This is a genomic window from Romboutsia sp. Marseille-P6047 (genome assembly GCF_900604535.1).
Taxonomy (GTDB): Bacteria; Bacillota; Clostridia; order Peptostreptococcales; family Peptostreptococcaceae; genus Romboutsia_E.
In genome coordinates this window covers 1-44,951 of the sequence record NZ_UWOT01000019.1, presented here as the reverse complement: position 1 = coordinate 44,951, position 44,951 = coordinate 1, and the positions used below count along the sequence as shown (strand labels likewise).

Genomic DNA, 44,951 nt, shown 5'->3' with positions numbered 1-44,951 from the left:
ATCATAGTCTTATGAGCGATAATTAAATAAATTTATATAAAATTATATTTATTATGGTATATTCAACAAAAAAATACATAAATATGCTTATTAGGAGGAATTATAAAATGGGAAAAAGTTCATTTTTATCAGAATTTCTTATGATTACTGATATAAAAACTGTTATTTTTATATCAATTCTTATAGGAACATTTTTCATAGTTAATGTTTTTGAAAAAAAGAAAATTAAATTTTCGACTAGAACAATTTATGCAACTATGATAGGTCTTTTATTAGGAGTCATAATACAAGTAGTAGCAGGACTTCCAGAAGATCCAACTCAAGTTACTTGGCTACAAGAAGTAAGTAAATGGTATGGTCTATTTGGATCTGGATTTATGGATTTACTAAAAATGTTAGTTGTTCCATTAGTATTTGTATCTATATTAAGAGTTATAATTAATATGGGTGAAGGAGAAGATTTAGGAAAACTTACATTTAGATCTTTAGGTATGCTACTTGGAACGACTGCACTAGCAGCAACAGTTGGTATAGTGGTTGCAAATCTTATGAAGTTAGGGGTTGGTAGCACTAATATAGTAGAGTCTACAACTGAAATGAGAGAAATAACGCCTTTAGTAGATACATTAAGAGGTCTTTTACCATCAAATCCAGTTGCATCTATGGCAGAAGGGAATATAGTTGCAATAATAATATTTGCTACATTCTTAGGATTGGCAGTTAAGAGACAAAGAAAGAAATATGCAGACATAATCAAGCCATTTGAAAATTTAGTTGAAGCATTTTATAAAATAATAGTAAGTGTGGCTATGACTGTAATAAAGTTTATGCCTTATGCAGTAGTAGCAATGCTTGCAAATACTATAACAGCTCGTGGATTATCATCTATGATATCTGTATTTGAGTTTGTAGCTGCACTTTATATATCTGTAGCAATATTATTTATAATACATTTAGTAATAATTACTTTAAATGGGTTAAATCCAATAACTTATGTAAAAAATGCAGTAGAGCCTTTACTTTTAGGATTTACATCTAGATCAAGCTTAGGAACATTACCAGTAACGATAGAAACTTTAAAAGATAAGCAAGGTGTAGATGAAAGTGTAGCAAGTTTTACAGCAAGTTTAGGTGCTAATATGGGGATGAATGGATGTGCAGGAATATATCCAGCTTTAGTTGCAGTAACTGTAGCTAATATGGCTGGTGTTGAGATGAATGCTAGTTTCTATGCAATGCTATTTATAGTAATAACTATAAGTTCATTAGGAATAGCAGGACTTCCTGGAACTGCTACAATGGCAGTGTCAGTAGTTTTATCAGGGGTTGGCCTTGGCGCATATTTCCCATTAGTAGGAGGAATAATAGCTATAGATCCTATATTAGATATGGGGCGTACTATGATAAACGTAAATGGGGCAAGTACTACAGCTATATCAGTTGCAAAATCTTTAGGAAAATTAGATAAAAATATTTTTAATGGGAATATAGAAAAAGAAAATAATAAAGAAAAAACTGCTTAGTTAACAAAAAGGTGATTCTTGATTATAGAATCACCTTTTTTACTATATAAATAAAATTTAATTATATAAAGGATATTATTATCTATAAATTATACATAATTCAAATAGATCTAATAAAAAATAACAAAATACTTATTTTAATCAAAAATAAGTATAAATTTATGAAAAATTTTGCTATGTATATACTGTAAACGCTATGTAAGCATCTTTTGACAAAAATGTCAATTGACAGAATAGAAACGAATAGTTACAATTTAGTTACATAATCCTAAATGGCAAGCAATATAAATTAAAAGTAAACTTTATGAGGTTATAATACAGGGGGAAACTTATGAAAATTAAAGAAAGTAAGTTGATTGCACTATTTTTAGGGACATCATTGGTACTATCAGTTTCTTTAGCTGGATACTGGACTTTAAATAAAGAGCAAGTTTCTATAATTATTAAGGGGGAAGAAATTAAAGTATCTACATTTAAGAAAAGCGTAAAAGAGTTGCTTGATGAGAATGGAATAAAATACGATGATAATGATATAATAACTCCAAGCTTAGACTCAGAAGTAAAGGACTATATGGATATTAAAGTAGTTGATGTAACTACGTCAACAGTAAGTGAAAAAGAAGAGATACCTTTTGAGGTTCAGTTACTAGAAGATAATGAACTACTTAAAGGAAAAACAGAAGTAGCTCAAGAAGGTGAATCTGGAGAAAAAGAATTAACTTATACACTTACATATCATGATGGAAAATTAATTAAAAAAGTACTAGAAGAAGAACGCATATCTAAAGAGCCTACTAATAAGATTGTAAAAAGTGGAACCAAAGAAGAAATTATAGTAGCATCAAGATCAACAACGTCAAGAAATACATCACAAGAATTAGGAGAAACGTCGTCTTCAATAAGCGGAACTCATATGTCTGTAGTTGCAACTGCATATGCAGGTGATTCTATAACATCTACAGGAACAATACCTAAATGGGGTACTATAGCTGTAGATCCAAGTGTAATACCATATGGAAGTAGGGTGTATATACCTCAATTTGATATGACATTTATAGCGGAAGACTGTGGAGGTGCTATAAAGGGCAATAAAATTGATATATTTATGAATAGTGAATCTCAGTGTATACAATGGGGAAGAAGAAGTATTGATATATATATAAAATAGGGTTATAAATTTGGTTATATATACTTTACTTACATAAAAAATTGTATTACTATTAAATGTGTAAATTTAATTATACTAAAAGATATAGATTTAAAAGGAGAAATATATATGGGATACAAAGCAAGTTATGAAACATGGTTAAATAATCCTTATTTTGATGATGCAACAAAAAAAGAGCTAAATCTTATAAAGGATAATGAAAAAGAAATAGAAGATAGATTTTATAAAAATTTAGAGTTTGGAACAGCAGGTCTTAGGGGTGTAATTGCAGCAGGAACAAATAGAATAAATAAATATACAGTAAGAAGAGCTACATTTGGACTAGCTAATTACATAGAAAAAAATACAACTGAAGAAGAGAAAAATAGAGGTGTAGTGATATCACATGATAATAGACATATGTCTAGAGAATTTTGTATAGAGGCTGCTAATACATTAGCTGCATGCGGAATAAAGGCATACATATTTGATAGTTTAAGAACAACTCCTGAATTATCATTTGCGGTTAGAAGTTTAAATACTATAGCAGGTATAGTTATAACAGCAAGTCACAATCCACCAGAATATAATGGATATAAAGTGTACTGGGAAGATGGGGCTCAAGTAATGCCTGAAATAGCTAATGCTATAACAGATGAAATAAATAGTATAGAGGATTATAGTATAATACCAACTATAACTGAAGAAAATAAAAGCTTAGTTGTAATGTTAGGAAAAGAACAAGATACAGCTTTTATAGAAGAAGTTAAAATTCAATCAATAAGAAGAGATGTTATACAAAAAGTAGGAAAAGAATTTAAAATAGTATATACTCCACTTTGTGGAACTGGAAATGTACCAATAAAAAGAGCCTTAAATGAAGTAGGATTTGAAAATGTGCTTATAGTTCCTGAAGAGGAAATGCCAGATCCAAACTTTGCTGGAATAGAATATCCTAACCCAGAAGAACAAAAGGCATTAACAAGAGGAATAGAACTTGCTAAAGCTAGTGGATCTGACTTAGTAATAGCAACTGATCCTGACTGTGATAGAGTTGGTGTAGCCGTTAAAACTGTTAGTGGAGATTATGCACTTTTAACTGGAAACCAAATAGGTGGACTTTTAACTAATTATATAATAGAAGGTTTAAAAGAAAATAATAAGCTAAAAGATGATTCAGTTCTTATAAAAACTATAGTTACATCTGAATTTGGAGCGGATATAGCAAAAGCTAACAATATAGATGTAATGAATGTGCTTACTGGATTTAAATTTATAGGTGAAAAAATAAAATCTTTTGAAGAAACTAATAAAAATACATATCTTTTTGGATATGAAGAAAGTTATGGATACTTAGTAGGAACTCATGCAAGAGATAAAGACGGAGTTGTTGCTTCATTATTAATAGCTGAAATGGCAGCGTACTATTATTCTAAAGGAATGAGTTTATATGAAGGGTTATTAGAATTATATAAAAAGTATGGATTCTTCAAAGAAAAGACTATTTCTATAACATTAAAAGGTATAGAGGGGCTTAATAAAATTCAAGAAATAATAAGTTATTTTAGAAATACTGAAATATCTAGTATAAATAATGTTAAAGTCGTAGATTTAAAAGATTATCAAAAAGGTATAGATAATCTTCCTAAGGCAAACGTATTAAAATACTTCTTAGAAGATGAATCTTGGATAGCTGTTAGACCATCAGGAACTGAGCCTAAGCTTAAATTTTATATAGCTGTAAAAGGGGAAAATGAGGAAAATGCAAATGAAAAGCTAGATGGAATAAAGATTAGTTTAGATAAAATTTTAAATAATGTAATGGATGTAGAAACTGTAAAATAAATATAAAAAGGTGCGAATATCATCGCACCTTTTTATATTTCATAGTATTATATAAATATAAAATAAAAAGGAGGAAAGATAATGGTAAAAGTAACAAAAGAAAATATTCTAGAAATAATAAGAAAATCAAGATATAGTGAAATAAACTCGAAAGCAGCAGAAATAGCATTTTACTTATTACTATCTCTATTCCCTTTTTTACTATTTACTATAAATGCATTAGCATATATACCAATAATGCAAACAAATAGGTACATATACATATTAGAAAAAATAATACCTCAAGGTGCATTTGATATAGCATCTTCTATGATACAATCAGCTATAGACAATAGAAGTATTAGTTTAGTTATAACCAGTTTTTTTCTTACTATATGGACATCATCAAGAGCAGTTAGAGGATTAATTAGAAGTATTAATAGAGCATATAATGTTAAAGAAACTAGATCTTATTTTAAAGTATTTCGTATTGCAATGATTTTTACTATAATGCTTTTGATACTTATATTTTCATCCATGATATTTTTAGTTTTTGGCGAAAGGTTAGGTCATTTTCTATTGAATTATATAGGCGTAGATAGGGTTCTTATAAATATATGGAATATGTGGAGATATTTGATTGGTTTATCAACTATGATTATAATATTTCTAAGTTTATATATGTATACTCCAAACAAAAAAGTAAAAATAAAAGATGCTATACCTGGTTCTATTATATCAACTATATCTTGGTTTTTCATATCCTATGCATACTCATATTATGCTAGTCATTTTGCAAACTATGAAGTTATATATGGTAGTATAGGCGGAGTAATAATTTTAATGACTTGGATGTATTTAAGTAGCTGGGCTATATTAATTGGATCAGAGGTTAATGCAAAATTATATCTTATAAGAAATATAAGATATAAAACTAAGATAAAAAGAAAAATATATAAAAATAAATGAAAATATTAACTTTTTTGTAGGATGTTTTGTATAATATAAATACAATGAATTATTTAATTTATATAAAAAGGAAAATGAATATTATTGACATAATAGAGGAATATTAATTAAAATTAATTAAATAAAAGTTGATAAAAATAAAAGTGATGAATAGGAAGAGTAAATTTAACTCGGTTACCAGAGATGGAAGCTCATAGGCTGAAAGGCTTTCTTAATTAGAAAAATTGAAAACTACCTAGGAGCTGCATTCTGAAGTTATCTTTGATGTTAGTAAGAATAGCCGTTTGACAACGTTAAAGTTATAAGTGGATTTTATAAATCAAATTAGGTGGAACCGAGGGAATATACTCTCGTCCTTTTATTAAAGGATGAGAGTTTTTTGATTATAAATAACAAATAGTATAAAAAATAATATAAAGGTGATGAATAGGAAGAGTAAATTTAATTCGATTATCAGAGATGAAAGTTTATAAGCTGAAAGGCTTTCTTAATTAGAGGAATTGAAAAATACCTAGGAGCTGCTAGAAAAACTAGCCGTTAGCTGCGATAAAGTATCAAGTGAGTTTAAGTACTAATTTGGGTGGAACAGCGAACAGACTCGTCCCATTATATATGGATGAGTCTGTTTTTTTATAAATTTAAATCTATGGAGGTATGAAAATGAGAATAGGAATATTAGGTTATGGAACAGTAGGAAGTGGATTAATAGATGTTATTGATAATAATAAAAATAAAAGAAATATAGAAGTTATTAACATTTTAGTAAGAGATAAAAGTAAGTATGAAGGGTTAAAATATTACAATAAATTAACAACTGATATAGATGAAATATTTAATAAAAACTTAGATGTAATAGTTGAAGTAATGGGAGGATTGCATCCTTCATTAGAATATATAAAAAGAGCTTTAGAATGTAAGATAAATGTGGTTACAGCAAATAAAGATTTATTGGCAGAGTATGGTGATGAATTAGTTAGATTAGCAAAAGAAAATAATGTTACTATAAAATTTGAAGCATCAGTAGGAGGAGGTATTCCTGTACTAAAACCATTAATAGAATCCTTAGAGGGAAATTGTATAAATAGCATATATGCAATATTAAATGGAACTACAAATTTTATATTATCAAAAATGTATAATGAAAATTTATCTTATGATGTTGCTTTAAAACAAGCACAAGATTTAGGTTTTGCTGAATCTAATCCGGAATCAGATGTATTAGGATATGATGCAGCTAGGAAATTATCTATATTATCTACTTTAGCTTATGATAACAGAGTTTATTGGAAAGATTTATATTTAGAAGGGATAACTAATATAGATAAAAAAGATATAGAATATGCTAAAAGATTAAATTGTAAGATTAAGCTAGTAGGTCAAAGCAAATATGAAAATAATAAAATAAGTGGATTTGTAAGACCTGCACTAGTAAGCTATGATAGTATACTTGCAAATATAGAGAATGAATATAATGTGGTAGTTTTAAATGGGGATTCTGTAGGCGAAGTATCATTTGTAGGTAAAGGTGCAGGTAAACTTGCAACAGGTAGTGCAGTTTATGGTGATGTAATTGATATATTAGATAATAGATTTTCATCAATAGATTCATTTACAAAAGAAAAAGTAGAAGTAAACAAAACTTTAGATAATAGCTGTAGTGCGTTACTTAGATTTAAAAGTAATAGTATAAATGAAATATTAGATATATTAAAAGATGAAATGAAGGATTATAGTATATTAAATGATAACGAAGAATTAGCTATATTTGTTGATGCAGATTCAGAGTATGAAATAAATAATAGCCTGGATAAGATATCTAAAAAAGATTACTGCTGTTTAATAAGCAAATTAATAAAAATAAATTAATATAAATAGCGTGTAGATAAAATAAATTTATACACGCTTAAGTAATTATCTAGTAAAAATTAATTCACAATCACTAGATAATTCATTATTAAATTTATAACCCATTAAATCAAAACTTTTTAAGTCCATTATATTATCAATTTTATTTTTTATAATAAACTTAGACATATGACCTCTAGCTTGTTTTGAATACATACCTATAACTTTATATTTATTGTTTTTTTCATTGAAGTCTTTGAATTCTACATTGACAAATTTACATGTCTTATTCAATTCTTTTATATCAATAGCTTTTACATATTCAGAGGAAGCTAAATTTAGTAAAGTTTTATTATTATGGGTAGATAGCTCTTTTATAATAAAATCAGTTATTTTATCTTTCCAAAATTTATATAAGTTTTTACCTTCTTTATTTTCAAGTTTTGACTTCATTTCTAGCCTATATGGTTCTATTACATCACACGGAGATAAAACTCCATATAATCCAGAAAGTATTTTAAAGTGATCTGTAGCAAAGTCAAAATCATCTTCAGTGAAGTTAGAAACATTCATACAGTTAAAAACTTCACCATTAAAAGCTAATATGCTTTGCAATCTAACATTACTATCTAAGCCATAATTTTCATATCTAATTAGATTTAGTTTACTAAGGTCTTCGCTTAAATTCATAAGGTTTTGAACTTGGTAAATATCTAAATTTTTTAATAGTCTAATTAAATAATTAGCTTCATCTATAAAATAAGGAATAGAAGATTTATTTAAAGATATATTTTTATCAAACTTCATTGTTGTTGTTGGAGATATTATCGTTATCATACTTAGTCCACCTTTATATTATAATACTTTTAATATATACCAATATAAGTACATAATAAACAAATATATATAATAAATAATATAAAAAATAAATAGAACATACTATTGAATTTAAAAAACATACACTATATCATCTAGGAATGATATTGATAATGTATTAACTTTAAAAAGTATTGAATAAATAATAAATATGATATACAATATAAAAAGTAGTGTACGCTAAAAAAACTGAAAAATATATATAGGGGGAATATTTAATGATAAAAGTAGGTATAAATGGATTTGGAAGAATAGGACGAAATATTTTAAGAATAGCGCAATCTATGTTAGATGAGAATATAGAAATAGTTGCAATAAATGCTAGAGCAGATGCAAATACTTTAATTCACTTATTTAAATACGATTCATGTTATGGAATCTTTAATGGTAAGGTAGAAGTGAAAGATGAAAATACTATTAAAGTTAACTCTAATGAAATAAAAATACTTAGATATAATGATCCAGAAGATATACCATGGAAGTCTATAGGTGTAGATATTGTTATAGAATCTACTGGAATGTTTACTCAAAAAGAAAAAGCATTAAAACATATAAAGGCAGGGGCTAAGAAGGTTATAATAACTGCTCCAGGTAAAGATGAAGATATAACCATTGTTATGGGAGTAAATGAAGAAAAATATAAAGATGAAAAACATAATATAATTTCTAATGCATCTTGTACAACAAACTGTCTGGCACCACTTGTAAAAGTTCTAGATGATAAATTTGGAATTGAAAAAGGGTTAATGACAACGATACATGCATACACTAATGATCAAAGAATATTAGATAAGAATCATAAAGATTTGAGGAGAGCAAGAGCAGCAGGTGAATCAATGATACCAACAACAACAGGGGCTGCAAAAGCTGTGGCAAAAGTACTACCTCAATTAGAAGGAAAATTAAATGGATTCTCAGTTAGAGTTCCAACTCCTACAGTATCATTAGTAGACCTTGTTTGTGAGCTTAAAGAGGATGTAACTATAGATGAAGTAAATAGGGCTTTGAAAGAGGCATCAGAAGGAAATTTAAATGGAATACTGGGATATTCTGAGGAACCGTTAGTTTCTATAGACTATAGAGGTGATAGTAGATCATCTATAGTAGATGGATTATCCACTATGATAATTGATAAGAATATGGTGAAAGTTGTATCTTGGTACGATAATGAATGGGCATACTCTACAAGAACTATAGATTTAGTTAATTATGTATCTAAGAATATGAAATTAGGCTAAAATATTTAGTAAATATTATATGTCATTCAAAAAGTGACAAAAAACGCCTAAAAATATTGCAAATCCCATATTTAGTAATTATAATAAGATATATTAATTATAAAAATATATATAGGAGGAACAATATGGAAGCAGAAAAAGTCTTGAAAATGGATGAATCTATTTCATCAAGAAAAGTTAAATCTGTTAACTTAGAGACATTTATATTTTTAGGTGTTTTGGTTATTGGTTTTGGATATATAGCTAGCGTTATGGGAGCTGGAATAATGTTTAAAGTTATAATGAACACGGCTCATGATTTACTTTTAAATACTGTATTTTTAATAATGGCAATGGCAGTATTAGCAGGCGCCTTAAGTGCCTTACTTTCTGAATTTGGAGTTATTTCACTGATAAACAAATTATTTAAAGGATTTATGAAACCTTTATATGGATTACCAGGTGCCAGCATAACTGGAGCTATAGCAACGTATTTATCTGATAATCCAGCTATAATATCTTTTGCAAAAGATAAGAACTTTACTAAATACTTTAAAAAGCATGAAATACCAGCTTTATGTAATCTAGGTACAGCTTTTGGAATGGGACTTATACTTACAACATTTATGATATCTCAAGGTAAAGAATATGCGTTACCAGCTATCATAGGTAATATATCAGCAATAATAGGTAGCATTATAAGTGTTAGAATAATGCTATATTTCACAAAAAGGTTTTATAACTATGATTGTAGTAAAGATATTAATACCAATAATTTAAAAAATGATACTGAATATAGAGAAATAAGGGACGGTAATATATTTCAGAGGATATTAGATGCAATGTTAGAAGGTGGAAAAAATGGAGTAGAGATGGGAATAGCTATAATACCAGGTGTATTAGTAGTTTGTACTATGGTTATGATTCTTACATTTGGACCATCAACAGACCCAATTACAGGAGCGCCTATTTATACAGGAGCAGCTTATGAAGGAATAGCTTTACTTCCTATTATAGGAGAAAAGTTAAGTTTTATATTAGAACCGTTATTTGGATTTACATCTCCAGAAGCAATAGCATTTCCGATAACTTCACTAGGGGCTGTTGGAGCAGCTATGTCTTTAGTTCCTCAATTTATTATTGATGGAGTAATAACTCCAAATGACATAGCAGTATTTACTGCTATGGGTATGACTTGGAGTGGATATTTAAGTACACATGTAGGAATGATGGATGCATTAAATGCTAGGGGATTAACAAGTAAAGCTATAATATCTCATACTATAGGTGGTATATGCGCAGGAATGTCAGCACACTTTTTATATATGTTATTATCATAAAAATTAAATACATAAAAGAAAAGGTGTATCTAAATTAATTTTATAATTTTGATACACCTTTTTGTTAACGATTATTAATGATCTTGATGTTTTTTATGACTACTTATAGGTCTTGCAGTATTTTGACTTACAGAGCCTGTTTTTGATGGTCTAAGTCTTGGTTCTAAGTTAAGCTCTTCAGATTGTTCTAATTTAAAGTTAGGATTCTTTTTATCATTTCTATTATATCGAGTTTTACTATCTTCTCTTTTATGTTTATTTAATGTCATATTAACCTCCTAAAAATGAAAAATAATATATTAATAATTTAACCTAAAATATAATTAGTATTCTTTATGAATTATAAATGTAAAAATAGATAATCATATATTTAGATAAATTTTCAGTGGATTTTGGAAAAAGGAGGCAATAATTTGAGTATAGCTATTAGTATATTAGGAGGTTTGGGACTTTTTTTATATGGTATGAACCTAATGGCGCAAGGTTTGCAAAACTCTGCAGGTAATAAGTTAAAAAAAATAATAGGGTTATTGACAAGTAATGTAGTCATGGGAGTACTAGTAGGAACTGTTGTTACTGCAATAATACAAAGTTCAAGTGCTACTACTGTAATGGTTGTTGGGTTTGTAAATGCTGGAATAATGACGTTAAATCAAGCTATAGGAGTTATAATGGGAGCTAATATTGGTACGACAGTAACAGCTCAATTAGTTAGTTTTAAACTAGAAGGGCTTGCTCCAATATCATTAGGGATAGGTATAATTTTATATCTTTTTTCTAAGAAAGCCAGTGTAAAAAATATTGCGGAAATACTTTTAGGATTTGGTATATTATTTACAGGAATGGAATTTATGAAAGATGCTGTAAAACCATTAGCTGAATACAAAGGTTTTACAGATGCTTTAATTAGTTTTGGACATAGACCAGTACTAGGATTATTATTAGGATTTGCTATTACAGGTATAGTACAAAGTTCTAGTGCATCAATGGGTATGTTAATAGCTCTTGCAGCGCAAGGATTGATTCCACTTAGTTCAGCACTTCCTATACTTTATGGTGATAATATAGGAACTTGTGTAACATCACTAATTTCTAGTATAGGAGCTAGCAGGAATGCAAAGAGAGCAGCTATAATGCACTTGTTATTTAATATAATAGGAAGTTTACTATTTTTACTTATATTAAATAGACCTATAACATACATTGTAACAAGAATAGATCCAACAGATGCAGCAAGACAAATAGCAAATGCTCATACTTTATTTAACTTAATAAATGTTGCTATACTATTACCATTTTCTAAATATATAGTAAAATTAGCAATGCTTGTAGTTCCAGACAACAATGATAAAAATGATGAAAAAAGCACTAAATATCTTGACGAAAGAATGTTAGAAACACCATCTATAGCTCTAGGAAATACTGTAAAAGAAATAATGAGAATGGGAGATATAGCTAAAATTTGTTTATCAAGTTCTATGGATGGATTTGTAAATAAATCGGATAAAAGTATAAAAATTGCACTAGAAAATGAAGAAACCATAAATGTATTACAAAAAAGTATATTAAATTATCTGCTTAATTTATCTAAGACATCTCTTCCAAATAATTTAGTGGAGTCAGTAGATGGTTTATTTAATACAGTGAATGATATAGAAAGAATAGGAGATCACTCTGAGAATATAGCAGAACTAGCGCAAACAGCTATTTCAGAAGATCTAGATTTATCAAATGAGGGTGTTGAAGAAATAAGTCATATGTATGATTTAGTATTTGAAAATTTAAAAGGCGCACTTAAGCTAATTGATGAAGAAGATACTTACTTAGCAAATGAAATTTTAGAAAGAGAAGATGAAGTAAATAAGATAGAAAAATCAATACGTGTAAATCATATATATAGACTTAATAATGATAAGTGTGAAGTAGATTCTGGTATTTTATATATAGATCTAATTAGTAATCTAGAGAGAATTTCAGATCATTGTGCTAATATTGCTAAAAGAGTATTAGAGTAAAATAAAAGTAGCATAGTTATTCAATAAAAATAGCTGTGCTACTTTTATTTATAAGTATGTGATATAATAATATAAGATTATTATAATGGTAAAGGTGGGCTAGTAATGAAAGTAGTTAAAGATGCTATATACTCGAAATATTTTAGCTATGATATTGACGAAGATATAATTATTTATGAAGGTAGATTTTGTATTTATTTAGACAAAAAATATAAATGCAATGGAATAATTTATTATAAAATGATACCGCCGATGTCTATAAATTTTGAAGCATCTATAATACATACTCAAGAAGAAGATTTTGACCTAGCCTTAGACTATGACAATGCAATATTAGAGGTCTATGGATATAAACCTGCATATGTAACTGTAAATTCGATAAATAATGATAATATAGATGGATACATAAATGATAATAATTTAAAGTCTAAAAATACTTATGTTGAATATATAGATTTTAATATAATTAATTTAGATCAACTTCCTGGGAAGCTTATAAACTATGAAAGTAAACTTTTTGCAGGTAGAATTGAGTTTGAGGTAAATGATTTTAAGATTATAATAGATAAGCGGTATGATTATAGGAAAGAATTAAATGAAGAATTAAAAATTAAATCTGGATCTATAATAACCCATGTAGGTAGGATATTAAAAAAAGACAATAGTTTATTTAAGACTAATAATATTGATAATATTTTAGATAGAATAGCTACATCACTTAGCTTTATGTGTGGTAGATATATAGATATATGCCTGGCTAATGGATATTTAAATAATAAAAATGTTTATAGGCTTTGGAGAGAATGTATAGTTACACCATTTAAATTTGTTCCAACATGGAGTGATACCATTTCAAATTATTATAATATAGAAAAATACATATCGTTAATGTGTACAAAATTAGAAGATAGCTATTATGAACCAACTATAAAGCACATTATAGACTGGTACATAGAATCATCAAATAATATAACTTTAGAAAATAATATAATATCAGTTCAAATTGCTCTTGAAGCATTATCATATGTTGTTTTAGTAGAAATATATGAGATTATTGATGAGGTAGATTTTGATGAAAATTCATCATCTAAAAATATTAGGATGCTTTTAGATATGTGTAAAATACCATATGGGCAAAAAGAATTGTACTTATTTGATGATTGGATTAAAAGTAAGTTTGATGATGGTGTAGACTTGGTAATATACTTTAGAAATAAAATTGTACATCCAAGTAGAAAAGGACATAGAGCTAATTTAAGTGTTGATGATATGTGGAATATAATTCAGATTGGGACAAGATACATAGAACTTGCGTTATTATATCTTATAGGATACAAAGGTGAATACTCAAATCGATTAAAATATAGATCGTATGGAGAAGTTGAGTTAGTTCCATGGAATTTAATATAATAAAAATTATAAAAAATGATTAAAACATAAATAATAAGGGTAGATACTAAAAATAATGATAAATGAAAGGAATTTTTTAATTTTAATATGATTAAGTTTTATGGATATGCTAAATGTTCAACTGTTAGAAAAGCTAAAAAATGGTTAAATGAAAATAACATACAGTTTGAAGAGATCGAAATAACTGAAAATCCACCAAGTAAAGAAGAATTAGAAAGAATATATAAACTTAGTGGATATGAAATAAAGAAGTTTTTCAACACTAGTGGAGTTAAATACAGAGAGCTAGGGCTTAAGGATATAATTAAAAATGAATCAGAGAATAAACTTTTAGAAATATTATCAAGTGATGGTATGCTTATAAAAAGACCATTAGTTTATGATGATAAAAATGTTTTATTAGGATTTAAAGAAGATGAATGGAAAAATAAATTATTATAAAAAAAAGCGTAGTAACTTATAAAAAGTTAACTACGCTTTTTTTGAAATTTTGCGATTACATCAATCATATTATCTTTTATTTCATTACTTAAAACCGTAGATTTTAATTTAGGATTTTCTATATGATCATATACTGGATCTAAGAATTCTACCTCAACATTCATAGACTTAATTTTACCAATTGGCTCGTATCCACTATATGTTTCTTTAGAATTTTTTATTACTAATGGGATTATAGGGCAATTAGCTTTATATGCAATTTTTAGTGAGCCAGCTCTAAAATCTGATATTAAAGCATTTGGATCTTTTACCCATGTTAAATCTCCCTCTGGAAATATAGCCATACTGTGTCCTTCTATTATATTTTTAGAAGTCTCTATTATACTTTTTATGCCTTCTCGAGTATTTTCTCGATTTATATATACGCATTTTATTAGTTTAACCCAGTGACTTATAACAGGCATATTTCTCCAAACAGGAACATCTGCAATGACAACTCCAATAGGTCTATCAACACTAGCTAATAATATGAAGCTATCTAACATACTAGAATGATTTATTATAAATAAAGACGGGTCTTCTGGTAATCTATCTTTTCCTAAAACGTTTAAATTAATATTTACAATAGAAAGTGCTTTTCTAGCATGTTTTTGTAAAAAACTAAACATTTCATCAACCGAGTACTTACTAGGATTTAATTCATATTTAATTAATTTTGGAATAGCTAAGCATAATACTAATATTAAATAAAGTACGAATTTTATATAGTTAAGCAATTATTTCATCTCCTTAAAATATTAATAATACCATTAATGATTTTATCATAAAATGAATTTATTTACAAATTAGAGAATATAAATAAGACAAGGTAACTTATTTAACTATATATATTATTATAGGAGGATGAAATTTAGTGAATAAACTTAGTGGAGTGAGATATGATGAGCGATTTTTAAAAATAAAAATATCTGCAAATACAGGTGATAATATTTTTTTAAAGCTACCAATAAGTTTTGTGAAAAGATTAGTTGCAAATAATGCAATTGACTTCTTCAAAAATCAGGATGATATTATTGATAGTCAAAAACTACTAAAAATAATGCTTGATGCTTTTGAATACAATGTTGTTGGAGAAATAGCATATCTAGAAAGAAGCAATGGAGATAAAATCCGATTTATAATTGATTAATTAAATATAAAAGCGGTTGATAAAATAATTTCACTTTAAATTTATTTTATCAGCCGCTTTGTTTATTTATATAAAATATTAAAAATTAAGTTGACGTAAAATTAAGATATAATTATAATAAAGGTAAACTTATAAATATGATGTGGTTAACTAAAAGGAGAAGTAATTAATGAGATTAAAAACAACAGATATAGTATTAAGTGGACTATTTGCAGCTTTAACTGCTATATTAGCGCAAATAGCTATCCCACTTCCATTTACAACAGTACCATTAACTATGTTAATATTTTCAGTTGCACTTGCTGGAATGATATTAGGATCTAAAAGAGGATTTTTATCTATGGTTATATACTTATTACTAGGTGCAGTAGGAATGCCTGTATTTGCCCAAATGAGTGGGGGTATTGGTATATTACTAGGACCTACAGGCGGATTTTTACTAGGTTGTCCGATTATGGCATTTATAGTTGGATTTGTATCAGAAAGATATTCATCAAAATTATATGTTTTTGTAGCTATGACATTAGGGCTGGTTATGGATTATGCAGTAGGTACAGTTATGTTTTCTATAATTACAAAAGTTAGTATATATCAAAGTATACTATACTGCGTAGCGCCGTTTGTATTTGTAGATTTAATAAAAATAATTTTAGCTATAAGTATAGGTGTAACTGTAAGTAAAAGAATAAGGTTGGTGTAAAATAATGTTAAAAATAAGACCGCACCATATACTTTGTATGAGAGCATATACAGGTAGTAGATATAGCAAAGAATTTTCTATTAAAATAGAAAGTATTATAAGAAATCTTAAAGTATATAATGAGTTTTTGAAGTCTTATAATCTAGAGAACGAAGTAAATAAAGTTGAAATAGTCTACTCTACAGATAGTATTTGTGAAAGTTGTCCAAATAAATTAGATGATAATATATGTAACTCTCAAGAAAAAGTAAATCTAATAGATTGTAAAATGATTAAATACTTTAATATTAAAGAAGGTGTATACAACTATAAATATATAGAAAACTTAGTATATAATAATATTAATGAAGTGATATTTGATGACATATGTAGGAGCTGTGAATGGTACCATGTAACGAACTGCAAAAAATATATATTGTAGTAAAATGAGGGGATATTATGAATAGGGTAAAGGAATTAATAGGTAGAAAATTTTTAAAAGATATAGAATTTTTAGAACTAGAAGATAACGATTGTGTAATTGAATGCAAGTATATAAAACCTCATAATGCTCATTACAATGAATATAAAATTGTAATTGACAATGACGGTTTAATAGAGGAATATCTAGTTTACTTGAAACATTTAGATTAGATAAAATTAAAAATTAAATTATCTTAAAATAAAGTGTTATAAAATACAAAGTTTGCGTAATACTCAATAAACTGTATTTTTATAGCACTTTATTTTTATTAAAGTATAATTATATTAAAAAAACACTAAAAAAACAATTTGTGAAATGTTGGAATTTAAACGTTTTATGAGGTTTTTAAAATGCTTGTTAAAAAAAGTGAATAAATATTATTGAATAAAGAAAAAAAAGCCTATATAATTAATTTGTCGATTGGGATACAGAAAAAAAATATTGTATACCAAAAAAGTCGTAAAAATTGATTGGAGGAATACTTGCTATGGAATTAACAATAGTTGCTAGCGCTGGTACTTTAGAATCAAGTGATATACAAATAATACTAGAACCAAATGAAAATGGTATTGTTATAGAACTTGAAAGTACAGTTAAAGCTCAGTTCGGAGAACAAATTGAAAACGTTATCAAAGAAACTCTTAAAGAACTTAATGTAGAAAATGCAAAAGTATTTGCAAATGACAAAGGGGCTATAGATCCTGTAATAAAAAGTAGAGTACAAACTGCAGTATATCGTTCAGCAAAGTCTAGCGATTACAAGTGGATGTAAGGAGGGGCAAAAATGAAATTAAGACGTTCGATGCTATTTGTTCCTGGAAATAATCCTGGAATAATAAGAGATGTTCATATATATAAGCCAGACTCAGTAATGTTTGACTTAGAAGATGCTATTGCAATAACAGAAAAAGATTCTGCAAGATTTTTAGTACATAACATGTTAAAAAAACTTGGAGAATACTATAAAGAATTAGGAATAGAAACTGTAGTTCGTATAAATGGACTTGCTACAGAGTTCTGGCAAGAAGACTTAGCTGCTGTAGTAAGTGCTGGTGTTGAAGTTGTAAGAATACCTATGACTGAATCTGTAGAAGATGTTATGGCAGTAGATGCTGAAATAGAAAAAATAGAAAAAGCATGTGGAATGGAAGTTGGTAGCACTAAAATAATGGTTGCTATAGAAACTGCTCTAGGAGTAATGAACTGCTTTAATATAGCTAAATCTCCAACTAAGAGATTAATAGGTATGGCATTAAGTGGAGAAGACTTTGTAACAAGTATGAAAACTACAAGAACTCCAGAAGGTGACGAATTATTCGTAGCTAGAGGAATGATAGCTATGGCAGGTCGTGCTTGCGGACTTGAAGTATTAGATACAGTTTATGCTGACGTTAATAACGATGAAGGATTCTTAAAAGAGGCTAACCTTATAAAGAGAATGGGATTCGGTGGTAAGTCACTTATACATCCAAGACAAGTTGAACTTATACATGATGTTTACACTCCAAGTGAAAAAGAAATAGCTAAGGCTCAAAAAATAGTTGATGCTACAGCTGAAGCTTTAAAGAATAACTTAGGGGTATTTACAGTTGATGGTAAGATGGTAGATAAACCAATAATAGAAAGAGCTCAAAGAGTGTTACAACTTGCTGAAGCTGCAGGTGTATTAGTTGGAGGTGAAAATTAATATGCAAACTAAAAGAGTAAACGACGAAATGTTAAAAAACATAAAAGGTTATGAAAATAGAAAAGCTTACGTTGCACCATTTAGTAGTTTAAGTGCTGATAAATTAGGTAATGTTGACAGTGACAACTTAAAGGAGCACGTAAGAAGAACAAAATTAGTTTCTTCTTTAAGAGAAGCTATAGAAAAATGTGAAATAAAAGATGGAATGACAATATCTTTCCACCACCATTTTAGAGCTGGGGATAAGTTATTAATGCAAGTTGTTGATATATTAGCAGAAATGGGAGTTAAAAACTTAAGAATAGCTGCTTCTTCATTAACAAGTGCTCATAATGGTCTTGTTGCTCACATTGAAAACGGTGTCGTAAATAGAATAGAAACTTCAGGACTTAGAGGAAAATTAGCTCAAGCTGTTTCTGAAGGAATACTTGAATATCCAGCTGTTATACGTTCTCATGGAGGTAGAGCAAGAGCCATATCTTCAGGAGATGTTAAAATAGACGTAGCATTTTTAGCTGCATCTTCAGCCGACTGCATGGGGAACGCTAACGGTGTTAAAGGAAAATCTATATGTGGTGCTATGGGATATGCTAAGGTTGATGCACAATATGCTGAAAAAGTTGTAGTTGTAACTGATACATTAGTTCCTTATCCAAATTTCCCACAAAGTATACCTCAAACTCAAGTTGACTATGTTGCAGTAGTTGATGAAGTTGGAGATTCTTCAGGAATAATGTCTGGAGCTACTAGATTTACAAATAACCCTAAAGAGTTATTACAAGCTAAGAGAGTTGTAGATGTTATGAAAGCTTCTGGATTATTCGTAGATGGATTCTCAATGCAAACTGGTTCTGGTGGAGCATCACTTGCTGTTACTAGATTCGTTAAAGAAGAAATAAAGAAAAGAGATATAAAGTTAAGCTATGCATTAGGTGGTATAACAGCACCAATGGTAGAGTTATTAGAAGAAGGTTTAGTTGATCAGTTATTTGATACACAAAGTTTCGACTTAACTGCAGCTGAATCAGTAGGAAGAAATGAAAAACACGTTGAAGTAAGTGCTGACTTCTACGCTTCTATAGGAAATAAATCGGCAGCTGTTAACAAATTAGACTTTGTTATATTATCAGCTCTTGAAATAGATACAGATTTCAATGTTAACGTAATATCTGGTTCTGATGGAGTTATAAGAGCAGCGTCAGGTGGACACAGTGATACAGCTGCAATGGCTAAAATGTCTATACTTGTTGCACCACTAACAAGAGGTAGATTATCTACAATAATAGATAAGGTTACAACTGTTGTAACTCCAGGAAGTACAGTAGACGTAGTTGTTACAGATTACGGAGTAACTGTTAACCCAGGTAGAAAAGACTTATTAGAAAAGTTCAAAGCTGCTAACCTTCCATTAATAACTATGGAAGAATTAAGAGCTATGGCTACAAGATTAGTTGGAACACCAAAAGAAATAGAGTTTACAGATGAAGTAGTTGCTGTAGTTGAATACAGAGATGGAAGCATCATAGACACTATAAGAAAAGTTAAATAATATTATTGAAAAATAATATTAATTTATAAATTATGACTATGTTAAGTTTATTTTTAATGAAAGCTAGTCATTATAAAACTTAACATAGTCGAAAAATTAAATATATATATTATCGGAGGATTAAGAGGATGGCAACAGTAAGCATGTCTCAAACAAAGAAAAAAGAATCTTTCAAGATATTTGGTATGTCTTGGCACATTTACGCTGCAGTAGCAGGTATAGCTTTAGTAGCTATGTTTGGTGATTATTTACCAAGTAACACAATAGGAGCATTCGCAATACTTTATACTTTAGGTATAGCATTAGGATGGATAGGGGATAGAATACCTGTATGGAACACTTATATAGGTGGTGGTTCAATACTTGCATTCTTAGGTTCAGCATATTTAGTTTATATAGGTATAATACCAGAAGCAACAATAGAAACAGTAAAGATATTCATGGACACAACTGATTTCTTAGATTTATTTATAGCAGTACTTATAACTGGTTCAATATTATCTGTTAATAGAAAATTATTATTAAAAGCTTTCGCAGGATACTTACCAGCAATACTTGCAGGTATAGTTGGTGCAATACTTTTAGGTATAGTTGGTGGAATTATATTTGGTGTTTCTCCAGCAGACGTTGCAACTAGATACGTATTACCTATAATGGGTGGTGGTACTGGTGCAGGTGCAATACCAATGGCTGATATATATGCAAACGCTACTGGAAATGACCCAGCTCAATGGTTATCATTTGGATTATCAATATTAACAATAGCTAACATAATAGCTATAATATCTGCTGGTGTATTAAATAAAATCGGTGAGTTAAAATTCGGAAAAGCTTTAACTGGTAACGGTGAGTTAATAAGAAATGCTGAAGATTTATCTAAATTAGAAGATACTGAAGAAGTAAAAGTAACTCAAAGAGAAATAGCTTGTGGATTAATATTAGCTTGTGCATTCTATGTTGCAGGTAATATATTATCTAAAGTTGTTCAAATACCAGAATTTACATTATTTGGATCTACTTTAAAAATAGATATACATAGATTTGCTTGGATGGTTGTATTAGTTGCTGTAGCAAACGTTATAGGTGTAATACCAGCTGAATTAAGAGTTGGGGCTAACAAGTTACAAGGATTCTTCACTAAGCAATTCTTATTAGTTATAATGTGTGGTGTAGGTATAGCTCTTACTGACTTAGGTGAGTTAATAGCTGCATTCACAATAGGTAACGTTGTAATAGCTGCATTTATAGTTTTAGGAGCAATATTAGGTTCAGGTCTTGTTGGATGGATTGTAGGATTCTACCCAATAGAAACTGCAATAACAGCTGGATTATGTATGGCTAACAGAGGTGGTTCAGGAGACTTAGCAGTTCTTGGAGCAGCTAAGAGAATGGAACTTATATCATTTGCACAAATATCTTCTCGTTTAGGTGGAGGATTAATGTTAATAATAGCTTCTGTAGTATTTGGTATATTCTGCTAATAAGAAATATTAAATGAGTATAGAACTTTGATAAGATAAAAGGTATTGTATTTTGCAATACCTTTTTATCGTAATTTTAAATATTAGATACAGAGGTGAAATTATGAGCAAAAAAAATAAAGAACCTAAAAAAAGTAACAAGGAACTTCTAAGAGAAGCTAGAGAAGAAGGAATGTTTAAAGAAGCTAGAGAGTTTACAAAAAAGAAAAAATATGTTGCAGCAAGTAAAAAAGATAATATAATGATATATGTTGTAATGATAATAGGGCTACTAGCATTTGTATTAATTAATAGAATATTTGGAGTATAGAAAAGGTTGGTGCACAAGAGCATGTATTATAATGTAGAAAGTATAAATTTAAAATCAAACTATGAAACTAATGAAGTAAGAAAATTTTTAGAAAAATTCAGCCTTAAATATGAAGACGTTGATTACACAGTGGTAATTAGAGAAAATGATGATATAATAGCTACATGTTCTAAGAAAGAAAATATATTGAAATGTTTTGCGATAAGTGAAAACTACCAAGGATTAGGTTTATCGAATAACCTTATATCAAAAGTTACTGAAAAGTTATTTTTAGAAGGTAGATACCATAGTTTTATATTTACAAAGCCTGAGAATCAATTCTTATTTGAAGGTTTAGGATATAAAAACATATTTACGACTGATAAAGTAAGCTTATTAGAAAGTGGAAATAAAAATATAAATGCAAGTTTAGATAAATTAAAAAAAGAATATAAAATAGATGATAGTAAAGAATATGCAGCATTAGTTATGAACTGTAATCCATTTACACTAGGGCATAGATACATAATAGAAAGTGCATGTAAAAGTAATGAAAATGTAATAATATTTGTAGTAGAAGAAGATAAATCTGTTTTTCCATTTAAATCAAGATTCAAGTTAATCAAAGAAGGAACTAAAGATTTAGAAAATGTAACGGTTGTACCAGCAGGGGAGTATATAATATCATCAGCAACTTTCCCTAATTACTTTTTAAAGAAAAATGATGATGCATTAAAAGAATATACAAAATTAGATTGTAATATATTTGGAAAATACTTTGTTCCAAAGTTTAATATAAAGAAAAGATTTGTGGGAAGTGAGCCTCATTGTGAAGTTACTAATATGTACAATGAAACTATACAAGAAGTTCTTCCTAAATATAATGTACAAGTTGAATTAATAAAAAGAAAAGAAATAGAGAATGATGCAATTAGTGCATCTAGAGTTAGAAAATTACTAAAAGATGTAAAGTTTGATCAAGTTAAAGAATTAGTTCCTAAAACAACATTTGACTTTTTACTTAGTGAGGAAGGTGAATTGGTAATAAGTAAGTTATAACTTAAGTTTTACCAAATTAATTATGAATATAGACTTAATTGAAGAATTTTTATTTGATAGAGAAAAAAGAGTTAAGAATCAAGAAAACTTATTTAAAAATTATAAAGATAAAACACTGGTAACTCTTAGAATTAATTATCCTGGAATTGAAAAATCAAACTATATAACTGATGATATTGTTAGTATAATTTATAATGAAATTTTAACTTACTATAAAAAGTATATAGTTTATAATGATAGATATAAAAATAAAGAAGGATTAGTTTGTCATTTTATATTTGATGCAGATTTTGTTAGTATTAAAAAGTTAATGATAGATATTGAAGAAAAGCATATACTAGGTAGATGTGTAGATATAGATGTATATACTATGAAAAATGATAATGTCATAGGCATATCTAGATCAGATTTATACAAACAGCCTAGAAAATGTTTTATATGTGATAAAGATGCTAAAATTTGCTCTAGAGCTCAAAGTCATAATATAGAGGAAATCAAAAAATATTTTGAAGAAGTATATTTAAAATATAAGGACTATCAAAAAAAAAGAGAAACTTTAGCTTATAGAATATCTCAAATAGCTGTAAAAGCCATGATAAGTGAAGTTTCTACATTTCCTTCATTTGGTTTAGTATCACCAATAAGTCAAGGGGCTCATGAAGACATGAACTATTATACTTTTTTAGATAGTGCATTTGCTATAGCACCATTTTTTAAAGAGATGTATAACATAGGATACTCATATCATGAGCCTAAATACATATTTGATGCTATTAGAGAAATTGGTATACTATGTGAACATAAAATGTTTGAAGCAACTAATAATATAAATACTCATAAAGGAATGATATTTTTAATGGGTATAACTATAGCATCTCTTGCAAAGGGAACATATAATAATAGAAAATTTGAAGATATACAAAGTATTATAAAATCAATGGTTAATGATATTTTAGATGATTTTAAAGATATAGAAAATAAGTCTGAATTAACTCATGGAGAAAAGCTATATATAAAATATGGATTTACAGGTGTACGAGGACAAGTAAAAGATGGACTATCTGTTTTATTTAATAATATAATAGATAAGTATTATGATTCTGATTTATCTGAGAATGATTTATATACACAAATATTAATAGAATTATTAGCTATAGTAGAGGATAGCACTATAGTATATAGGCATGATATAAATACCTTAAAACAAGTTCAAAATGATGCAAAAGAACTTTTAAAAATAGGTGGTGTGTATACTAGTAATGGGAAAATAAGAATTTTAGAATTAGAAAATGAATATATAAATAAAAATATAAGTCCAGGTGGATGTGCAGACTTACTTGCTGTAACTATATTTTTGATTACTATAAAAAGAGCTAGCAACTAAATGCTAGCTCTTTTATTTATTTATCAAACTCAGCTATAACAATATCTAAAGAATCGTTTAGATGCTTTGTTATTACTGATTCTGCTAAGTCCTTATTTTTTGAAATTATTGAATTTAGTATAAGTCTATGTTCAGATAATGCTTTTTCTCTTCTTAAATCATCTTCTATAGATATATTTCTAAACCTTTGTAGATAGCTATTTAAATTAGAAATAATACCAGGAAGACGTTTCATCTTACTAGCTTTATAAATAAGAGAGTTAAATTTACCGAATAAATTGATTACTTCTTCTATATTTCCTTCATTATTTATATTTTCTGTATGATCAAGAAGGGCGTTGATCTCATCAATTTCACTTTGTGTAATATTTTCCATAGCATTAGTTACAATTAATAGCTCAAGGGATTGTCTTATCTTATAAATTTCAATAACATCATCTTTAGTAATTCTATTAACTACTACCCCAGCCCTATGAACATATTCGACTAAACCCTCTTTTTCAAGTTGTTTAAGTGCTTCTCTAACAGGAGTTCTACTTATATTTAATCTTTCAGAATATTCCTTTTCTACAAAACGTTCTCCTAATGGTATGTTACATTCTATTAGAGTTTTCCTTAGACTTTCGTAAACAACTTCTCTTAGAGGCCTATTTTGAGATAAATCAGTATTAGTGACAAACTCATCCATCCAATTTTTCATTTTTATTTTATCGTCCTTCCCTTTTTAAAAAATCTATTGTATACAATTTAAAACAAATGTATACAATAGATTTTACACTAAAAATTCGAAAATACCAATAGTTTTCGACAAAATAATTTAAAAATTAACAAAATCCTTGACTATGTCAATATAATCTTTTATATAACGTGGGAGGTATGAACCTTTTCTATAAGCAACAACTAATTTAAAAGTAGTAGTTGGGTATCCTATTGAGAAGTACTTAGGTTTAGTTAATAAGTTCATATACTTTAGATAATTATCAGAAACAAAGCAAACACCATAATTAGATAGCGTAAGTCTTACGGCACACTCCATACTTCTTGTTCTCAATACAGCGTTAGGTTCAAAGTTTGCAGATTTAAAAATTTTTTCTGCCATTTTACCAGTACGTTGATATGGAAAGTTAAGTATAAAATTTTCGTTTTTAAATAGTTTTATATCAATCCAATCATACTTACAATTTAATTTTTTTTCTCCCATATTAGCTAATGGATTATCAGGAGATACTGCAAGTATTAGTTCTTCTACACCTATAACTTTATACTCAAGATCTGGGTGTTCAGTATGATGGTTAAATATTGCGATATCTGCCTCTCCATTAAGTAATAGTTTTTCAGCTTCAGAAGATGAATTTTCAAATAAATTTATTTCAACATTTGGATACATTTCTTTGAATTTAGGCAGTGTTTCAGGAATTAAGTAAGAACCCCTTGTAGATGGAATGGAAAGGTTAAATCTGCCTTTATTTATTTTACGAATATCATCTATTTCAGCAGTTATTTTATTCTTAATCAGTAATATATTTTGTGCATTTCTTAAATACATTTCTCCAGCGTAAGTAAGTATAAAACGATTACCTACTTTACTGAATAAACTAACGCCAAGTACCATTTCGAGTTTTTTTATATACTTACTAAGTGAAGGTTGTGAGATATATAATTCCTCAGCTGCCTTTGTTATATTTTGATGCTTAGCAACGGATATAACATATTCTAATTCTTTAAATTCAAACACTTTAATCCTCCTTTTAAAACTATAGCTTTAATGCATAAAAAGCATGGTAATTATGTATTGGACTATTAATTAACAATATAATACAATAAAAAAGAGGAAACGACAAGCGATTTCTTCGATGATATATAATATTTAAAAGACTATATTAAATGAAATGTTGGTGGTATTAATAACTGTAACTTCAGCACTTGCATTTGTTATATCTAGCTAAAATTTTGGTCTTAGCCGAAATTAAATCATGTAACAATAAACTTATTTAATATAGTCTCTAAAAATTAAAAATCTAAAATCAGGAAATTTTAAAATCGAAAATAGGGAGGAAAAATATGAGTAATAATTTAGCTATTTTAGCACTAGTAACATTAGTTATAGTTGTAGCTTTTGGATTTTGGAAAAAGGTAAATATAGGTGTTCTATCTATAGGATTCTCATTAATATTAGGTACTATATGTGGATTAACATCAAAAGAAATATTAGCAGGGTTTGATGCACAATTATTCGCAACTCTTGTAGGAGTTACATTCTTATTTAGTATAGCTCAGGTAAACGGTACACTAGAGTTACTTGCTAATAAAGCAGTAGCAATGGTAGGTACAAAATCTTATTTAGTACCACTAATAATTTTCTTAGTTTCAGGTACACTTTCAGCAATAGGTCCAGGAAATATACCTATAGGATCTCTTATGACAGTTGTTGCAGTAACAATAGCAGTTGGAATGAAGCAAAATCCAATATTATATGCATTACTAGCAAAATTAGCATCTAATGCATTTGCAATAACACCTCTAACACCAGCAGGAATAATAGCTACTGAGTTAGGTGCGAAAGTAGAAGTATTTGGATTTGAAATACCACTAATGTTAAATGTGATGTTATGGGGAGTTATATTAGGTATAGTATTCTGTGTTTGTTATAGACTAGATAAGATGAAACCAGAAAATCATTTAAGAAAAGATGATTTAGAAAAATTTGATGGTAAACAAAAAATAACATTAGTAGGTATGGCAGTTATGGTAATAATGGTTGCTGGCTTTGGTCAAAATGTGGGACTAGCATCATTCTTTATAGCTTCAATACTAATGATACTCAAAGTTGCTGAACAAAAGAAAGCCTTATCGACTGTACCATGGGGGACACTTATATTAATATGTGGAGTTGGTGTTCTTATGAATATAGTAGATACAGTTGGTGGTATTGAATTATTATCAAGCGGATTACTATCGATAATGGGTGAAAAAACAGCAAGACCAATACTTGCAGGAACAAGTGGATTATTATCATTCTTTAGTTCTACAACAGGTGTGGTTATGCCAACACTTATACCTACTGTACCATCAATAATAGATTCATTCGGTGGTGCATTTGGATTCGTAGAACTTACAAGTATAATAATTTCTTCTTCGTTTGCAGCAGCATTTTCACCAGCATCAACAGGTGGAGGATTAATACTTGCAGCATACATGTCAGCTAGTGGTGCAGGAGAAGAAGAACAAAATAAATTATTTGGACAATTATTAATGATAGCTGTAGGATGTGTAGTATTTAATATGCTTCTTTCGTATATAGGAGTATATGGAATAATCGCATAGTACATAAATATAAAAGATTTTTGGAGGGATACATTATGGTTACTTTAAAACAAGGTAAAGTTTTACTTTACAATAATGAAGTTATAGTAGAAGATGCTACTTTAGAAGCATTAAATAATAAATTAAATGAACTAGGTCAAGAAAATATAGAATCAATAGATAATGCACAAGAGAATACAATAGCAGCATCTATATTTGAATCACACAATGTTTCAGAAGATAAGAAAAATTTAAAATTAAAGTTTGACTCACTTACATCACATGACCTTACATATGTAGGTGTTATACAAACAGCAAAAGCAAGCGGACTTAAGAAATTCCCAGTACCATATATACTTACAAACTGTCACAATTCATTATGTGCAGTAGGTGGAACATTAAATGATGATGACCATTTATTTGGGCTAACTGCAGCTAAAAAGTATGGTGGAATATTTGTTCCAGCTCATCAAGCAGTAATACATCAATATATGAGAGAAATGTATGCAAACTGTGGTCATATGATACTTGGAACAGATAGTCATACAAGATACGGTGCTTTAGGAACTATGGGTGTAGGAGAAGGTGGAGGAGAGATAGTTAAACAACTTCTTGAAAACACTTACGACATGGAAAAACCTGAAGTAATAGCTGTTTATTTAGAAGGAAATATAAGAAGAGGTATAGGGCCTCAAGATATAGCATTAGCTATAATAAGAGAAGTATTCGAAAATGGATTTGTAAAAAATAAAGTTATGGAATTCGTAGGACCAGGAATAGAAAATCTTTCTATTGATTTTAGAAATGGTATAGATGTTATGACTACAGAAACAACTTGTTTAACTTCTATATGGTGTACAGATGAAAAGGTAAAAGAATATTTTGAAGTACACAATAGACCAAAAGCTTATAAAGAATTAAAGCCTGGTAAAGTAGCTATGTACGATGGATTAGTTAAAGTTGATTTAAGCAAAGTCGAATGTATGATAGCTTTACCTTTCCATCCAAGTAATGCATACACAATAAAAGAGTTAAATGAAAACTTAGAAGAAATATTAGAAAAAACAGAAATAGAAGCTCAAAAGCAAATAAGTAATCCAAACTTAAAATTAGATTTAAGAAGTAAAATAGTAGATGGTAAATTAAAAGTTGATCAAGCTGAAATAGCAGGATGTTCAGGTGGTATGTATGAAAATATACAAGCTGCAGCTAATATATTATCGGGAAAAGAATTAACTAATGATTACTATACTTTAAGTATATATCCAGCAAGTACTCCAATATACTCTAAAATGATAGAAGATGGTAGTGCTAGTGAACTTACAAAAGCAGGTGTTTTAATAAAGACTGCATTCTGTGGACCTTGTTTCGGAGCAGGAGATGTACCAGCACATGGTTCTTTATCAATAAGACATACAACTAGAAACTTCCCAAATAGAGAAGGATCAAAGCCAGGAGATGGACAATTAACATCTGTAGCTCTTATGGATGCTCGTTCAATAGCAGCAACTTCATTAAATGGAGGTATATTAACAGCAGCAACAGATTTAGAATATGATGAAACTGCAAATACTTATAGCTTTGATAAATCACCATACAGAAGAGTTTATGATGGATTTGAAAAAGGAAATGAAAATGAAGAATTAAAGTTAGGTCCAAACATAACTGAATGGCCAGAAATGATATCTTTAGAAGAAGATGTATTATTAAAAGTTGCATCAGTTATAGGAGACCCTGTTACAACAACTGATGAATTAATACCATCAGGAGATGCTGCTACATACAGATCTAATCCAAAGAAAATGTCAGATTATACACTTTCAAGACGTGATCCAGAATATGTACCAGCAGCAAAATCAATACAAGCTTTAGAAGAAGAAAGAAGAGATTTTGTAAGAGGTAATGTAAGTGAAGTCTCAGAGGAATTAAAAGATTTAGTAGAAACTATAAATCCAAATTCTTCAGTTGAAGAGTTTTTAAATAATACTGGATTTGGTAGTGTAGTATATGCTGTTAAGCCAGGAGATGGATCTGCAAGAGAGCAAGCAGCATCTAGTCAAAGAGTTTTAGGTGGTCTTGCTAATATAACTGTAGAATATGCGACAAAGAGATATCGTTCTAACTTAGTTAACTGGGGTATAATACCGTTCACTGCAGACCAAAGTGTAATAAATGAATTAGATAGAAATGATTATATATATATTCCCAAGATGAGAAGCAAAGTTGTAAATGGAGAAAAAACTATCATAGCTAAAGTTATCGGTACTAATAAAGAAAAAGAAATAGAACTTAAGTTAAATGATGTAACTGAAGAAGAAGCTCAAGTTATATTAGACGGTAGTTTAATAAACTTCTATGCAAATGTAAATAAGAAAAAAACAGAAGAAAAAGTTTTAGTTAATAACTAATAAAAAAGGGGAAGTCGTTATGAATAAACTTGAATGTACTATATTTAGAGGTGGAACAAGTAAAGGTGTATTTATAAATGAAGAAAATTTACCTTCAGATAAAGGATTATGGGATGAAATACTTTTATCAGTAATGGGTAGCCCAGATGTTCGTCAAATAGATGGATTAGGTGGAGCAACATCTACAACTAGTAAGGTTGCAATAATATCAAAATCTGATAATCCAGATTGGGATGTTAATTACACATTTGCACAAGTATCTATTGATAAGCCAATAGTATCTTATAAAGGAAACTGTGGAAATGTATCATCAGCAGTTGGACCTTATGCTATAGAAAAAGGATTAGTAGAAGTAACTTCTCCTGAAACTGTGGTAAGGATATACAATACTAACACTAAAAAAATAATATACTCTCATGTACAAACTCCAGATGGAAAAGTAAGTTATGATGGAGACTTTTGTATAGCAGGTGTTCCAGGGACATCGTCAGTAGTAAAACTTGCATTTAAAGATCCAGCAGGAGCTATGACTGGAAAATTATTACCTACTGGAAATGTAGTAGATGCAGTAGATGTACCAGGGTATAAGTCAGTTGAAGTATCTTTAGTAGATTCATCAAATCCTCTTATATTTGTAAGAGCAAGTGATGTTGGACTTACAGGTAAAGAGTTACCAGATGAAATAGATAGCAATAAAGATATGTTAGAGAGATTAGAAACTATAAGAGGGTTAGGGGCTGTAATGCTTGGATTTATAGATGATTATAAAGAATCAGCTGAAAAATCTCCAGGTGTTCCTAAGTTAACTATAGTAGCTGAACCTTCTACATATACTAATGTTAATGGAAATGTTATAGAAGAAAAAGACATGGACTTATTAGGAAGAATGATGTCTATGCAACTTACTCATAAAACATATGCTCTTACAGGTGCATTATGTACAGCAACAGCAGCTACTATAGAAGGAACTATAGTTAATCAAGTTGTTAGAAAAGGATTCAACCCAGAAAGTTTAAATATAGCTCACCCAGGTGGCTTAATGCAAAATGGAGTTGAGTGTAATATAGATAAAGATGGAAATAGAGATGTACCTTGGGTATATGGATATAGAACATCTAGAATGATAATGGATGGAACAGTTTATTATAAATAAAAAAGTATTTACATTATTGTAATAATGAAAGACCTAGAATGGTGCTTCTAATAAAAACACTTTCTAGGTCTTTTTATTAGAATAAAATACCAGAATTTGATTTATAAGGAGTTTAGCGTGAGTAAATTAAATGAAATATTAGAATACAATAATAAATTTGTAGAAAATAAAAATTATGAAGAATATATAACATCAAAGCATCCAGATAAAAAAATAGTTATTTTATCATGTATGGATACTAGATTAACAAAACTTTTACCAAAGGCTATGAATATAAAAAATGGTGATGCAAAAATAATAAAAAATGAAGGCGCTACAGTTATGCATGCATTTGGAAGTATTATGAGGAGTGTTATACTTGCTGTTTATGAATTTGAAGTTGATGAAGTGATAGTTGTAGGACATCATAAATGTGGAATGTGTAATCTTGATATAGAAGAAATTGTAAATAAAATTTTAAATAGAGGAGTTTCTAAGGAGATAATAGACACATTATTCAATTCTGGCATAGATGTTAAACAATGGCTACATGGATTTAATTCAGTAGAGGATTCAATCAAAGATAGTATTAACTCTATAAAGAATCATCCTTTAATGCCTAAAGATATACATATACATGGGTTAGTTATATGTCCAGAAACAGGTAAATTAGAAGTAGTGGTTAATGGGTATAGTTAAAACTATTTGCATAAATTGTATACCAAATATAGATAGAAAGAACACTAAAAAAACTTGGTATACAATAAATGTATATATATAATAAATAGAGTAGGAAATAACAAAAATCGACTATTTTTAGTGTGATGAAGATGTTACTTTAAAATAAATTGAGATAGGAGTGTGAAATAGGATGAGTAAGTTAAAAATAACTGAAACTGCTTTAAGAGACGGACATCAATCTTTAATGGCAACTAGGTTAAAAACAGATGAAATGATACCTATTTTAGAAACGATGGATAAAGTAGGATACTACTCAATGGAAGTTTGGGGTGGAGCAACATTTGACTCTTGTATAAGATTCTTAAATGAAGATCCATGGGAAAGATTAAGACTTATAAGAAAGCATGTTAAAAATACAAAGTTACAAATGCTACTTAGAGGACAAAATCTTTTAGGTTATAGAAACTACGCTGATGATACAGTAGAAAAATTTATAGAATTATCTATAAAAAATGGAATTGATATAATAAGAGTATTCGATGCATTAAATGATGTTAGAAACTTAGAAGCATCAATGAAAGCCATAAAGAAATATAATGGACACTGTCAATGTGCAATATCTTATACAACAAGTCCAGTACATACTACTGAGTACTATGTTGAATTAGTTAAAACTATGGAAAATATGGGTGCTGATTCTATATGTATAAAAGATATGGCAGGGGTACTTACACCATACAATGCATATGACTTAATAAAGAAATTAAAAGAAGTAACTGATTTGCCTTTAGAGCTACATACTCATTGTACAGGTGGTATAGCTGAAATGTTATATATGAAAGCTGTTGAGGCAGGTATAGATATAATCGATACAGCAATATCTCCATTATCTGGTGGTACTTCTCAGCCTCCAACTGAATCTTTAGCAATAGCTTTTGCTGAAATGGATAGAAATCCAGAATTAAATATGGAAGCTTTACTTGAAGTTGCAGAGTACTTTAAGCCAATAAGAGATAAGTATATGGCCGAAGGCGTACTTGATGCAAAGGTTTTACTAACAGATCCTCAAACATTAAAGTACCAAGTTCCGGGAGGAATGTTATCTAACCTTTTATCTCAAATGAAGCAACAAAATGCTGAAGATAAATATGAAGATGTACTTAACGAAGTACCAAGAGTTAGAAAAGACTTAGGATACCCACCACTTGTAACACCTTTAAGTCAAATGGTTGGAACACAAGCTTTATTCAATGTTTTAACAGGAGAAAGATATAAGTTAGTTCCAAAAGAAATAAAAGACTATGTAAAAGGATTATATGGTAAGGCTCCTGCATCAATAGATGAAGAAATTAAAAAGAAAATAATTGGAGATGATGAAGTAATAACTGTAAGACCTGCTGATTTAATAGCTCCTGAATTTGAAGCTATGAAAAAAGAAGCTGGTGAATTAGCTAAGACTGATGAAGATGTATTAGCTTATGCATTATTCCCTCAAGTAGCTCCAAAGTTCTTAGAATCTAAGTACAATGAATGTGCTACAACTGAAGAAGTTGATGAAAATGCTATACAATATATAACAGTAACTATGTAGAGAATAGGTGGTAAATATGAATATAACATTTATGGATGGTATATCTATCACAATATCAAGTATGACAATCGTTCTTTTAACTTTAGCTTTAATAGCTGTAGTACTTAGCTCATTTAAAGTTTTATTTAAAGAAAATAAAAAAGAAGAAGTTAAACCGGTTACTACAAATACAGTGATAGATGATAATGACGAAGAAGAAAGATTAGTAGCTTGCTTAACAGCATCTATAATGGCTGGAAATGGAAAGTTAAATCCAAACCTTCATATAAGAAGTATAAAAAGAGTAAAGTAATAATTAACTTACACTAACATGATTATAAAAAATATAAAAAATTAAAATCGAAATTATAAAATTATTTTTATGAAATGAAAGGGAGATTAAAATGAGTATAAAAGCTTATAACATAACATTAAACGGAAAAGTATATCAAGTTGAAGTAGAAGAAGTACAGCCAGGACAAAAGCCAGTTCAAACTGCTGCTCCAGCTCCTAAAGCAGCTCCAGTTTCAAATGGTGCTGGTGAAGATATAACTGCTCCAATGCCAGGAAGCATGTTCAACATATTAGTTAAAGAAGGACAAGCAGTTAAAAAAGGTGACGTAGTAGCTATACTTGAGGCAATGAAAATGGAAAATGAAATAATAGCTCCAGTTGATGGAACTATATCAACTATACATGTTGAAAAAGGACAAAACGTAAATCTTGGAGATGTAATATTAAAAATAGCATAGTATTAAAAAGCTAGAGGAGGAAGATGACATGGGTCAAATGTTAATGGATTTCGTAATGGAATCAGGGTTCGCACAAATGAACATTAAACAAGTAATAGTCATAGCTTTAGCATGCTTTTTCTTATACTTAGCTATTAGCAAAGGTTATGAACCATACTTACTTATACCAATAGCAACTGGTATGTTACTTGCAAATATGCCAGGTGTTGATTTAATGAAAGCTGCACATGATGGTGATAAAGGTGGATTATTCTACTATCTATATCAAGGTGTTAAACTTGGTATTTATCCACCACTTATATTCTTATGTATCGGAGCTGGAACAGATTTCGGTCCAATGATAGCTAATCCTAAGACAATGTTACTTGGAGGAGCTGCACAATTTGGTGTATTCTTTGCATTCTTAGGAGCGATAGCTCTTGGATTTACAGGACCACAAGCAGCATCTATAGGTATAATAGGTGGTGCAGATGGACCAACAGCTATACAATTAACTGGTGCGCTAGCTCCAGAATTATTAGGTACAATAGCGCTAGCTGCTTATTCTTATATGGCACTAGTACCAGTTATACAACCACCAATAATAAAAGCTTTAACTACTAAGGAAGAAAGAGCTATAAAAATGGAACAAACTAGAGTTGTTACTAAAAAAGAAAAGATAATATTCCCAATAGTAGTTATGATAATAGTTATAGGATTATTACCAACAGCAGCACCACTTGTAGGTATGTTAATGTTTGGTAACTTAATAAAAGAATCAGGATTAGTTCCTAAATTAGTAGAAACTGCTCAAAGTTCTTTAATGTATATAGTAACTATATTACTTGGATTATCAGTTGGAGCAACAACTAATGCAGATACATTATTAAGTGCTCAAACTTTAGGTATAATAGCAATGGGACTTGCTGCATTCTCAGTAGGTACAGCAGCAGGAGTTTTAGGCGGAAAGTTAATGTGTAAATTAACTAAAGGAAAAGTTAACCCAATGATAGGTGCAGCAGGAGTTTCAGCAGTACCAATGGCATCAAGAGTTGTTCAAAAGGTTGGGCAAGAAGAAAATCCTTCAAACTTCTTATTAATGCATGCTATGAGTCCAAATGTAGCAGGTGTTATAGGCTCTGCGGTAGCAGCTGGTATATTACTTAAGTTCTTTGCTTAATTAATATATTGATTATAAAGCAAAATACACTTAGATAATCGATATTATCTAAGTGTATTTTTATTTTAAGAGGAAAGAGGAGATGGATATGTTTACAAAAATAGATAACGAAGATCCAAGATCAATAAGAGAAGTAGTTTTAGATGAACTTAGAAATGCTATTTTTGAAAATAGGTTAAAAGAAGGGGATAGGTTAGTAGAGAATATAATAGCATCTAGTATGGGTGTTAGTAGAACACCTGTTAGAGAGGCATTAAGACAGTTAGAAATTGAGGGCCTAGCAACAAGTATACCAAGAAAAGGAACGATTGTGATTGGAATATCTATAGAGGATGCTTTAGAGATTTATGATCTCAGAGAAGTATTAGAAGGCTTAGCTGCAAGACTTGCATGTCTAAATATCTCTAGGCTTGATATAAGAAGATTAAGAGATATAATTGAAGAGATGGAAGAAAGTATTGAAGATGCTCAAAGAGTTGAGGATCTTCATGTTAAATTTAACACTATATTACTTCATTCAAGTAAGAATAAGCGTCTAATTAATCAAATAGAACATATGTTTGAATATTTAAAAAGTCTAAGAAAGATAAGTTTAAGTACGGTTGAGACTAGAAGAATAGCCTTCGAAGAACATAAAAAAATAATGAGTGCTATAGAAAATGGAAATGAATCATTAGCTGAAGAAGAAGCTAGGAATCATATATCAAAAGCAAAAGAAAGGTTTATGGCTAGGTATAAAAATCAGTTAAGTGAGGTATTTTAATATAGTAAATAGGCTTTAGAATAATTCTAAAGCCTATTTACTTTATATATGTATTTATAATTTACTTACAATGTTTTTTAGTGTGCCTTCTAGATCGGAACTAATCTCATCGACTCCATTATGAGTTATATTTATAATTTCCTTAGTCATTGGAAGCTCACCAAGAAGACTTATATTATTCTTTTTAAAGAATTTATCGTTTTCTTCACCAGCAAATAATTTTATTTTTTTATCGCAATCAGGGCATTGAATATAGCTCATATTTTCAACTACACCTAAAACATTTACATTTAGCATCTTTGCCATATTGATAGCTTTAGCAACTATCATAGATATCATATCTTGAGGAACAGATACCATAACAATACCATTTATAGGAAGTGATTGCATTACAGTCATAGCCACATCTCCAGTACCTGGAGGCATATCTATTAATAAATAATCAAGTTCTCCCCATAATACATTGCTATAAAATTGCTTTACAGCATTAGTAATCATAGGTCCTTTCCAAACTACAGGTTGATCTTCTATATCTACCATATAGTTTATAGACATAGTTTTTATATTATCTTTATTAGCTACAGGATATATATCATTACCGTTAGACATAGCTCTTTCATCTTTTAAACCCATTAATCTAGGAATACTAGGTCCTGTAATATCAGAGTCTAATATACCTACTTTAAATCCCATATTTGTTAGCTGTTTAGCTAAAAGAGTAGTAACTGTTGACTTACCAACTCCCCCTTTTCCACTCATTATAGCGATAACTTTTTTTATATTGTTATAAGGATGGTTAACTACAGTACAATTGCTAGATTTTGTATTACAACTTCCTTTTGAAGGACATGAATTACATTTTGACATTTTAAATACCTCCGATGATTATGTAATTTATAATATACTTATACCCTATGATTACAAATAAAATCATATATTTTTATAATTAAAAATTCTAATTTAAAAAGATTATAAAAATAAATTAATAAAGCTATCTTATATTATAGATAGCTTTATTAATTTATTTAGTTTGATTATTATATTCATTAATAAGTTCTTTTTCACCGATTTCAACTAATTTTCTGGTTGCAATTCCACCTACATATGGAAATGCATCACTAGAAAAATTATTTAATTCACTAGATATTTCTAACTTATATTGTTGTAACGCTTTTTTTGCATTATTATCTATTAATTTATTATTCATAATATATCCTCCTTGTATATATTATTTATTTTTGACAAATCATAAATATTTATACAAGAGTATATTAAAAATATTAAATAGAGAAATAATAATAAATAAAAACGACAAAAAGAATAAAAAAATAACAAAATTCGAAAGAATATTCATGTTTTACTTGGATTTACTTTATAAAATAATATATAATAAGATGTTAAATAAAAAATTAGAGGTGAGCACATTTGGAATTAAATATTTTAAGTAGGCAAATATGGGCGATAAATAAAGATTTCCGTAGATATGCAGAAGATATATTAAAAGAACATAACATAACTTTAGTTAGTTTAAGATATTTGATTATTATAAAAAGGATGGATGGTTTAAATTTACAAGATATAGCATCTTTATTAAATGTAGATAAAGCGATTGTTACAAGAACTATAAAAAAATTAGTTGATCTAGGATTAGTTGATAAAGTTCAAGATAGTTCAAATAGTAGATCCTATAGTTTACATTTAACGAAAAAGGGTGATGAAACGGTTGATGATATCAAATCTATATTTAAAGATTGGTATTATCATGTAACAAGTGATTTTACAGAAAAAGAAAGACGTTTATATGAAAATTTTGTAGAGCGTATTTATGCTAATAGAATTCATAAAGATAATATATAAATCATTAAATATAAATAAAGTAAGCATATCTATTTTTAGATATGCTTATTTTATTTAGTGAGACATTTTAAATGTTTCGCAACTTGCATTTTCAAAACTTATATCCACGTGGCTAGCATTGCATAAACCACTTACATTATATGTACAATTTGATGCACTACAAGATATATTTTGAGTATTAGTTAAATTAGTAGTATCTGTAGAATAGTTAGAAAAGTTATAAGTATTTTTATCTTTAAAACTATTACAATAAGTTTCTGGGGTAATAGTAGCATCAAAACCTTCAACTTTTATATGTGAAGCATGACAATTATTATTTTTATTGAAAGTACAATTATAAGCTTGACAATTTAAATTACTATCCATAATAACCTCCTAAGACTGTATATTGAATCTTACAATTATATTATGTGAGAAATAAATAATTTTAATCTTAAATATGAAATTAGTTGAAATTTTAGCTGAGAAGATTTATAAATAAAATTATGCAAGGCATTGTAAATAAATCTAATAAAAATGCTCCGACTAAAGGAACAACTAAAAAAGCTTTTTCTGAGTAACCATACTTCTGACTTACAGATGTCATATTAGCAAGTGCATTAGGTGTAGCACCAAGTCCATGTCCAATCAATCCACTTATTATAATTGCTGCATCAAAATTTTTACCTAGAAATCTAAAACAAATTAATATAGCGTATAGAATTATAAATATAACTTGACAAGAAATTATAAATATAATTGGAGCAAATAAGTTTGATAGCTTTAATAAATCAACACTCATAAGGGCCATAGTCAAAAACATTCCTAAACATAGTTCACTTAAAAAATCTAATAATTGAAAATCAATTTTTATAATATTAAATCTATCATTTATATTTCTAAAAATAACAGCTATAAACATAGAACAGACAATAGTCGGTACTACAACATGAAATGTATTATAAATTAAATTCGTGATAAATTCTCCTAATACCATACATAATAATACTATTAATACCTGTTCAAAAAATAAATAAGGCGTTAGACCGAAATAAGATTTAGAAATACCTAAGATAGAATTATTTGAGATATTAAATGTTTTATTAGATGTAGGCTTTAACTTATATTTTTCTATTAAAAATTTAGCAGTAGGTCCTCCTAATATTCCACCTAAAATAAGTCCAATAGTGGCTGAAGCGATTCCCACACTAGAAGCAGACTTTATACCTAAGCTTTCAATAGTAGCACCAAACGCAGCAGCATACCCATGTCCACCCTCCATAGATATTGTTCCACACATTAACCCTAATAGTGGATGTATATTACAAACTTTAGATAATACAACAGTTAAAGTATTTTGACAAAATGCAAGTATACCACATAACAGCCAATATTTGAGTAATAGTTTACCTCCCTTTTTTATTAAAGAAAGGCTAACGCTAAGTCCTATAGCAGTAAAAAAGAATGACATAAATTTAGGCATAATTCTTGTGTCCATTGTTACATTAAATATGTTAAAGTAATTTAAAAATAAATATAAGAGACAGAAAAATAACCCCCCTATAACAGGTGAAGGAATACAAAGGCTATTAAATATTTTAATTTTATTTTTTAACATACTCCCAAATAAAAATAGTATTACTGCTAATAGAAAAGTATAGGTTGAATTAAGGTTTATATCAAACAAATAAGTTTCCTCCTTTAATTAGATTTGTACTAAATATATATTAAAGTTGTACAATAAATATTAAAAATTTATGTTGACAAAGATATAAAAAAAATATAAAATCTATACTAATATATTTGGTCGTATAACCCTAATAATAAGGCTTAGGGGTCTCTACCAGGAGCCGTAAATTCCTGATTACGAAGAAAGTTATGTGTTTGTATTTATACATTTTATTGACATGCTTTCTTTGTAGTCCGGAATTTTTTTATACATAAATATATAAAAATAAATAAATACATAACAATAAAAATAAATACATAATCATAAGAATAAATGAGGAGGATATAAATATGAGAAATTTACCAAAAGTAGAACTACATTGTCACTTAGATGGAAGTGTAAGGCCTGATACAGTAATAGATATAGCTAAAAAAGAAAATATATCATTATCATCATATAAAATAGAGGATGTAATTAAAGCTTTACATGTACCAAAAGGTTGTACATCATTAATAGAATATTTAAAAAGATTTGACTTACCGAATAAGATTATGCAAAGCAAAGAAAGCTTGAGTAGAATAACTTTTGAACTATTAGAAGACGCTTCTAAAGAAAATGTGAAATATATGGAAATTAGATTTGCACCTATGCTTCATACTAAAAAAGGATTAAGCATAAAAGAAGTAATAAAAAGCATTTTAGATGGTATGAATAAAGCCTGCGAAGAATTTGATATAAAATCTAATTTAATATTAGGGTGTATGAGGAATATGGATGAAGAAGATGCAATAAGGGTTATAAATGAAGGGAAGGTATTTCTAGGTAAGGGGGTTGTAGCAGTAGATCTATGTGGTCCAGAAGAAGAAGGTTTTGCTTTAAAATATAAAAATGCGATAGATTTAGCTAGAAGTTATGGATATAGAGTTACAATACATGCAGGAGAAGGTGCCAGTGGAAGTAATGTAGTTGATGCAATTAAGTTATTAGGGGCTGAAAGAATAGGCCATGGTGTAAGGATAAAAGATACTAAAGAAGCTTGTGATTTAGTTAGAGAAAGTAATGTCACACTTGAAATGTGTCCAACAAGTAATATACAAACTAAAACTGTTGAATCAATAGAATCATACCCATTATATGATTTTTATAAGAATAATATAAAAGTATCTATAAGTACAGATAATAGAACCGTATCTAATATAGATCTTACGAATGAACTAAACTTAATTAAAAATGAATTTAACCTTACTATGAATGAATATAAAGATATATATTTAAATGCAGTAGAGTCTACGTTTGCAGATGACAATACTAAAGAATGGCTAAGAACTTTGATTTAATTAAAAAGTGGCATAATGTAATACTTACAGTATGCCACTTAATATTATTTAGCTTTATTAATCATTTCTAAAAACTCATAAGCGGCATCTAAAAGATACTTTCCTTTATAATAGTCTAATTTTATATCGTCAAAATTACTAAATGCACGAACTGGTTTTGGTCTTTCGTTAAATATACCTAATATATTAAAATCTTTATCTAAAACAGTAATTATTGGCCATTTAGGATCTTCTAATCCTAAAAGAGGAGCTAAGAATTTTTTTCCTCTAGCCATAGAAATTACTGATATATTAAATTTAGAATTAAGTTCAGTAAACTTTTTCAATACAGTAGCATTTAATTGATAATCAGGACACCAAATCTCTCCAGAAATCAAAAAGTTAATTTCTTTATTAATTTCGCTTATATTTAAAATCATTTCATCTGGTAAATTTATTCTTGAGTAATTTTTAGGGATTCTATCTCTTTCACTTCTAGTACCTTCTCCAACAGATGATTCGAAGCTAACACCAACATCAAATAACTCCTTAATTGTCATAGTTCTCATAGTATACCTCCAAATATGTAACCTTTATATAATATAGTATCATTTATAAAATTCTTTATCTACAAAAAATTATTAATATTAATAAAATTTATTACTTTTATATAAACTATAATAAAAAGTAAGGTCGTGTATATATGAATTATGAATTAGATAAAGTAAATAACTTATTAAAAAAGAAAGTAATTAACTATAAAGAGTTTAATGAACTTATAGGAAGTTATTATATATGTGATTTTGAAGAGTTAGAAGACAGCTATTATATATTAAAAGTTTTATCTCCACTTTATGAGTTAAGTAAATCTGAAAGTGAAAATTATTATACTAGCTTTGTACAGGTTGTCAAGTAAGTACAATATTTAGTATATTAATATTAAGAATGGAGTGATAAATTGGACATAAATACTATTCCTAAAAGCCCCGGCATATATATGATGAAAGATTATCAAGGTAATATAATTTATGTTGGTAAGTCAAAGAGTCTGAAAGATAGAGTTAAAAGTTATTTTATAAATTCAAATAATCATTCTAGAAAAATTAAAAGAATGATAAAGAATATAGATGATATTTCTATAATAACTACTGATACAGAATTAGATGCTTTAATTTTAGAGTGTGAAAAAATACATGAAATAAGGCCAATGTACAATACACTAATGAAAAAATATGAAAATTATAGATATATTAAAATAGATAAAGAAAAATTGATAATAGATGTCGTAAGCTATATAAAAGACGATAGAAGCATATATTTTGGACCTTATAGTATGGATAAAAAATTAGAAGAAATAAAAATGATTATTATAGATTTATTTAATCTGCCAAATTGTAAAAAAATATAATAAATGTATAAGATATGATTTAAAGCAGTGTATAGCTCCGTGTAGAAATAAAGAAAATATAAAAGAGTATAAAAGTTTATTAAATGAAGTAGAAGATTTCATAAATGGAAAAAATAGAAAATATATAGATTTACTTAAGGTTAAAATGTTTGAAGAATCTAAGGAATTAAACTTTGAAAAAGCTAATGAGATAAAAGTAAAGTTAGATCTACTTGATAGTATTATAAAAAAGCAACAAATTATAAATCAAATACATCAAAAGAATTTACTAATATGTTGGATAAAAATAAACGAATATAATTATAAAATATACTTGATTAACTATGGAAAAGTTTTATTTTCTAAAGTAGTAGATATTTCTAAAATAAATGATAAAATCAAAGAAGAGATTAATTTAAGTATAAGTAAAATAGTTTTAAAAGTAAAAAATAAAGAAGTAATAGATAAAAGTAAAATAGACTATATAAATATAGTCTATAATTATACAAATAAAAATGAAGACATTAATTATATCTATATAAATAGGAGACATTATGAATAAACCATTAATAATTGAAGAAACTAAATTATTTGTAAAAGATAAGCTTAAAAAAGATGGAACTGGACATGATTGGTATCATATTGAAAGAGTGTATAATATGGCAAAGTACATAGGAGAAAGAGAAAATGCAAATATGTTCATTGTTGAAATGGCAGCGCTTTTACATGATATAGATGATTGGAAGCTTTCAGATAGTTATAGTACAAGCCTTACAGAAAGCTTTTTAAAATCAGTAAGTGTAGATAAAGAAGATTTTGATGATATTATGAATATAATAAATACTATGTCATTTAAAGGTGGAGTAGTTAGTTCTAAACAAAATACTATAGAAGGTAAAATAGTTCAAGATGCTGATAGGTTAGATGCATTAGGTGCAATTGGAATAGCTAGAACATTTGCATATGGTGGTAGTAAAAATAGATTAATATATGATCCAAATATAGATCCTATAGAATTTAAATCACTAGATGAAGTTAAATATAAAGAAAATCATACTATTAATCATTTTTATGAAAAACTTCTTAAGTTAAAAGATTTGATGAACACAGAAATTGCAAAGGATATAGCTAATGAAAGGCATGAATTTATGGAGCAATTCTTACATAAATTTTATAATGAATGGAACTTTAAATAAAATTTTTAATTAATAATTGACTATAATATTTATACAAAGATTAATATAGAATTTGATATAGAAAAGGGATGGAAAAAGAGTATGAAAAACACTAAAATTCAAGATATTAAAACACTTGTAGAGACACCATTTGTGGGATTATATGAAGTAAATTATAAGAATAAACTAGGTGATGATAGAACTTGGACAGTCGCTTCAAGAAAAAATAGAAAAGAATTAAAAGAAATTTATTTAAATAATAAAGAAGATAAAATTGATGCAGTAGTAATAGCAGCATATCATAAAGATACAAATAAATTAGTTTTAATAAAACAATTTCGAGTGCCAATAAACGACTATATATATGAATTACCAGCAGGGTTAGTTGACAATGATGAAAAAATGGAGGAAGCAGTAAAAAGAGAGTTAAAAGAAGAAACAGGACTAGAATTGGTGAAAATTAATAGTATAAGAAGTAAAAGTAAGATATACTTATCACCTGGTATGACAGATGAATCTGTAGCATTTGTAAATTGCACATGTAAAGGTGAGATAAGTGATGAATTTTTAGAGGAAGATGAAGAAATAGAAGCTATTTTGGTTTCACAAGAAGAAGCAAAAAGTATATTGCAAGGAAATGAAGAAATAGATATAAAAGCGTTTTTAATATTACAAATGTTTGCAGAAATTGGAGAAAATTTATTCCTTTAATATAAAAGGATATAATAAAAGTTTGTCCTAATTATTATTGTATGTATAAAAATAATTAGGAGGGGTATGCATTGGAGGGTAAGAGCAAAATAGCTGTAATTTATAAATCTAAATACGGCAGTACAAAAAAATATGCCGGTTGGATAGCTATAAAATTAGATGCAGACTTATATGAACTTTCAGATATAACAAGTGGGGATTTACCGGATTATGAGACTATAATATATGGTTCATCATTACATATTGGAAAAATAAAAGGATTAAACTTTATAACTAAAAACTATGAGAAAATAAAAAATAAAAATATAATAATATTTGCAGTAGGTTTAGCTAAAGACAGTGAAGGCACAATAAAAAATATAAAAGAGATTAACTTTAGTGAAGAGTTTTCTAAGACTGCAAACTTATTTTATTTAAGAGGTCAACTTGATTATAAAGATATGACTTTAGTAGACAAATTGCTAATGAGAGGATTAAAGAAATCATTAGAAAAGAAAAGTCCTAATGAATTAGATAATGATGATAAGTTATTATTAGAATCTTTTTTTGATAAGATTGATTATACTGATAAAAATTCAGTTTATCCAATTATTGAGTATGTTAATGGAAAATATACCAAAAATAATGAATAAATAAGAGTGGATGTTTCAATATTAAAAATTGAATCATCCACTCTTATTT

General features: G+C 28.2%; 48 protein-coding genes, 1 riboswitch and 2 other annotated features. Of the genes, 38 read left to right on the top strand and 10 right to left on the bottom strand.

Translation table 11 applies throughout. From position 1 onward, the window contains the following. The first annotated feature begins 107 nt into the window (after positions 1-107). From EIH23_RS14885 to EIH23_RS14865, 5 genes are all read left to right on the top strand, one after another. Positions 108-1,523, top strand: coding sequence for a cation:dicarboxylate symporter family transporter (locus EIH23_RS14885; protein WP_243113421.1), 1,416 nt, complete (start codon positions 108-110; stop codon positions 1,521-1,523). 331 nt (positions 1,524-1,854) lie between these two features. Beyond that, a complete protein-coding gene (locus EIH23_RS14880; protein WP_122641208.1) occupies positions 1,855-2,691 on the top strand; it encodes a 3D domain-containing protein in 837 nt (278 codons plus the stop codon). 108 nt (positions 2,692-2,799) lie between these two features. Then, a complete protein-coding gene (locus EIH23_RS14875) occupies positions 2,800-4,515 on the top strand; it encodes a phospho-sugar mutase (protein ID WP_122641207.1) in 1,716 nt (571 codons plus the stop codon). Positions 4,516-4,596: 81 nt separating this feature from the next. Further along, positions 4,597-5,463, top strand: coding sequence for a YihY/virulence factor BrkB family protein (locus tag EIH23_RS14870; RefSeq protein ID WP_122641206.1), 867 nt, complete (start codon positions 4,597-4,599; stop codon positions 5,461-5,463). Between the two features lie 137 nt (positions 5,464-5,600). Continuing rightward, positions 5,601-5,824 (top strand) — a binding site (T-box leader). A 52-nt stretch (positions 5,825-5,876) separates the two neighbouring features. Beyond that, positions 5,877-6,072 (top strand) — a binding site (T-box leader). 51 nt (positions 6,073-6,123) lie between these two features. After that, positions 6,124-7,329: a homoserine dehydrogenase gene (locus EIH23_RS14865; protein WP_122641205.1), complete on the top strand. Its 1,206-nt coding sequence runs from the start codon at positions 6,124-6,126 to the stop codon at positions 7,327-7,329. A 45-nt stretch (positions 7,330-7,374) separates the two neighbouring features. On the opposite strand, the gene EIH23_RS14860 is transcribed toward EIH23_RS14865, so the two are convergent. After that, positions 7,375-8,145 carry a YaaA family protein gene (locus EIH23_RS14860; protein WP_122641204.1) on the bottom strand — a complete coding sequence of 257 codons (771 nt, stop codon included), beginning with the start codon at positions 8,143-8,145 and terminating at the stop codon, positions 7,375-7,377. Positions 8,146-8,402: 257 nt separating this feature from the next. On the opposite strand from EIH23_RS14860, the gene gap reads away from it, so the two are divergent. Beyond that, positions 8,403-9,422, top strand: a complete 1,020-nt coding sequence (gap, locus tag EIH23_RS14855) for a type I glyceraldehyde-3-phosphate dehydrogenase (protein ID WP_122641203.1) — start codon at positions 8,403-8,405, stop codon at positions 9,420-9,422. Positions 9,423-9,547: 125 nt separating this feature from the next. Continuing rightward, positions 9,548-10,741, top strand: coding sequence for a CD0519/CD1768 family membrane protein (locus tag EIH23_RS14850; protein WP_243113420.1), 1,194 nt, complete (start codon positions 9,548-9,550; stop codon positions 10,739-10,741). Positions 10,742-10,815: 74 nt separating this feature from the next. Here EIH23_RS14850 and EIH23_RS14845 read toward each other — a convergent pair whose 3' ends face one another. Then, on the bottom strand, positions 10,816-11,010 hold the full coding sequence (locus EIH23_RS14845) for a hypothetical protein (RefSeq protein WP_122641202.1): 195 nt from the start codon (positions 11,008-11,010) through the stop codon (positions 10,816-10,818). A 144-nt stretch (positions 11,011-11,154) separates the two neighbouring features. Here EIH23_RS14845 and EIH23_RS14840 point away from each other — a divergent pair, with 144 nt between their 5' ends. From EIH23_RS14840 to EIH23_RS14830, 3 genes are all read left to right on the top strand, one after another. Continuing rightward, positions 11,155-12,756 carry a Na/Pi cotransporter family protein gene (locus tag EIH23_RS14840; RefSeq protein WP_122641201.1) on the top strand — a complete coding sequence of 534 codons (1,602 nt, stop codon included), beginning with the start codon at positions 11,155-11,157 and terminating at the stop codon, positions 12,754-12,756. A gap of 105 nt (positions 12,757-12,861) precedes the next feature. After that, the gene (locus EIH23_RS14835) at positions 12,862-14,166 is read left to right on the top strand and encodes a hypothetical protein (RefSeq protein ID WP_122641200.1); all 1,305 of its coding nucleotides are present in this window, start codon (positions 12,862-12,864) and stop codon (positions 14,164-14,166) included. An 87-nt stretch (positions 14,167-14,253) separates the two neighbouring features. Further along, positions 14,254-14,607 carry an arsenate reductase family protein gene (locus tag EIH23_RS14830; RefSeq protein ID WP_122641199.1) on the top strand — a complete coding sequence of 118 codons (354 nt, stop codon included), beginning with the start codon at positions 14,254-14,256 and terminating at the stop codon, positions 14,605-14,607. A gap of 26 nt (positions 14,608-14,633) precedes the next feature. On the opposite strand, the gene EIH23_RS14825 is transcribed toward EIH23_RS14830, so the two are convergent. Further along, positions 14,634-15,383, bottom strand: coding sequence for a lysophospholipid acyltransferase family protein (locus tag EIH23_RS14825; RefSeq protein WP_122641198.1), 750 nt, complete (start codon positions 15,381-15,383; stop codon positions 14,634-14,636). Positions 15,384-15,520: 137 nt separating this feature from the next. Here EIH23_RS14825 and EIH23_RS14820 point away from each other — a divergent pair, with 137 nt between their 5' ends. From EIH23_RS14820 to citG, 11 genes are all read left to right on the top strand, one after another. Then, a complete protein-coding gene (locus tag EIH23_RS14820) occupies positions 15,521-15,796 on the top strand; it encodes a hypothetical protein (RefSeq protein ID WP_207734750.1) in 276 nt (91 codons plus the stop codon). 169 nt (positions 15,797-15,965) lie between these two features. After that, the gene (locus EIH23_RS14815; protein WP_122641197.1) at positions 15,966-16,496 is read left to right on the top strand and encodes a biotin transporter BioY; all 531 of its coding nucleotides are present in this window, start codon (positions 15,966-15,968) and stop codon (positions 16,494-16,496) included. Positions 16,497-16,500: 4 nt separating this feature from the next. Next, positions 16,501-16,917 carry a DUF1284 domain-containing protein gene (locus EIH23_RS14810; RefSeq protein ID WP_122641196.1) on the top strand — a complete coding sequence of 139 codons (417 nt, stop codon included), beginning with the start codon at positions 16,501-16,503 and terminating at the stop codon, positions 16,915-16,917. Positions 16,918-16,934: 17 nt separating this feature from the next. Next, entirely contained in the window at positions 16,935-17,129 is a 195-nt protein-coding gene (locus tag EIH23_RS14805) for a hypothetical protein (RefSeq protein ID WP_122641195.1), read from the top strand. Between the two features lie 317 nt (positions 17,130-17,446). Beyond that, entirely contained in the window at positions 17,447-17,731 is a 285-nt protein-coding gene (gene citD / locus EIH23_RS14800) for a citrate lyase acyl carrier protein (RefSeq protein WP_122641194.1), read from the top strand. A 12-nt stretch (positions 17,732-17,743) separates the two neighbouring features. Next, complete coding sequence (locus tag EIH23_RS14795; protein WP_122639766.1) at positions 17,744-18,646, top strand: aldolase/citrate lyase family protein; 903 nt, start codon at positions 17,744-17,746, stop codon at positions 18,644-18,646. Between the two features lies 1 nt (position 18,647). After that, positions 18,648-20,195 (top strand): citrate lyase subunit alpha, encoded by a 1,548-nt coding sequence (gene citF / locus EIH23_RS14790; RefSeq protein WP_122641193.1) that lies wholly within the window; start codon positions 18,648-18,650, stop codon positions 20,193-20,195. A 128-nt stretch (positions 20,196-20,323) separates the two neighbouring features. Then, positions 20,324-21,676 (top strand): citrate/sodium symporter CitS, encoded by a 1,353-nt coding sequence (gene citS, locus EIH23_RS14785; protein ID WP_122641192.1) that lies wholly within the window; start codon positions 20,324-20,326, stop codon positions 21,674-21,676. A 103-nt stretch (positions 21,677-21,779) separates the two neighbouring features. After that, on the top strand, positions 21,780-21,986 hold the full coding sequence (locus tag EIH23_RS14780) for a hypothetical protein (protein WP_122641191.1): 207 nt from the start codon (positions 21,780-21,782) through the stop codon (positions 21,984-21,986). 21 nt (positions 21,987-22,007) lie between these two features. Beyond that, positions 22,008-23,024 (top strand): [citrate (pro-3S)-lyase] ligase, encoded by a 1,017-nt coding sequence (gene citC, locus EIH23_RS14775; protein ID WP_122641190.1) that lies wholly within the window; start codon positions 22,008-22,010, stop codon positions 23,022-23,024. A gap of 22 nt (positions 23,025-23,046) precedes the next feature. Next, positions 23,047-24,408, top strand: a complete 1,362-nt coding sequence (citG, locus tag EIH23_RS14770) for a triphosphoribosyl-dephospho-CoA synthase CitG (RefSeq protein ID WP_122641189.1) — start codon at positions 23,047-23,049, stop codon at positions 24,406-24,408. Positions 24,409-24,424: 16 nt separating this feature from the next. On the opposite strand, the gene EIH23_RS14765 is transcribed toward citG, so the two are convergent. Next, positions 24,425-25,108: a GntR family transcriptional regulator gene (locus EIH23_RS14765; RefSeq protein ID WP_122641188.1), complete on the bottom strand. Its 684-nt coding sequence runs from the start codon at positions 25,106-25,108 to the stop codon at positions 24,425-24,427. 117 nt (positions 25,109-25,225) lie between these two features. Further along, on the bottom strand, positions 25,226-26,143 hold the full coding sequence (locus tag EIH23_RS14760) for a LysR family transcriptional regulator (protein WP_122641187.1): 918 nt from the start codon (positions 26,141-26,143) through the stop codon (positions 25,226-25,228). Positions 26,144-26,469: 326 nt separating this feature from the next. On the opposite strand from EIH23_RS14760, the gene EIH23_RS14755 reads away from it, so the two are divergent. The 9 genes from EIH23_RS14755 to EIH23_RS14715 all read left to right on the top strand — a co-directional run bounded on the left by EIH23_RS14755 (position 26,470) and on the right by EIH23_RS14715 (position 36,176). After that, positions 26,470-27,732 carry an SLC13 family permease gene (locus EIH23_RS14755; RefSeq protein ID WP_122641186.1) on the top strand — a complete coding sequence of 421 codons (1,263 nt, stop codon included), beginning with the start codon at positions 26,470-26,472 and terminating at the stop codon, positions 27,730-27,732. Between the two features lie 35 nt (positions 27,733-27,767). Further along, complete coding sequence (locus EIH23_RS14750; RefSeq protein WP_122641185.1) at positions 27,768-30,119, top strand: hydratase; 2,352 nt, start codon at positions 27,768-27,770, stop codon at positions 30,117-30,119. Positions 30,120-30,138: 19 nt separating this feature from the next. Continuing rightward, on the top strand, positions 30,139-31,272 hold the full coding sequence (locus tag EIH23_RS14745) for a 2-methylaconitate cis-trans isomerase PrpF family protein (protein ID WP_122641184.1): 1,134 nt from the start codon (positions 30,139-30,141) through the stop codon (positions 31,270-31,272). A 117-nt stretch (positions 31,273-31,389) separates the two neighbouring features. After that, positions 31,390-31,950, top strand: coding sequence for a beta-class carbonic anhydrase (locus EIH23_RS14740; protein ID WP_122641183.1), 561 nt, complete (start codon positions 31,390-31,392; stop codon positions 31,948-31,950). A gap of 172 nt (positions 31,951-32,122) precedes the next feature. Then, the gene (locus EIH23_RS14735; RefSeq protein ID WP_122641182.1) at positions 32,123-33,523 is read left to right on the top strand and encodes an oxaloacetate decarboxylase subunit alpha; all 1,401 of its coding nucleotides are present in this window, start codon (positions 32,123-32,125) and stop codon (positions 33,521-33,523) included. A 16-nt stretch (positions 33,524-33,539) separates the two neighbouring features. Further along, the gene (locus EIH23_RS14730) at positions 33,540-33,815 is read left to right on the top strand and encodes an OadG family protein (protein ID WP_122638557.1); all 276 of its coding nucleotides are present in this window, start codon (positions 33,540-33,542) and stop codon (positions 33,813-33,815) included. Positions 33,816-33,906: 91 nt separating this feature from the next. Continuing rightward, positions 33,907-34,254, top strand: a complete 348-nt coding sequence (locus EIH23_RS14725) for a biotin/lipoyl-containing protein (RefSeq protein ID WP_207734804.1) — start codon at positions 33,907-33,909, stop codon at positions 34,252-34,254. A gap of 28 nt (positions 34,255-34,282) precedes the next feature. After that, positions 34,283-35,413: a sodium ion-translocating decarboxylase subunit beta gene (locus tag EIH23_RS14720; RefSeq protein ID WP_122638558.1), complete on the top strand. Its 1,131-nt coding sequence runs from the start codon at positions 34,283-34,285 to the stop codon at positions 35,411-35,413. An 88-nt stretch (positions 35,414-35,501) separates the two neighbouring features. Then, a complete protein-coding gene (locus tag EIH23_RS14715) occupies positions 35,502-36,176 on the top strand; it encodes a GntR family transcriptional regulator (protein WP_243113419.1) in 675 nt (224 codons plus the stop codon). A gap of 54 nt (positions 36,177-36,230) precedes the next feature. On the opposite strand, the gene EIH23_RS14710 is transcribed toward EIH23_RS14715, so the two are convergent. Further along, positions 36,231-37,043 (bottom strand): Mrp/NBP35 family ATP-binding protein, encoded by an 813-nt coding sequence (locus EIH23_RS14710; RefSeq protein ID WP_122641180.1) that lies wholly within the window; start codon positions 37,041-37,043, stop codon positions 36,231-36,233. Between the two features lie 154 nt (positions 37,044-37,197). Beyond that, positions 37,198-37,383 carry a small, acid-soluble spore protein, alpha/beta type gene (locus EIH23_RS14705; protein WP_122641179.1) on the bottom strand — a complete coding sequence of 62 codons (186 nt, stop codon included), beginning with the start codon at positions 37,381-37,383 and terminating at the stop codon, positions 37,198-37,200. 218 nt (positions 37,384-37,601) lie between these two features. Between EIH23_RS14705 and EIH23_RS14700 the strand changes: the two genes are divergently transcribed. Continuing rightward, the gene (locus tag EIH23_RS14700) at positions 37,602-38,033 is read left to right on the top strand and encodes a MarR family winged helix-turn-helix transcriptional regulator (protein WP_122641178.1); all 432 of its coding nucleotides are present in this window, start codon (positions 37,602-37,604) and stop codon (positions 38,031-38,033) included. A 54-nt stretch (positions 38,034-38,087) separates the two neighbouring features. On the opposite strand, the gene EIH23_RS14695 is transcribed toward EIH23_RS14700, so the two are convergent. Further along, positions 38,088-38,399 carry a DUF1540 domain-containing protein gene (locus EIH23_RS14695; RefSeq protein ID WP_122641177.1) on the bottom strand — a complete coding sequence of 104 codons (312 nt, stop codon included), beginning with the start codon at positions 38,397-38,399 and terminating at the stop codon, positions 38,088-38,090. Between the two features lie 91 nt (positions 38,400-38,490). Continuing rightward, on the bottom strand, positions 38,491-39,699 hold the full coding sequence (locus EIH23_RS14690) for a sodium/glutamate symporter (protein WP_122641176.1): 1,209 nt from the start codon (positions 39,697-39,699) through the stop codon (positions 38,491-38,493). A gap of 100 nt (positions 39,700-39,799) precedes the next feature. After that, a riboswitch (purine riboswitch) is annotated at positions 39,800-39,899 on the top strand. 132 nt (positions 39,900-40,031) lie between these two features. On the opposite strand from EIH23_RS14690, the gene add reads away from it, so the two are divergent. Then, positions 40,032-41,018, top strand: a complete 987-nt coding sequence (gene add, locus EIH23_RS14685; RefSeq protein WP_122641175.1) for an adenosine deaminase — start codon at positions 40,032-40,034, stop codon at positions 41,016-41,018. A 44-nt stretch (positions 41,019-41,062) separates the two neighbouring features. Here add and EIH23_RS14680 read toward each other — a convergent pair whose 3' ends face one another. Further along, the gene (locus EIH23_RS14680) at positions 41,063-41,566 is read right to left on the bottom strand and encodes a thioredoxin family protein (protein WP_122641174.1); all 504 of its coding nucleotides are present in this window, start codon (positions 41,564-41,566) and stop codon (positions 41,063-41,065) included. Between the two features lie 134 nt (positions 41,567-41,700). On the opposite strand from EIH23_RS14680, the gene EIH23_RS14675 reads away from it, so the two are divergent. The 6 genes from EIH23_RS14675 (at position 41,701) to EIH23_RS14650 (ending at position 44,902) form a co-directional block, all read left to right on the top strand. Beyond that, the gene (locus EIH23_RS14675) at positions 41,701-41,913 is read left to right on the top strand and encodes a hypothetical protein (protein WP_122641173.1); all 213 of its coding nucleotides are present in this window, start codon (positions 41,701-41,703) and stop codon (positions 41,911-41,913) included. Between the two features lie 42 nt (positions 41,914-41,955). After that, positions 41,956-42,405, top strand: a complete 450-nt coding sequence (locus tag EIH23_RS14670; protein WP_122641172.1) for a GIY-YIG nuclease family protein — start codon at positions 41,956-41,958, stop codon at positions 42,403-42,405. Positions 42,406-42,550: 145 nt separating this feature from the next. Then, positions 42,551-42,946 carry a hypothetical protein gene (locus tag EIH23_RS14665; protein ID WP_122641171.1) on the top strand — a complete coding sequence of 132 codons (396 nt, stop codon included), beginning with the start codon at positions 42,551-42,553 and terminating at the stop codon, positions 42,944-42,946. Continuing rightward, positions 42,939-43,580: an HD domain-containing protein gene (locus EIH23_RS14660; RefSeq protein WP_122641170.1), complete on the top strand. Its 642-nt coding sequence runs from the start codon at positions 42,939-42,941 to the stop codon at positions 43,578-43,580. The genes EIH23_RS14665 and EIH23_RS14660 overlap by 8 nt, the downstream gene beginning before the upstream one ends. Positions 43,581-43,661: 81 nt before the next feature. Next, positions 43,662-44,270 (top strand): NUDIX hydrolase, encoded by a 609-nt coding sequence (locus EIH23_RS14655; protein WP_122641169.1) that lies wholly within the window; start codon positions 43,662-43,664, stop codon positions 44,268-44,270. A 71-nt stretch (positions 44,271-44,341) separates the two neighbouring features. Beyond that, on the top strand, positions 44,342-44,902 hold the full coding sequence (locus EIH23_RS14650) for a flavodoxin domain-containing protein (RefSeq protein WP_122641168.1): 561 nt from the start codon (positions 44,342-44,344) through the stop codon (positions 44,900-44,902). Positions 44,903-44,951: the final 49 nt, after the last annotated feature.

Coding starts and splice junctions, on each gene's coding strand:
- EIH23_RS14755 (WP_122641186.1), top strand. CDS start 26,470: ATGAGTAATAATTTAGCTATTTTAGCACTAGTAACATTAGTTATAGTT.
- EIH23_RS14830 (WP_122641199.1), top strand. CDS start 14,254: ATGATTAAGTTTTATGGATATGCTAAATGTTCAACTGTTAGAAAAGCT.
- EIH23_RS14850 (WP_243113420.1), top strand. CDS start 9,548: ATGGAAGCAGAAAAAGTCTTGAAAATGGATGAATCTATTTCATCAAGA.
- EIH23_RS14845 (WP_122641202.1), bottom strand. CDS start 11,010: ATGACATTAAATAAACATAAAAGAGAAGATAGTAAAACTCGATATAAT.
- EIH23_RS14675 (WP_122641173.1), top strand. CDS start 41,701: ATGAATTATGAATTAGATAAAGTAAATAACTTATTAAAAAAGAAAGTA.
- EIH23_RS14725 (WP_207734804.1), top strand. CDS start 33,907: ATGAGTATAAAAGCTTATAACATAACATTAAACGGAAAAGTATATCAA.
- EIH23_RS14655 (WP_122641169.1), top strand. CDS start 43,662: ATGAAAAACACTAAAATTCAAGATATTAAAACACTTGTAGAGACACCA.
- EIH23_RS14715 (WP_243113419.1), top strand. CDS start 35,502: ATGTTTACAAAAATAGATAACGAAGATCCAAGATCAATAAGAGAAGTA.
- EIH23_RS14780 (WP_122641191.1), top strand. CDS start 21,780: ATGAGCAAAAAAAATAAAGAACCTAAAAAAAGTAACAAGGAACTTCTA.
- EIH23_RS14885 (WP_243113421.1), top strand. CDS start 108: ATGGGAAAAAGTTCATTTTTATCAGAATTTCTTATGATTACTGATATA.
- EIH23_RS14805 (WP_122641195.1), top strand. CDS start 16,935: ATGAATAGGGTAAAGGAATTAATAGGTAGAAAATTTTTAAAAGATATA.
- EIH23_RS14735 (WP_122641182.1), top strand. CDS start 32,123: ATGAGTAAGTTAAAAATAACTGAAACTGCTTTAAGAGACGGACATCAA.
- EIH23_RS14720 (WP_122638558.1), top strand. CDS start 34,283: ATGGGTCAAATGTTAATGGATTTCGTAATGGAATCAGGGTTCGCACAA.
- citG (WP_122641189.1), top strand. CDS start 23,047: ATGAATATAGACTTAATTGAAGAATTTTTATTTGATAGAGAAAAAAGA.
- EIH23_RS14860 (WP_122641204.1), bottom strand. CDS start 8,145: ATGATAACGATAATATCTCCAACAACAACAATGAAGTTTGATAAAAAT.
- EIH23_RS14865 (WP_122641205.1), top strand. CDS start 6,124: ATGAGAATAGGAATATTAGGTTATGGAACAGTAGGAAGTGGATTAATA.
- EIH23_RS14870 (WP_122641206.1), top strand. CDS start 4,597: ATGGTAAAAGTAACAAAAGAAAATATTCTAGAAATAATAAGAAAATCA.
- add (WP_122641175.1), top strand. CDS start 40,032: ATGAGAAATTTACCAAAAGTAGAACTACATTGTCACTTAGATGGAAGT.
- EIH23_RS14815 (WP_122641197.1), top strand. CDS start 15,966: ATGAGATTAAAAACAACAGATATAGTATTAAGTGGACTATTTGCAGCT.
- citF (WP_122641193.1), top strand. CDS start 18,648: ATGCAAACTAAAAGAGTAAACGACGAAATGTTAAAAAACATAAAAGGT.
- EIH23_RS14665 (WP_122641171.1), top strand. CDS start 42,551: ATGTTTGAAGAATCTAAGGAATTAAACTTTGAAAAAGCTAATGAGATA.
- gap (WP_122641203.1), top strand. CDS start 8,403: ATGATAAAAGTAGGTATAAATGGATTTGGAAGAATAGGACGAAATATT.
- EIH23_RS14765 (WP_122641188.1), bottom strand. CDS start 25,108: ATGAAAAATTGGATGGATGAGTTTGTCACTAATACTGATTTATCTCAA.
- EIH23_RS14680 (WP_122641174.1), bottom strand. CDS start 41,566: ATGAGAACTATGACAATTAAGGAGTTATTTGATGTTGGTGTTAGCTTC.
- EIH23_RS14705 (WP_122641179.1), bottom strand. CDS start 37,383: ATGAATAATAAATTAATAGATAATAATGCAAAAAAAGCGTTACAACAA.
- EIH23_RS14835 (WP_122641200.1), top strand. CDS start 12,862: ATGAAAGTAGTTAAAGATGCTATATACTCGAAATATTTTAGCTATGAT.
- EIH23_RS14745 (WP_122641184.1), top strand. CDS start 30,139: ATGAATAAACTTGAATGTACTATATTTAGAGGTGGAACAAGTAAAGGT.
- citS (WP_122641192.1), top strand. CDS start 20,324: ATGGCAACAGTAAGCATGTCTCAAACAAAGAAAAAAGAATCTTTCAAG.
- citD (WP_122641194.1), top strand. CDS start 17,447: ATGGAATTAACAATAGTTGCTAGCGCTGGTACTTTAGAATCAAGTGAT.
- EIH23_RS14660 (WP_122641170.1), top strand. CDS start 42,939: ATGAATAAACCATTAATAATTGAAGAAACTAAATTATTTGTAAAAGAT.
- EIH23_RS14695 (WP_122641177.1), bottom strand. CDS start 38,399: ATGGATAGTAATTTAAATTGTCAAGCTTATAATTGTACTTTCAATAAA.
- EIH23_RS14795 (WP_122639766.1), top strand. CDS start 17,744: ATGAAATTAAGACGTTCGATGCTATTTGTTCCTGGAAATAATCCTGGA.
- EIH23_RS14750 (WP_122641185.1), top strand. CDS start 27,768: ATGGTTACTTTAAAACAAGGTAAAGTTTTACTTTACAATAATGAAGTT.
- EIH23_RS14730 (WP_122638557.1), top strand. CDS start 33,540: ATGAATATAACATTTATGGATGGTATATCTATCACAATATCAAGTATG.
- EIH23_RS14710 (WP_122641180.1), bottom strand. CDS start 37,043: ATGTCAAAATGTAATTCATGTCCTTCAAAAGGAAGTTGTAATACAAAA.
- EIH23_RS14880 (WP_122641208.1), top strand. CDS start 1,855: ATGAAAATTAAAGAAAGTAAGTTGATTGCACTATTTTTAGGGACATCA.
- EIH23_RS14875 (WP_122641207.1), top strand. CDS start 2,800: ATGGGATACAAAGCAAGTTATGAAACATGGTTAAATAATCCTTATTTT.
- EIH23_RS14810 (WP_122641196.1), top strand. CDS start 16,501: ATGTTAAAAATAAGACCGCACCATATACTTTGTATGAGAGCATATACA.
- citC (WP_122641190.1), top strand. CDS start 22,008: ATGTATTATAATGTAGAAAGTATAAATTTAAAATCAAACTATGAAACT.